The sequence below is a fragment of the Fibrobacter sp. UWEL genome, assembly GCF_900142535.1.
Taxonomy (GTDB): Bacteria; Fibrobacterota; Fibrobacteria; order Fibrobacterales; family Fibrobacteraceae; genus Fibrobacter.
On the sequence record NZ_FRBE01000001.1, the window covers coordinates 230686 to 288356 of the forward strand.

General features: G+C 49.0%; 47 protein-coding genes (2 of these 47 only partly in view). 36 read left to right on the top strand and 11 right to left on the bottom strand.

Features of this window, described 5'->3' with window-relative positions:
- On the bottom strand, nucleotides 1-3163 hold the 5' portion of the coding sequence (locus tag BUB59_RS00990) for a translocation/assembly module TamB domain-containing protein (RefSeq protein ID WP_073224755.1). 686 nt of this gene lie to the left of the window's left edge; only the first 3163 of its 3849 coding nucleotides appear in the window; it begins with the start codon at nucleotides 3161-3163; its stop codon lies off the left edge, out of view.
- A gap of 250 nt (nucleotides 3164-3413) precedes the next feature.
- Here BUB59_RS00990 and BUB59_RS00995 point away from each other — a divergent pair, with 250 nt between their 5' ends.
- From BUB59_RS00995 to BUB59_RS01025, 7 genes are all read left to right on the top strand, one after another.
- A complete protein-coding gene (locus BUB59_RS00995; protein WP_073224757.1) occupies nucleotides 3414-4403 on the top strand; it encodes an outer membrane protein in 990 nt (329 codons plus the stop codon).
- A 96-nt stretch (nucleotides 4404-4499) separates the two neighbouring features.
- Nucleotides 4500-6581, top strand: a complete 2082-nt coding sequence (locus BUB59_RS01000) for a tetratricopeptide repeat protein (protein WP_073224760.1) — start codon at nucleotides 4500-4502, stop codon at nucleotides 6579-6581.
- A gap of 87 nt (nucleotides 6582-6668) precedes the next feature.
- Nucleotides 6669-7121: a nucleoside-diphosphate kinase gene (gene ndk, locus BUB59_RS01005; RefSeq protein WP_083540100.1), complete on the top strand. Its 453-nt coding sequence runs from the start codon at nucleotides 6669-6671 to the stop codon at nucleotides 7119-7121.
- A gap of 41 nt (nucleotides 7122-7162) precedes the next feature.
- Complete coding sequence (locus BUB59_RS01010; protein WP_073224765.1) at nucleotides 7163-7996, top strand: succinate dehydrogenase cytochrome b subunit; 834 nt, start codon at nucleotides 7163-7165, stop codon at nucleotides 7994-7996.
- A gap of 15 nt (nucleotides 7997-8011) precedes the next feature.
- Nucleotides 8012-9925 carry a fumarate reductase/succinate dehydrogenase flavoprotein subunit gene (locus BUB59_RS01015; protein ID WP_073224767.1) on the top strand — a complete coding sequence of 638 codons (1914 nt, stop codon included), beginning with the start codon at nucleotides 8012-8014 and terminating at the stop codon, nucleotides 9923-9925.
- A complete protein-coding gene (locus BUB59_RS01020) occupies nucleotides 9925-10707 on the top strand; it encodes a succinate dehydrogenase/fumarate reductase iron-sulfur subunit (RefSeq protein ID WP_073224769.1) in 783 nt (260 codons plus the stop codon). The genes BUB59_RS01015 and BUB59_RS01020 overlap by 1 nt, the downstream gene beginning before the upstream one ends.
- 147 nt (nucleotides 10708-10854) lie before the next feature.
- On the top strand, nucleotides 10855-11766 hold the full coding sequence (locus BUB59_RS01025) for an outer membrane beta-barrel protein (RefSeq protein WP_073224771.1): 912 nt from the start codon (nucleotides 10855-10857) through the stop codon (nucleotides 11764-11766).
- A 187-nt stretch (nucleotides 11767-11953) separates the two neighbouring features.
- Here BUB59_RS01025 and BUB59_RS01030 read toward each other — a convergent pair whose 3' ends face one another.
- Nucleotides 11954-14326: a carbohydrate-binding domain-containing protein gene (locus BUB59_RS01030; RefSeq protein ID WP_073224773.1), complete on the bottom strand. Its 2373-nt coding sequence runs from the start codon at nucleotides 14324-14326 to the stop codon at nucleotides 11954-11956.
- 224 nt (nucleotides 14327-14550) lie between these two features.
- On the opposite strand from BUB59_RS01030, the gene BUB59_RS01035 reads away from it, so the two are divergent.
- The 6 genes from BUB59_RS01035 (at nucleotide 14551) to BUB59_RS01060 (ending at nucleotide 21846) form a co-directional block, all read left to right on the top strand.
- Nucleotides 14551-16074 (top strand): hypothetical protein, encoded by a 1524-nt coding sequence (locus BUB59_RS01035; RefSeq protein WP_073224775.1) that lies wholly within the window; start codon nucleotides 14551-14553, stop codon nucleotides 16072-16074.
- A gap of 17 nt (nucleotides 16075-16091) precedes the next feature.
- Nucleotides 16092-17408: a U32 family peptidase C-terminal domain-containing protein gene (locus BUB59_RS01040; RefSeq protein WP_073224777.1), complete on the top strand. Its 1317-nt coding sequence runs from the start codon at nucleotides 16092-16094 to the stop codon at nucleotides 17406-17408.
- 17 nt (nucleotides 17409-17425) lie between these two features.
- Nucleotides 17426-17887 carry a hypothetical protein gene (locus BUB59_RS01045; protein WP_073224779.1) on the top strand — a complete coding sequence of 154 codons (462 nt, stop codon included), beginning with the start codon at nucleotides 17426-17428 and terminating at the stop codon, nucleotides 17885-17887.
- A 374-nt stretch (nucleotides 17888-18261) separates the two neighbouring features.
- The gene (locus tag BUB59_RS01050; protein WP_073224781.1) at nucleotides 18262-19740 is read left to right on the top strand and encodes a DnaA ATPase domain-containing protein; all 1479 of its coding nucleotides are present in this window, start codon (nucleotides 18262-18264) and stop codon (nucleotides 19738-19740) included.
- 2 nt (nucleotides 19741-19742) lie between these two features.
- A complete protein-coding gene (locus BUB59_RS01055; protein ID WP_073224783.1) occupies nucleotides 19743-20627 on the top strand; it encodes an NAD-dependent epimerase/dehydratase family protein in 885 nt (294 codons plus the stop codon).
- A gap of 49 nt (nucleotides 20628-20676) precedes the next feature.
- On the top strand, nucleotides 20677-21846 hold the full coding sequence (locus BUB59_RS01060) for a hypothetical protein (protein WP_143160160.1): 1170 nt from the start codon (nucleotides 20677-20679) through the stop codon (nucleotides 21844-21846).
- Between the two features lie 294 nt (nucleotides 21847-22140).
- Here the strand turns inward: BUB59_RS01060 and BUB59_RS01065 are convergent, their stop codons facing one another.
- Entirely contained in the window at nucleotides 22141-22719 is a 579-nt protein-coding gene (locus BUB59_RS01065) for an FKBP-type peptidyl-prolyl cis-trans isomerase (RefSeq protein ID WP_073224787.1), read from the bottom strand.
- A 42-nt stretch (nucleotides 22720-22761) separates the two neighbouring features.
- The gene (locus tag BUB59_RS15725; RefSeq protein ID WP_073224789.1) at nucleotides 22762-24885 is read right to left on the bottom strand and encodes a thrombospondin type 3 repeat-containing protein; all 2124 of its coding nucleotides are present in this window, start codon (nucleotides 24883-24885) and stop codon (nucleotides 22762-22764) included.
- 89 nt (nucleotides 24886-24974) lie between these two features.
- Between BUB59_RS15725 and BUB59_RS15685 the strand changes: the two genes are divergently transcribed.
- From BUB59_RS15685 to BUB59_RS01080, 3 genes are all read left to right on the top strand, one after another.
- Nucleotides 24975-25109 (top strand): hypothetical protein, encoded by a 135-nt coding sequence (locus tag BUB59_RS15685; RefSeq protein WP_255370633.1) that lies wholly within the window; start codon nucleotides 24975-24977, stop codon nucleotides 25107-25109.
- A 17-nt stretch (nucleotides 25110-25126) separates the two neighbouring features.
- The gene (locus BUB59_RS01075; protein WP_073224791.1) at nucleotides 25127-25330 is read left to right on the top strand and encodes a hypothetical protein; all 204 of its coding nucleotides are present in this window, start codon (nucleotides 25127-25129) and stop codon (nucleotides 25328-25330) included.
- A gap of 80 nt (nucleotides 25331-25410) precedes the next feature.
- Nucleotides 25411-27741, top strand: coding sequence for a LysM peptidoglycan-binding domain-containing protein (locus tag BUB59_RS01080; RefSeq protein ID WP_234979887.1), 2331 nt, complete (start codon nucleotides 25411-25413; stop codon nucleotides 27739-27741).
- A 77-nt stretch (nucleotides 27742-27818) separates the two neighbouring features.
- Here BUB59_RS01080 and BUB59_RS01085 read toward each other — a convergent pair whose 3' ends face one another.
- Nucleotides 27819-28598: a hypothetical protein gene (locus BUB59_RS01085; RefSeq protein WP_073224793.1), complete on the bottom strand. Its 780-nt coding sequence runs from the start codon at nucleotides 28596-28598 to the stop codon at nucleotides 27819-27821.
- Nucleotides 28599-28705: 107 nt separating this feature from the next.
- On the opposite strand from BUB59_RS01085, the gene BUB59_RS01090 reads away from it, so the two are divergent.
- The 7 genes from BUB59_RS01090 to BUB59_RS01120 all read left to right on the top strand — a co-directional run bounded on the left by BUB59_RS01090 (nucleotide 28706) and on the right by BUB59_RS01120 (nucleotide 34827).
- A complete protein-coding gene (locus tag BUB59_RS01090; RefSeq protein WP_073224795.1) occupies nucleotides 28706-29449 on the top strand; it encodes an ankyrin repeat domain-containing protein in 744 nt (247 codons plus the stop codon).
- A 268-nt stretch (nucleotides 29450-29717) separates the two neighbouring features.
- On the top strand, nucleotides 29718-30512 hold the full coding sequence (locus tag BUB59_RS01095; RefSeq protein WP_073224797.1) for a DUF3450 family protein: 795 nt from the start codon (nucleotides 29718-29720) through the stop codon (nucleotides 30510-30512).
- Nucleotides 30512-32017, top strand: a complete 1506-nt coding sequence (locus tag BUB59_RS01100; protein WP_083540101.1) for a MotA/TolQ/ExbB proton channel family protein — start codon at nucleotides 30512-30514, stop codon at nucleotides 32015-32017. Before BUB59_RS01095 ends, BUB59_RS01100 begins: the two co-directional genes overlap by 1 nt.
- A 1-nt stretch (nucleotide 32018) precedes the next feature.
- Nucleotides 32019-32750, top strand: coding sequence for a MotA/TolQ/ExbB proton channel family protein (locus BUB59_RS01105; protein WP_234979888.1), 732 nt, complete (start codon nucleotides 32019-32021; stop codon nucleotides 32748-32750).
- Between the two features lie 2 nt (nucleotides 32751-32752).
- Nucleotides 32753-33157, top strand: a complete 405-nt coding sequence (locus tag BUB59_RS01110; RefSeq protein ID WP_073224799.1) for an ExbD/TolR family protein — start codon at nucleotides 32753-32755, stop codon at nucleotides 33155-33157.
- Between the two features lie 49 nt (nucleotides 33158-33206).
- On the top strand, nucleotides 33207-33866 hold the full coding sequence (locus tag BUB59_RS01115; protein WP_234979889.1) for an energy transducer TonB: 660 nt from the start codon (nucleotides 33207-33209) through the stop codon (nucleotides 33864-33866).
- Nucleotides 33856-34827, top strand: a complete 972-nt coding sequence (locus BUB59_RS01120) for a tetratricopeptide repeat protein (protein ID WP_083540102.1) — start codon at nucleotides 33856-33858, stop codon at nucleotides 34825-34827. The genes BUB59_RS01115 and BUB59_RS01120 overlap by 11 nt, the downstream gene beginning before the upstream one ends.
- A 72-nt stretch (nucleotides 34828-34899) precedes the next feature.
- Here the strand turns inward: BUB59_RS01120 and BUB59_RS01125 are convergent, their stop codons facing one another.
- Both BUB59_RS01125 and BUB59_RS01130 read right to left on the bottom strand, forming a co-directional pair.
- A complete protein-coding gene (locus BUB59_RS01125) occupies nucleotides 34900-35868 on the bottom strand; it encodes a hypothetical protein (protein ID WP_143160162.1) in 969 nt (322 codons plus the stop codon).
- Complete coding sequence (locus tag BUB59_RS01130; protein WP_073224969.1) at nucleotides 35861-36718, bottom strand: TIGR02147 family protein; 858 nt, start codon at nucleotides 36716-36718, stop codon at nucleotides 35861-35863. Before BUB59_RS01130 ends, BUB59_RS01125 begins: the two co-directional genes overlap by 8 nt.
- 167 nt (nucleotides 36719-36885) lie before the next feature.
- Here BUB59_RS01130 and BUB59_RS01135 point away from each other — a divergent pair, with 167 nt between their 5' ends.
- Complete coding sequence (locus BUB59_RS01135) at nucleotides 36886-38211, top strand: MFS transporter (RefSeq protein WP_073224803.1); 1326 nt, start codon at nucleotides 36886-36888, stop codon at nucleotides 38209-38211.
- 38 nt (nucleotides 38212-38249) lie between these two features.
- A complete protein-coding gene (locus BUB59_RS01140; RefSeq protein ID WP_073224805.1) occupies nucleotides 38250-39368 on the top strand; it encodes a hypothetical protein in 1119 nt (372 codons plus the stop codon).
- A 22-nt stretch (nucleotides 39369-39390) separates the two neighbouring features.
- On the opposite strand, the gene BUB59_RS01145 is transcribed toward BUB59_RS01140, so the two are convergent.
- Together BUB59_RS01145 and alr are read right to left on the bottom strand one after the other, a co-directional pair.
- Nucleotides 39391-39939, bottom strand: coding sequence for a methylated-DNA--[protein]-cysteine S-methyltransferase (locus BUB59_RS01145; RefSeq protein WP_073224807.1), 549 nt, complete (start codon nucleotides 39937-39939; stop codon nucleotides 39391-39393).
- 3 nt (nucleotides 39940-39942) lie between these two features.
- On the bottom strand, nucleotides 39943-41166 hold the full coding sequence (alr, locus tag BUB59_RS01150; RefSeq protein WP_073224809.1) for an alanine racemase: 1224 nt from the start codon (nucleotides 41164-41166) through the stop codon (nucleotides 39943-39945).
- A gap of 544 nt (nucleotides 41167-41710) precedes the next feature.
- Here alr and BUB59_RS01155 point away from each other — a divergent pair.
- From BUB59_RS01155 to BUB59_RS01185, 7 genes are all read left to right on the top strand, one after another.
- Nucleotides 41711-42655, top strand: a complete 945-nt coding sequence (locus BUB59_RS01155; protein ID WP_073224811.1) for an AgmX/PglI C-terminal domain-containing protein — start codon at nucleotides 41711-41713, stop codon at nucleotides 42653-42655.
- Between the two features lie 104 nt (nucleotides 42656-42759).
- Nucleotides 42760-43875 (top strand): aminopeptidase, encoded by a 1116-nt coding sequence (locus BUB59_RS01160; protein WP_073224813.1) that lies wholly within the window; start codon nucleotides 42760-42762, stop codon nucleotides 43873-43875.
- Nucleotides 43876-43898: 23 nt separating this feature from the next.
- Nucleotides 43899-46223, top strand: coding sequence for a hypothetical protein (locus BUB59_RS15285; protein ID WP_073224815.1), 2325 nt, complete (start codon nucleotides 43899-43901; stop codon nucleotides 46221-46223).
- Nucleotides 46224-46231: 8 nt separating this feature from the next.
- Entirely contained in the window at nucleotides 46232-47026 is a 795-nt protein-coding gene (locus BUB59_RS01170) for an inositol monophosphatase family protein (protein WP_073224817.1), read from the top strand.
- A 141-nt stretch (nucleotides 47027-47167) separates the two neighbouring features.
- On the top strand, nucleotides 47168-49000 hold the full coding sequence (locus BUB59_RS01175; protein WP_083540103.1) for a glycoside hydrolase family 9 protein: 1833 nt from the start codon (nucleotides 47168-47170) through the stop codon (nucleotides 48998-49000).
- Between the two features lie 360 nt (nucleotides 49001-49360).
- Entirely contained in the window at nucleotides 49361-50710 is a 1350-nt protein-coding gene (gene gdhA, locus BUB59_RS01180; RefSeq protein WP_073224821.1) for an NADP-specific glutamate dehydrogenase, read from the top strand.
- A 247-nt stretch (nucleotides 50711-50957) separates the two neighbouring features.
- On the top strand, nucleotides 50958-53045 hold the full coding sequence (locus BUB59_RS01185) for an FISUMP domain-containing protein (protein ID WP_159433300.1): 2088 nt from the start codon (nucleotides 50958-50960) through the stop codon (nucleotides 53043-53045).
- Here BUB59_RS01185 and ligA read toward each other — a convergent pair.
- Together ligA and BUB59_RS01195 are read right to left on the bottom strand one after the other, a co-directional pair.
- On the bottom strand, nucleotides 52978-55113 hold the full coding sequence (gene ligA, locus BUB59_RS01190) for an NAD-dependent DNA ligase LigA (RefSeq protein ID WP_073224825.1): 2136 nt from the start codon (nucleotides 55111-55113) through the stop codon (nucleotides 52978-52980). The two genes, BUB59_RS01185 and ligA, sit on opposite strands and share 68 nt — an antisense overlap.
- Before the next feature lie 23 nt (nucleotides 55114-55136).
- Nucleotides 55137-55694, bottom strand: coding sequence for a manganese efflux pump MntP (locus tag BUB59_RS01195; RefSeq protein WP_073224827.1), 558 nt, complete (start codon nucleotides 55692-55694; stop codon nucleotides 55137-55139).
- A gap of 111 nt (nucleotides 55695-55805) precedes the next feature.
- Here BUB59_RS01195 and BUB59_RS01200 point away from each other — a divergent pair, with 111 nt between their 5' ends.
- The 4 genes in view from BUB59_RS01200 to BUB59_RS01215 are tightly spaced (at most 14 nt apart) and all read left to right on the top strand, a layout consistent with a single transcriptional unit that may run on beyond the window.
- A complete protein-coding gene (locus BUB59_RS01200) occupies nucleotides 55806-56183 on the top strand; it encodes a c-type cytochrome (protein ID WP_073224829.1) in 378 nt (125 codons plus the stop codon).
- Nucleotides 56180-56719, top strand: coding sequence for a cytochrome c3 family protein (locus BUB59_RS01205; RefSeq protein ID WP_073224831.1), 540 nt, complete (start codon nucleotides 56180-56182; stop codon nucleotides 56717-56719). The genes BUB59_RS01200 and BUB59_RS01205 overlap by 4 nt, the downstream gene beginning before the upstream one ends.
- 14 nt (nucleotides 56720-56733) lie before the next feature.
- Nucleotides 56734-57639, top strand: a complete 906-nt coding sequence (locus tag BUB59_RS01210; protein WP_159433301.1) for a 4Fe-4S dicluster domain-containing protein — start codon at nucleotides 56734-56736, stop codon at nucleotides 57637-57639.
- Nucleotides 57639-57671: the start of a c-type cytochrome gene (locus BUB59_RS01215; RefSeq protein ID WP_073224835.1), read on the top strand. The gene runs 1695 nt beyond the window's last position; only the first 33 of its 1728 coding nucleotides appear in the window; the start codon lies at nucleotides 57639-57641; its stop codon lies beyond the right edge, outside the window. Before BUB59_RS01210 ends, BUB59_RS01215 begins: the two co-directional genes overlap by 1 nt.

The window sequence follows — 57671 nt, forward strand, 5'->3', positions numbered from 1 at the left end:
AGCAGTAGGGGAGTTCCTGGCTACTAGTCACATCCACAATACCATTTTGCCAAGCATCATCATTCCAGGAAATCTGGAAGGAATTCAGTTCAAATTCGTACAGGTCACGAATGCCGATGAAACCGCTGTTCGTGTTACTGATATCACCTCTCAGCATAGGACGTGTAGTACTTCCCAGAACCCAAACGTCCACCGTGAAGGGGAATGTGGCAAATGGAGTTACCACCATGACGGAATCGTTCTGGGAATCGCTTATGTGTAAGGATAAATTAATGGGGCTTGCTGTGGAAATTTTTGCTTCCTGCTGACCTTTCTTACGTAGCTTCGTGGTGAAGTTGTTGAACATTGTCAGGTAGCGGTCAATGGAGGTTGGGGTCACTTCAATGTCAATGGACTTGCGGTACACCATCTTGTCGATGATGACGTTTCCACCAATGGTCTTGTTCTTGATGTGGCCTTCCTTATTGTGGGGTATGCTCAAGCTGATATCGCCACGACCAAGAGCTTGTGCTTCGCCGAACATATCATGATTGAAGGAATAAGTCATCCTTGGAATGTCTGCGGTAATCAGCAATTCATCTTCATTGTCTTCAAGATGTCCGTTAATGTCTTCCAACTGGATGGAGTGTTCGTCCATAACGATGGTGTAGCTTTGGGACTGGATGTCCACTGCCTTCAGCTGCATGCTGTCCAGATCAAACTGTAAGGTAGCAGTGACAGATTCACCCTTGTCATTTTGTGTGGTTGCTTCCGCAATATCAACAAGTCCGTCCTGCACGGTTCCACGGACAGAGAAGGGGAAGGTAATGTCCATTTTGGCGGGCTGGAATACTGTGGAATCACTTCGAATTTCTGCGGTGATTCCCTTTAGTCCCTTGGTAATGTCTGCGGTAATGTCCGCATGCATATCCGTGTTGGTGATCTCGCTGAGGGAACCCGGTACGTACCAGGAACCGTTTACGTCGAAGGTTCCCTTGAATACCAGATCCTGGTCCACAAAACCTTCCATCCAGGCAGAGCCTCCGTTGTCACTGCCATGGGTAACGCTTACGTGACGTTGGTCGCTAAAGATATGGTCAAAGATGACTTGGGTGTTTCCGCTCCAGCCGCCAAGACCGATGTCAAGATAAGCGTTGATTTCAACCTTTTCGTTCTGTGCGAACATATTCAGCTTCTTGATGTTGAACAGGTCGGGATGAATCTTGCGGAACTCGATGTCGAAGAAGTCCAAGTTGCCAGAAAGGCCCATGCCCGCTTCGTAGGTCAGCTGACCATTCAGCATGCCTGTAGTGAGGGTGGAATCGTTTAGAGGTTCTAGCAGGAGAGGAATACTGAAATCTCTGGAGGAAAGATTTGCGTAAAGCACTTGAATCGGTAGCGGGGTCGTGGCCTTGAAGTCCGGGTTGGAATCGTTGGGCAAAATGAAACCACCAGATAGCTGGACGGAGTTCTTGTCGTGTTCCGCATGAGCCTGGTCTACGAAAATGGTGTCCCCGCTTTGGCGTGCCAGGATGTTTGCCTTCAAGTCGAATGCATCCAGATTTCCTTCCACATTCAGTTCTGCTTCACCACGGTTACTGTCAAAGTTCTGGCTCCAACGACCGGTGACGGTTCCATTGATTCGGTCACTGATGTTCAGGTCCGCGAAGGGAATTGTTCTGACCACCACGCCATTGGTCTTTGCGTCAATGGTAAGGCTGTCTCCGAGCGAAATGTATACGCTACCTGTTCCCCCGTGTCGTTGGGTTAAATTCCAGCTTGTGTGAGGAGTGTCGGTTCCCCAGAATACATCACCATCAAAATCAAACGTTTCATCTGGCGTACAGATTAAACCCTTGTTGAATACAATTCCATCCAACGTTAGTTCCAGACCCACAATGACGGAGTCTGCTTTCATATGATAGGCGAATGGTACTTCCACGAACTTCACTTGGGCCTTCATGCTATGCCCGTCGAAGTAACCGTTAATCTTGGTATTCTTCGTCAGGATGACGTTTCCGCGAACCCAGTCCAGCGCCCATGGTTCGTATGGCGTCAGGTCCCCCGTGTAGGAGGCTATAATGCCGTTCTCTATATCCACAGTACCGTCAATGATGGATCCTTGTCTTGTTTCTACTAGAACGTCAATCTTGTTGCCCATTTTCTCCATGGAACGAATCTCTGCGTCCAGAGGCATCATCTGGGGACCGAACTTGGCGTTCATGTGATCCACGCGTCCCTTCATCGTTCCGTTCAGTTTCGTATCAAAACTGCCCTTGAGGTAGATGGAGCCGCCTTCATTATTTCGTAGGGTTGTTTCAATTCTGATGGAATCCAAATCCCCGTTTACGTCAATGTCTGCATTCAATGGCATCAAGGGCCACCGTTCACCAAGGTGGGTCTTGACCTTCGCCTTGTATGTTGTCTTGCCCGTATTGATATCTACGCTTGCATCTGCTGAAACGTTTAGTGCACCAAGACTTGGCGCTCCATGAGGCCATTCCATAGGGAGCCAGGATTCAGGATCTTCAACAGTAACGTTCACCTTGCTCTTGACCTGAGTCAGCTTATCCTTAGGAGCGTTCAGGTTTACCTTGACTTCATCATCTGCGGTCTGTACAAGAACATTGGCGTTGAGGTTCGTTCCGCTAAAGTCTGCGTCAATGTCTATGGCTGCCTTTGACTTTACGAAGTCTCCCTGCACGTCATCAGCCTTTACTGCGATGGCTCTCTCGCCTGTATTCTCTACAGTGATATTTGTGGCGCTCCAATGCTTTCCATCGGAGAGGGTCACTTTGGCTTTATTTGCCTTTATTTTTACGGGCAGGGGAATCCGGACGTTTTCGGGAATGGCTAGGTCCAGATCCTTCTTGGGTTCCTTTTCCGTTTTACCTTCGGTATTGATGTTTGCATCTACGGATTCCATGTTCAGGGTTACTAGCTTGTCTTCACCAAGCAGGGTCGCACTGATTTTTGGATTGGTAATCTTGATGGTTGTCCCGTTTGTTTCAACAAACAAGGAATCAAAGGAATGGTCCAGTAGACCATCGATACGATAGCCGTAAGGCTTTATGGTGACTCCGGAAAATTCATGTTCCGTAGAGAGGTACCTTATTAAAAGAGCACGACCAAACCAGACGCCCAGGGAGAGGACGCCCACAATAAAGGAGGCTACAATTGCCATTCCTACAAATGTCGTTTGGTTTTTCAAATCGGGCAAAAACTTAGAAAATGATGGTCTAACTCTTTGATGCTCAATAAGTTACAAGTGGCAAAAACGCATCAAAAATTAAGCATTGGTGTACAAATGTGCAAGAATGCTTTTTTGCTTCATCACCCAAATGGGTTATTTTATCAAAAAAAGGAGGGGGTGCTCTTTTTTTACAAAGTTGTTTTGGTATATTTTTTGTAACAAGAAGTTAGGAGGTAATCTCATGAAAAAGATTCTTTTTGCTCTGCTGACCTTCGCTGCTCTTACTTTTGCTGCAGAAAAGGTTTATCTCGCTCCCATCAGTCTGGTGGGTATGCATGGTGATTATGCCTTGGTATCTTCCAAACTCATGAAGGCCTATATCGAAGATGATGGTCGTTACGTTCTGGTTGTGGGTAACGAACAGGACTCTGTAACGGTGGATAATCAGGCTGCCGTTCGTGAAAAGGCTATTGCCAAGGGCTGTTCCAAGTACATTCTCGCGGAATTCACTCGTCTGGGTGAAAACGTCCTCATGTCCTTCAAACTGTATAAGATTGATTCCGATGCTCCTATCTGGGATGACCGTCTGAAAGCTGCCAATCCGGATGATTTCGACCCGATTATCCAGCGTGTAGCCCGTAACATCGGCACTAAGCGTAAGGCTACCAAGGACGACGATATCTATTCTGTAACCCAGAAGGAAACTGAAGATATTACCCGTAAGTCTGTCTCTAGCTATCTGGGCGTATCTTTGGGTGGTCTCTTTGCTATGCAGCCCGATGTAGATGCTCTCGCCGGCATTTCCGTCTATCTGCATTTTGACTTCGGCTATTTGCTGGCTGGCCTCGATGCATCTTACTATGGTATTGACAATTCTCTGGAAATGGGCTTCATTAATTTGTCTGCTTACTATCCTTTCGGCTCCAGAGCACTTACTCCCTATGTGGGCGGTGGTCTGGGCATTGGTTTCACCACCTATGATTCCGATGTGGATGATACCATGTACGACTCCGTCGATGATCGCGCCGGTCTTAGCGGCTTCCTGGGTGGCGGTCTCCTGATTAACCGTAATAGCAAGCTTCTTTTGAACCTGAATGCCCGTTACGTCCTGAATTTCTACAAGACCAGAAATTTGGAATGGCGTAAGACCGATCATGGCAAGGAACTGGTTGCTAAGGACCATGCCATCAATGGCTTCCAGGTAAGCTTCGGCATTGCCCGCGGTTTCTAACGAGAAATTCACATATAAGGAATTTGAAAGCGAGCCTTTGGGCTCGCTTTTTATATATTTTGGCAAGTCTTAGCTATGAATATGAAGAGGATTACAATGAAAGCTCGCCTGCTAGCCTTGGCTTCCAGTGTTTTATTTGTTTCTTTGACGGGTTGTAATGGGGTTGGTCCCAAGGAAACCCTCCTTGCTAAAATCAATGATGATTCTGTTTATAAGGAAGACGTCCTGTTTATGCTGGATCATGGTCGCTATGACCATGATTCCCTGCCTCTTGGCAAGATGCTGTATGACCGTTTCTATTCCGGTTATCTTCTTTCTGAAAAGGCCCTGGTAGAATACCCAAGCTTGGAAAAAGAATGGCAGAATTTAGGTGCGTCTCTTGAAATTCGATGGCTGACAACTGTATATCGCGATTACTATCAGACCGAATGTCTTGGTTTTCCCGATGCAGAACTGCATAAGTATTACGATAGTAACAAGGAAAAATATCCTCGTGCAGATTCCATTACAGGTTATTATGGAGTCCGTTCCGATGTCGCCAAAGACTACTTCATCCTGAAGAATAAGGTGGAGTTTGATGCGTTCCTTGCCAAGCATTTGGAACAGGTGAAGGAGCCGTCCCAGAACGATTCTGCCGAAGCAAAAAGAATTTTTGTGAATAAGCGCAGCAAGGAAATGAAGGAAAGTACCGCTGCAAATATTCTTGAAAACGAACACTACAAGATTGCCGAACTACCTCCCATTGATCCTAAGTCTTATTACGAAAAACATAAGGATCAGTACATGACGGTTCCTGGTTATGAGCTTTATGATTTGCAGGGGAGTGATTCTGCAGCTCTTGTCAAGTTGCTTCCTGAAAATGCTGATTTGCAAGCATTCAAGCTTGCTGCGGTCAAGAATACTGCAAACAAGCTAGTTGCTGCAGACAGTGGCTACATCGGTGTGGTAAAGCAGAATTATGCAATTCCTTATGGCATTGGCATGATGAATGAATTAGATCCCGTCCTGGAGGGGAAGTCCGTAGGTTTTGTGACTCCTGTACTCCGTAGCCAGGATGGAAACTTCCATCGCTTCTACCTCGCATCTGTTGTTCCCTCGGTGGAGAAGCCTTATGAACGTGTGGCTCCTGCCATTCTGAAGTCCATTGAGAATAAGGAACTGCTGGATGTGGATCCTTCAGTGGTCCTCATTACCAAGGATGGAAATCCTGTATTTACGGAAGCGGACTTGATTAAGTTCAATGAAGATTTCATGAAGCGTCCTTTGACTAAGCGCAGTCATGACTGGACTGTGAAAATGCTTGCTGAACATTATGCTTTTGCTGATGCCGCAAGACGTATTAAGCTTGATCATGAGTGGGAATTCCGCGCGCTCCTTCGTAGTGCTCGTCTGGAATTCCTGACGGAACGTTATATGGATAGCGTGATGGTGACGGTATCCGAAGACTCCGCTAGAACTTGGTTTGAAAAGAATCTTGCTGCAGACAATCCCATGACCAAGTTTGATGACGTGAAGTATCGCATGATGGTTATGGCTTCGTTCCCGCAGGTACTCACTTTGCGCGATTACTACATGGGTTATGCCATCATGTACAAGGGGCAGGAATACAGCAAGATTCAGCTGAATCTCTTTGATCGTCGTTTCGGTGAGTATCGTGCTGCAGTGAAGGATCGTATTGCTGCAGAAGCCTATAACAAGGCTCGCATTCATCTTTACGATTCCTCCATTCCTGAATACAAGCCTACTACATATGCCCAGGCCCTGCTTTCCCGTGCCGATTCTCTTTACAAGGCCGGCAACAAGGATGACGCCTATCTCGAATACCGCACCCTGCTGTTCACCTACGGTGATGTGGATTCTCTGGCATGCAAGGCCTTGTATGAAATGGCTGATATCCGTAACGATCAGGGCCAATATGCTGAGGCTGACGCTGAATACTACGCCTTCTACAAGATTTTCCCCAAGAGCCCCAATGCAGAAAAGGCCATGTTCAGTCGTGGGTTTATCCTGAATGAGAATTTGGGTAAGGATAGTCTTGCCCTGGAGGTCCTAGGTGAATTCGTGAACACTTATCCCAACAGCGAATTCAAGGAATCTGCAAACTGGCTGATGGATAACATCAGAAGCGGTGGAAAACTGCAGGAAGATCTTAGCAAGAAAATTGAAGAAAACCCCTAAAAATGACTGTAAACTTCATTTTTCGGTGAACCGCTCAATCGCTTTTAACCTATATTTAACGCACTCACATTAAAAGGTGGTATACCCATGGAAATGACATTCGCAATGATCAAGCCCAATGCTGTAAAGTCTGGCTTGATTGGCCAAATTATTGCCCGTTACGAAGCTGCAGGCCTTTCCGTCTGCGCTATCAAGATGCATCAGATGACTTCTGCTGACGCTCGCGGTTTCTATGCCGAACACGTCGAGAAGCCTTTCTTCCCGGAACTGGAAGCCTACATGACTAAGGGTCCTTCCGTGATGCTGGCTCTGGGCGGCGAAAATGCCATTCTCAAGGTTCGCGCAATCAATGGCGCTACCAATCCTGCTAAGGCAGAACCCGGTACCCTCCGCTATGATTTTGCTCCTTCCATGACCGAAAACGTTGTTCATAGCTCCGACAGCCCCGAATCTGCTGCTCGCGAACTGGACTTCTGGTTCAAGAAGGAAGATCGTTACGCTTACGAAACTCCCAGCAAGAAAGCTTGCTGCGTACTTTAATTTTTCAACAAAAAAAGACCCCCTCAAGGAGACACAAAACAATGCAATGGATCATTAAGTATCTTACTTCTTCCATTGGTAAGAAGCAGATCATGGGATGCACTGGTGCGTTCCTCGTTCTGTTCGTTACCGGCCACATGTGTGGTAACTTCCAGCTTCTGAACTTCGATCAGGCTTCTGCCCAGGCATCCTACAATGCCTATACTGAGTTCCTGACCGGATTCAACCCGCTCCACTTCCCCGTAAAGATGATTTACCTGGTGGAACTGGTTCTGATTGCTGCTTTTGCTATCCACATCGGTCTCGCTATCAAGCTGAAGCTCGAAAACAAGGCTGCTCGTGGTAACGTTGGCTACGAAGTGAACGCTCGCAAGGGTACCAAGTCCTTCGCAACCTTCTCCATGATCTGGACCGGCCTCATCATCGTTGGCTTCCTCATCCAGCACCTCACCACCCTCAAGTTCGGTGAACATTACCTCTATGTGAACGAAGCTGGTGAAGTGGTCCGTGATATGTGGCTCACCACCATCGACATGTTTGCAAACCCGGTTTGGACTGTGTTCTACCTGGTAGCACTGTTCTCCGTGGGAACTCACCTTTTCCACGCAATCGCTTCCGCTTTCCAGACTCTTGGTGTCGCTCACCAGAAGTGGACTCCGGTCATCGACAAGTTTGGCATTGTCTATAGCGCAATCGTTGCTCTCTGCTTTGCTGCTCAGGCTGCATTCTCTTGCTACATCGCTAACCAGCCGGAAACTCAGGCTCTCCGCGCAAAGTCTCACGAAATCCAGCAGCAGCTGGAACAGAAGAAGGCTGCAGTAGAAGCTAAGACTTCCTTTGTTGTCGGCGACGTCGTCATTTCCACCAACGTTTAATGGAGACCATAACTAATGATTCTCGATTCTAAAATTCCTGGTGGTTCCATTTCCGAAAAGTGGACCAAGCATAAGTTTGAATTGAAGCTCGTGAACCCCGCTAACAAGCGTAAGTTCACCGTCCTCGTGGTTGGTACCGGTCTTGCTGGTGCATCCGCCGCTGCTTCTCTCGCAGAACTGGGCTACAATGTGAAGTCCTTCTGCATTCAGGACTCTCCCCGTCGTGCACACTCCATTGCTGCCCAGGGTGGTATCAATGCTGCTAAGAGCTATAAGAACGATGGTGACTCTGTCTATCGTCTTTTCTATGATACCGTTAAGGGCGGTGACTTCCGCGCTCGTGAAGCCAACGTTCATCGTCTCGCCGAAAACTCCAACCTGATCATCGACCAGTGCGTCGCTCAGGGTGTTCCCTTCGGCCGTGAATACGGTGGCCTCCTGGACAACCGTTCCTTCGGTGGTACCCAGGTTTCTCGTACCTTCTACGCTCGCGGTCAGACCGGTCAGCAGCTCCTCCTCGGTGCATACCAGGCTCTCATGCGCCAGGTTGCAGCAGGCAAGGTTGAACTGCTTCCTCGTCGCGAAATGATGGACCTCGTGGTTGTCGATGGCAAGGCTCGCGGTATCATCGTTCGTAACCTGGTTACTGGCGAACTGGAAAGCCACGTTGGCGACGCAGTCTGCCTTTGCACCGGTGGTTACGGTAACGTTTACTACCTCTCTACCAACGCTCAGGGCTCCAACGTAACTGCAGCATACCGCGCATACAAGAAGGGCGCTGCATTTGCTAACCCCTGCTACACTCAGATTCACCCGACTTGCTTGCCCCGTCATGGAGACCTGCAGTCCAAGCTGACTCTGATGTCTGAATCTCTCCGTAACGATGGCCGTATCTGGGTTCCCCGCAAGGCTGGCGATACCCGTTCTCCGGACCAGATCCCCGAAGAAGATCGTTACTACTACCTGGAAGAAAAGTACCCCAGCTTCGGTAACCTCGTTCCTCGTGACGTGGCTTCCCGTAACGCTAAGCAGGTTTGCGACGCTGGTCTCGGCGTTGGCAACACCAAGCTGGCTGTGTACCTGGACTTCGCAGATGCTATCAAGCGCATGGGCGTTGCTGGCGTTTCTGCTAAGTATGGTAACCTCTTCCAGATGTACGAAAAGATCGTTGACGAAGACCCGTACAAGGTTCCGATGCGCATCTTCCCGGCAATCCACTACACCATGGGTGGTCTGTGGGTTGACTACGATTTGATGTCCACCATCCCGGGTTGCTTCGTTCTCGGTGAAGCAAACTTCTCTGACCACGGTGCAAACCGTCTCGGTGCTTCTGCTTTGATGCAGGGCCTCTCTGATGGTTACTTCGTGATCCCGTTCACCATCGGTGGCTACTTCGCAGGCACCAAGCTGGAAAAGGTCTCCGCATCTGATCCTGCTTTCGAAGACTGCAAGAAGCAGACCGCAGAAAAGATCCAGAAGCTCCTTTCCATCAAGGGTCACCGCACTGTTAACGATATCCATCGTCAGCTCGGTAACATCATGTGGGAATACGTTGGCATGGCCCGTAACAAGGCTGGCCTCGAAAAGGCTCTCCAGGAAATCCCCGCACTCCGCGAAGAATTCTACCAGAACGTTAACGTCGTTGGTTCCGAAGGTTCCTTCAACCAGAACCTGGAACGCGCTGGCCGTCTGGCTGACTTCCTTGAATTCGCAGAAGTCCTCACCCTCGACGCCCTCCACCGTGAAGAATCTTGCGGCGGTCACTTCCGTGAAGAAAGCCAGACCGAAGAAGGCGAAGCAAAGCGTGATGACGAAAACTTCTGCTACGTCGGTGCTTGGGAATACAAGGGCGACAATGTCAAGCCCGAACTCCACAAAGAACCTCTTACCTTTGATAACGTCCACCTCGTTACTAGGAGCTACAAATAATGAGCAACGGAAATATGAATATCACTCTCAAGATTTGGCGCCAGAAGGATGCCAAGACCAAGGGTCAGTTCGAAACTGTCAAGGTCAACGATATTTCTCCGGACATGTCCTTCCTGGAAATGCTGGACATTGTCAACGAAGAACAGATGAAGCAGGGCAAGGAAGGCTTTGCATTCGACCACGACTGCCGCGAAGGCATTTGCGGTATGTGCTCTCTGGTCATCAACGGTATGCCTCATGGTCCCGACCACGGCATCACCACTTGCCAGCTGCACATGCGTAAGTTCAAGGATGGCGATACTATCGTTGTCGAACCGTGGCGCGCTGCTGCATTCCCGGTTATCCGTGACTGCGCTGTTGACCGTTCTGCTTTCGACCGCATCATCGCTGCTGGCGGCTACGTTTCCGTCAATACCGGTGCTGCTCCTGAAGCTTCCGTGATCCCCGTTCCCAAGGCTGATGCAGACCGCGCCTTCGACGCTGCTGCTTGCGTTGGTTGCGGTGCTTGCGTTGCTGCCTGTAAGAATGCTTCCGCTATGCTCTTCGTCTCCGCTAAGGTTTCTCACCTCAGCTTCTTGCCCCAGGGTAAGGTCGAAGCTAAGAAGCGCGTGCTCGCTATGGTGGCTCAGATGGACAAGGAAGGTTTCGGTAACTGCACCAACCTTTACGAATGCCAGGCTGCTTGCCCGAAGGGTATCACTGTGGACTACATCGCAAAGATGAACCGCGAATACCTCATGGCAACTGCTACCTACGCTGAAAAGGTATATGGCAAGGATTAATTAATCCTTCAATAGCCCAAAAGCATTAAATCCACCTAGGGTAAAACCTGGGTGGATTTTTTTTGTACAAAATACTTGCTTAGAAAGCTAGAATTGTAAGAATATGTTACTAAATTTCCCTCCGTATTTTTCAATAAGGAGGACACTATGAAGAAGTCTCTCATAAGTGCAATCGCATTGGCCTGTACCATGGTGGTGGCAGCAAATGCTCAGGATGATTACGAAGATTACGCATACGAAGAAGGTGTTGCCGAAAGCGCACCGGAATCCGATAGTGACTATAGCACTGCCAAGAGCAGCTACTCTAGCGAAGTGACCAAGTCCGAAGAGGTTCCCGTGGCTATGGAGCTTCCCGGTCAGAATGCTTCCGAAAAGCCCAAGAATCGTTTGGGTTTCCATTTGGGTATGGGCTTTAGCGGTACCTACGGTAACGAGAAGGCTGCTGGTTACTACTATAATCCCACTACGGATAAGTTCTATGTTGGCGAAGAAGACCCGTTTGCTGGTTATCTCGGTTTAAACTTTGATCTCGGTTTGATGTATGTGTTCTTTGTGAATAGCAAGATTGCTATTGCACCGGAATTCAACTTCCGTGTGATTGATTACTTCAAGGAATCCGATATCTATTATGCAAAGGTCTATGATGACTACTGGCATCGTACAACTTACGAACCTGTTGATGAAAACATGATGCTTTTCGACATCGCCATCCCGGTGATGGGCCGCTTCTATGCTGCTAAGAATTTCTACGCAGAAGCTGGTGTTCAGTTTAACCTGAATTTGGCTGGTAGCTTTACTCTGGACAACGCCGAGTATGATTACAGCGAAGACGTGGGTGACTGGGCCGGTGAATCTTTCGGCGTAAGCTTGAACTTCGGTGGTGGCGCATCCTTCAATGCTAAGGATGGCGGCTTGATTGAACTGGGCGTTCGCTTTATGCTGGACTTGACTCGTCTGGAAGCTGACGAAAAGGTTAATAACGAAGCTAACGGTTCTTATCGCGATGCTGTTGCAACTAAGGGTTGGCATATTCAGTTCGTCTGCAACTATCTGCTGTAATCGTTTTACATAAGAAGCCGCAAACGGTTTCGTTCCGTATTTAAACGAGGAACTCCCAAGGTCAAGTACCCTGGGAGTTTTTTCATTACTAAAAATCCCCCGGGTAAAAACCTGGAGGATGTCAAAGAATCCCCCGGGTAAAAACCCGAGGGATTATTCGTGGGGTTAGGAGGATCTTTTCTACGACTTAGTTATTGTAGTAAACGATGCGGCCACCGGGGAAGGTGAAGTTCTTGCTATAGCTGCTGGTGTTGCTTACTGCAGAGGGAGTACCATTGGTGCTTACCATCTTGCTTCCGGAAATTGCAGGCTTAAATGCAATGCTGGAATTGCCGTAGAAACCTGAACTAGAGAAACTTACGTTATAATTGGTGCCTGCTTCAGAGGTGGAGGGACTGAATCCCAAAACGGTTTTACTGGAAAGAGTTGCTGTTCCGTCGGAATCAAAGGAACCGCCCATGCCGCCGCTAAGCTGGCATTCCACGATAACAACGCCGCCAGAGACAGTAAGTTCGCCGTTGGAATCCATACCGTCAGTATCACCGGAACCAACGTTCAGATAATGATGACCGCCTGTGACAATCAGGGTACCAGAACCACTGCTCATGCCGCCCCAGCCGCCCATGCCACCAGGTGCGCCCATCCAACCCCAGTTGTTTCCGCCGCCAGGAGTGGTATTTCCGCTTCCGTCTTTACCACCTGCTGCATTCCAAGCATCGTCCGTTGCGTGGACTTCCGTGGCGCCTCCACTGACTCGAATGTACCATGCTTCAAGACCTTCGTAGGATTCCTTCACATAGATGGTGCCGTCATTGACATAAAGGGTGGAGTCTGCATGGACACCGTCATTACCCTTTGCGGTAATGGTGGTGTAGCCGCCATTGAAGTAGATGTTCATGTTGGAGTGAACGCCGTCATCGCCGGAGGTTACGGTAACCTTACCGCCGTTGATGTAGATATGGTTGTCGGAAGAAACGCCCTTACCAGTAGAGGTTACGTTAATGGCGGGTTCGCTAATGCTGTCGGAAATCATAATGGCATTAAATGCCTGGATGCCGTCGTCGCCAGCCTTGGTAATGTTGATGGTACCGCCCTTGATGTTCACGATACCCTTGCCTTCGGTAATGGTGGTGTCGGTACCGTTGACGGTGTATTCGTCACTCTTGATGCCGTCGCCAGAAGTAGCTGCGATGGTGAATGTACCCTTTTCGATATCCACCATGCCCTTGCCCTTAACACCGTTGTTCTTGGCGGTGACGTTCACTACGGTCTCGCCACGGAAGCGCAGGTCGTTGGAGCACTGGATTCCGTTATTGTAGTTGCCGTTGATGGTGAGGGTGCCTGCTCCCTTGATGGTCAGGTCGTCCTTTGCGTAGATGGCGGCTCCAGTTGTGTCTACCTTTGTTTCGCCATTGCTGTTCTGGTAGGTGAACGACTTTGTACGGGTGGAAGCGTCACTCAGGGTGTTGACGGTTTCCTTCTTTGCGACCACAAAGGCTTTGCTTGCCTGCTGGACGTAGATGGGGGCATCTACGGTATTTTCCAGGGTAAGTCCCTTCAGGTTCAGGTAAACGCCGGAGTCTGCCTTGGGGGAGTTGACGCGAATCTGGGCGTCTGCTGCCTTATAGGAACCGCTGAAGTCGTATTCGCCTGCGCAGCTAATCACTACTTCACCGCCGGAGACGGTAACGCAGCCGTTGTTGTTGGTAACAGTTGCGCCACTGGCTGCGTATGCAATAGCGGGGGAGTTTCCGTTGCTTTCAGAAATGTATGCGCTGGAAGAAGACTGCGTTTGATTTGCAGAAGAACTGGATGCTACGGGGGTAACAACGCTTGCGCTAGATGCCGGGGGAGTAACTTCACTTGCGCTGGAGTTTCCTGCAGGGATTGCAGTGGAAGAACTTGATTTAACGGCGGGAATGACGGCCGAACTGCTGGATACAGGAATAGGAATGACTACAGAACTGCTGGATGCCGGTTCAGAAAGGGTAATCTTGACGCAATTGCTGTTGTACATGTAGGTGCTGCCATCAGCGCCTTTGATAACTGTATTCTGGTTTACGATGGATCCGTCTGCTTCGGCACAGGTCGTCACAACGGCTACTTCAGTAGAAGATGAAGAAGTTACAACGGGAGTATCTGCAACGCTAGAGGAAGAGGCGACTTCTGTTGCGGATGGATCTTTTGTCTCAGAAGAGTTTGTTTCGCTGGGAGTTACCACTGCGCCTGTTTCATCAAAGCAGTAGGTGGTTCCGTCGTCGCCCACCATGGAAGTCAAGCCGTTGCAAGGATCAACTGCAGCCTCGGGGAAACCGTAGCTTCCGTCGGTATTGATCCAGAAACCGATGTTGCCTTCTGCGTCCATGCAGATGGTTTCGCCATTGGTGCCTGCCACAGCGGTGTAGCCGTCATACATGCAGGGGTTTGCTGTGCCTATGGGGTCAACCACCGGTTGGACGGTGTTGGCTGCATCGTCAGAGCAACCTGCCATGAGCCCAAACGACAAGGAGGCAAATGCGGCGACTGCGGCATGTTTTCTAGAGAAAAGCTTTTTATTCATGTTGGTTCCTTTATAAATCACTCCTTGTCTAAAGATAAATTTGGCTAAAAACGCAAAAAAGGGGTTTTAGGGCGTTTATGAATTTCCTCAAAAGAATAAACGGGGTGAAAAGTTTCGTTCGGTACAAAATGACTCAAAAAGCTATGGAACGCTTGGTTCCGTTGAAATTAGAGGGGAAAAAAACTAGATTTGCTCCAATCGATTCTTGTAAAATCAAAACATCTATGAAAAAGTTTCTTTCGCTCTTCGTAGCCTTATTTGGCGTCACGGCTTTTGCCGCTTCTCCTGTTCAGGGACCGGAAAATGTCCGCAATCTCCGTCTTCTCGAAACGTCTCCTATGCTGTTTGAACTGCATCGTACGACGATTTCCGATGGACGTCAATCCTTCGCCTATCCCCGTCGCGACACCACGTTCCGTACTGCCATGAAGAAGGACTTGTCCACGGCACTTCTTGCCTACGATAACGCACATGGCGGAATGATTTTGGGCAAGGGCGGTTATGAATCCGATAAGACTCCCAGCATCGCCCTGGCTGTTTCCTTGGTGGGGGGCATGGACTACCGCGGTGGGGAAGCTCTGAACGATACGATCTGGCCCAGCGTTGATGGAGGAATCTATCTTCGCGGCTATGCGGATTCTGTGGACTTTGTTCTGGATGCCCGTATTTACGATGAGGGGCATTTCTCTAAGTGGCCCCAGTCCTTTGATGGTGAATTTCTGGAAGTGCAGAGAGAGGAAAACAATTCGGGTCTGGAATACACCAGCTATGCCCGCTATAGAACTCACTTTGCCTTGAACTACAACTGGCTTCGTCTGGATCTTGGCCGCGATGTGATGCACTGGGGACCGGGTTACTACAACAACCTGACCTTGAACCAGTTCGCCTTGCCTTACAACATGCTGACTTTGGACATGCAGTTTGGCCCTCTCCGTGTGGTTTCCTTCTACGCGGACTTGCGTATTTACAGCAGCATGAGCGACAAGAACAAGGATGAGACTCGAAACCTGTTCGGCCACCGCTATGAACTTGCCGTGGGTAATGCAACTTTCGGCATTAGCGAACTGCAGATGCTCTATGACAACATGAAACCCTGGCTTTTTGTTCCTACGGCGCCGCTTTTCATGGAGAAGGGAAATTACTCTGAAAGCAGCAATAACGGTGCTCTTGCTTTTGACTTTAACTATCGCCTGTTCAATGCGGTCCGCTTGTATACGGAATTCTTCCTGGACGATATGGAAAGTCCCGTAAGCCTTGTGAAGAACGATAACATCGAAGCGAAGTGGGCTTGGATGGCTGGTTTTCAGGCTGCACACAACTTTGACGTGAAGGGCCATTTGCTGGAAGCGGGTACCATTGCGGAATATGCTCGCATTGAACCTTACGTGTACGGTCACTTTGTGAAGAATACTGCGCAGCTGGCACATCTTGGACGTCCTATTGGCAGCCAGCGTGGTCCTAATAGTCAGACGATTGACTGGACTCTTTATGGTCGCCTGGATGGTCATATCTTTGCTTCTCTCCGTAATACCTGGGCTTGGAAGGGAACGGATTATGGTAGTGCCGTTAACGATACGACTCCCACCAGCAACCACATGAAGATCCACAAGGATTTCCTGAAGGGAGCAAAGATGGAATACTCCCTGACTCCTTCCGCAAGTTATGAAGGTCAGTATGTGAGTTTCATGGGGGAGATTACCCTCTTTAATGATCGCAAGGTTTATCTTCGTGCTGGCTTCAAGTTCTAGCCCTAAAGGATTTCAATATGTTTAAGCCTGAATTGCTCGCTCCCGCAGGGGACTTGACCCGAATGAAATATGCTTTCGCATACGGCGCCGATGCCGTATACGCAGGCCAGCCCACTTTCTCCCTTCGTTCTCGTGAGAACGGCTTCAAGAATCTGGATGACCTGGCGGAAGGTATTGCCTACGCCCATGCCCGCGGGAAGAAGTTCTATCTCACTAGCAACATCATTCCCCGTAACGTGAAGGTGGAGTCTTTCCAGAAGGCTTTGCTTGCTGCCATTGACTTGGGCCCGGACGCTCTGATTGTGGCTGACCCTGGCTTTGTGGGCTGGATCCGCGAAGTCCGTCCTAATGCGGAAGTACACTTGTCTGTACAGGCGAATTGCACCAATTACTTGACTGCAAAGTTCTGGCAGGGTCTTGGTGTGAAACGCGTCATCTTGAGCCGCGAACTGCGCCTGGCGGAAATCCTTGAAATGAAGGAACGACTTCCGGATTTGGAACTGGAAGTGTTCGTCCACGGCGCCGTCTGTATGTCTATGTCTGGACGTTGTATGCTGTCCAACTGGGTGGTTCATCGTGATGCTAACCTGGGGGCCTGCGATAACTCCTGCCGTATGCCTTACCGCCTCTATGCCAATGAAGGTCCGCAGGTGGAAGACTATCGCGAACATGAGGGTAATTTCACTCTCCAGCGTACGGACCGTCCGGAACTGGATCCCATCGCTCTGGATGAAGATACCTGGGGTACTTACTTCATGAGTAGTCGCGATCTGTGCGCCATCGAAGTCGTTCCCGAACTGATCAAGGGCGGTCTGGAATCCTTCAAGATCGAAGGTCGTACCAAGTCTGTTTACTACTTGAGTCAGGTGGTTCGTGCTTACCGTATGGCTATTGATTCCTGCTTCGAGCAGATTAATGCCGGTAAGGAACCTGCAATTTCTGATGAAAGCCGTCGTGCAGTGACTTATCTGGATGGTCGCGGTTTCATGCAGGGCTTCCTGAAGGGCCCGCTGCCTCAGAATTACGAATCTACCCATATGCCTGCTGATGCGGGATGTGTGGCGGCTCAGATCCTGGATTACGATGAAGCCTCCCATTCTGTCCGTGTAAATGTGAAGAATCCCTTCACCATGGACGATAAGCTGGAGCTGATGACTCCCGCAGGAATGGCTACTTGCCCGGTGGAATCCATGAACGATTTTCGTGGTGGTGCTGCTGACCGCTTGAATCCCGGCACGGAAGGTCGCGTATTTTTGCCCAAAAACGTAAAATTTGACAATAATAACGCAGAATTTTCCTTTTTTGTGAAGGATTTTCCCCAAAAATCTCTGTAAATACATAAATTTTCGTTATGGCTGTAGACGAAGCTACAAAGAAACAAGATCAACTTGAGCTCTACCAGATCGACGAGTCTGCGATCATGCCTTTCTTCGAAAGTCATGTGGAAGAGTTGCGCAAGTTCATCGCAGAAAGGGAAGCTGCTAGGCTTTCCCTTCTGGAGCTTCTGAAACAGTACATTCGTTCCCTGAAGCAGCCCTTCAATATGCGCCGCTACATGGACGTTCAGTCTACCTACATCCGCCAGACTCTTCAGCAACAGAACGAAGATCGTCAGCAGGCGGTGAGCCACTGGATTCAGGAAAATGCCAACAAGCATCGTTGCCGTATGATTCAGCTCCAGTGTCTCTATCTGGACCGTATTAAGGATCGTCTTCTTCCCGATATTCAGGCTCTTCTGGATCGCAGATTGGATCATCTGCATTCAAAATTGGAACAGATGAAGTCCGAAAACGAATCCAAAAACAATCCGTAGTCTAACTCCTTATTATTCAATAAGTTAAGGAAAAAGTGGCGAAATCTGCGTAAAAACGCAGGTTATTTTTTTATAAACTTTTCAGAATAATTCAGCAAACACCGCTTTTCAATACCATTTTTTGTCAAGGGATTGTTCAAAAAATATCCGTTGATAAGTTGTGAAATTCATAGGGTTTCCGTTTTGATTGTTTCGTGATTAGTTGCGTAACAAACTTGTGTAGTAGGGGAGAATTGGTGTATATAAGAATTTTATGGCGAAATTCGTCTAAAAACGGCGTTTCCAAAAAAAAATGAAGGTAGGCTGCTTTTTCTCAAAACTCTTTACTTAACTTTTGTGCCTAAGTTTTTTATATCCTACCCGGTTAATATATCGTGCCCAATACGGTTTCTTTATTAGATCTTGTTTCGTCGCCCTGGCAGTCTGTTCTTGAACAGATTCGCATCCAGTGCAATGACTACTTCGGCCTGACTATTTTCGATGAAGTTGGTTTCGATGGTGTAGTTGACGGATATGCTTCCCTTACTGTTCCTAATGAACTTTGTGAAAATTGGGTGAACACCCATTATGGCTCTATTTTACGTAAGGCTTTTTCTTCCGTATATGGATCCCAGTTCAAGGATTACCGTATTAGACAGGTGGCTCCCTCCCAGTCTGTTCCGGAGATGAAGTTCTCCACGCCCAAGGCCCCCCTTATTCCTGTCGCCCCTCGTGCTGCAGTTAAGGCTCCCAAGGCCCCTCGTCGTCCGAAGTTGAAGCTGTACGCAAGCTTTACCTTCGAAAACTTTGTGGAAGGAGACTGCAACTCCGTGGCCCTCAAGGCTTGCAGGACTGTGTCCGAGAATCCGGGCAATCCGGATTTGAACCCGCTTTTCGTCTATGGCGCATCTGGCCTGGGCAAGACTCACTTGCTTCAGTCCATTGCCGTCAATATTCAGAAGAGTCAGCCGGCGGTCAAGGTTCTGTATTGCGACGCATACGAGTTCCTTCGTGATTCTACCGCTATGGCCAAGGCCCTGAATCTCAAGGCTGGCAATGTGCGAGATCTTGCAAATGCCTATCAGGAAAAGTACGAAAACTGCGATGTGTTGCTTCTGGATGACGTCCAGCTGCTGGAAAGAGGCCTTGTATCCCAGGAACGCCTGGCCATTTTGATCCGTCATCTGCGTGCTCAGGGCAAGCAGGTGGTGCTGTCTTGCGACCGTCATCCCTCTAGCTTTACCGGCGTTGAATCCAAGACGGAAGTGGATGCCAATTATAAGGCTGGCATTCCCAGCATTTCCGCAAAGCTTCTGGCTCCCTTGCAGTCCTGCGTGGCAGTGGGCTTGGAACAGCCTGATCTTCATACCAGACTTCAGCTGATTCAGGCGAAGTCTGTGAAAATACCCTTTGTCCAGCGGGATCGAGAGGAAATCTGCAGGTTTCTCTCGATTCCGCCCCGTCAGAACATTCGCATTATAGAAGGTATCCTCAACTGGTTGGGTGCCATGAATCAGTTCTGCCAGGAAAATCTCGATTTGAACGCCGTCAAGCGTCTGATGGCTCCTACTGATGTGAATCAGCATATGGAACTTACCCTGAAGGGAATTGCCGAAACGGTTGCATTTGAATTCGGTACGGATTTGGTGGCTCTCTCCAGCCATCGCCAGGATGCAGGCGTTTCTGTGCCCCGTAAGGTGGCTATGTACCTCTGTCGTGAACTGACGACAGAATCCCTGCAGAATGTAGGTGCGATTTTCAATCGTGATTATGCCACGGTAATCGCCGCTATCAAGTCGCTCAATAAGCAGTTGGATGCGGACCAGGACCTTGCCCGCAAGGTTCAGGACATCCGGTATTTGCTGGAAGCCTAGTAATGCTTGCTTTGGTGACGGGTGGCGCCGGCGTCGTAGGGAAGGCGCTGTGCCGGGAGTTATTGCAACGCGGTGTGTGTGTGCGCGTTCTGACTTTACCGGGCGATACGTTGGCAAAGTTTCTACCTCCCGAAGTGGAGGTCTTTTATGGGGATGTGACGGATCCGTCCACCCTGAAGTCCGCTTTTGATGGTGTGGACCTTGTCTACCATCTGGCGGCAATTCTTTTATCCACAAAAAAGGGCTCCTTTGACCGTATTAATACGGGGGGCACTCAGAATGTGGTCGACGCTGCTGTTGCTGCAGGCGTTAAGCGACTTCTCTATGTTTCCAGTATTTCCGTAACATACCCTGTACTGACGGAGTATGGACAGAGTAAACTGAACGGGGAAGCCATTGTGAAGGCTGCCGGTGAAAAGTCCGGACTTCAATGGAGTATTGTACGCCCTACCTTGGTGATCGGAGATGGTGGCGGCATCGAATTCAAGATGTATGCCGACTATGTGAAGCGCTTTCCCGTATATATGCTTCCGGGCGGGGGAAAGGCTCTTAAGAAACCTGTCCGTAGTGTGGATCTTGTCAAGGGAATTGCCTCTGCGGGCCTCTCTGACAAGGCTGTGGGGAAAACTTATGCCCTTTGCGGCTCCAAGGACGTTTCCATGGCCCAGATGGCAAAATTCGTTCTGAAACAGGCTGGAATGCATCACCTGATGATTCCTCTTCCCTGGTGGATTTCAAAAAAACTAGCTGTTCTAAAAAGCTGGGTCGGTGGAAAGCCTGTGACTGCGGAACAGGCCCTGGCGGGATTCCTTTATGATGCAGTCCCTTCCTTGGATGCAGCATCCCGTGATTTAGATTATCATCCGGGCTCACCTTTCGAAGAATAGTTCCACTTTGCAAATTTTTATTTATATTCCCTCTTGAAAGAGGTGTTTTATGAATAAAGTGTTTAAAAAGTCCCTTTGGGCATCCGCATGTGTCTCCGCAATGTTCTTAAGTGCTTGCGGTGACAGTTCCAGTACATCCAGCAACGTGGAAAAGGAAGTGGGGCCTTCCAGCAGTGTGGAAAGTTCTTCCTCTGCCGAGGAACCGTCTTCCTCTTCCGTTTCTAACATCGATGTTCCCGAAGGAACCCGTGTAGCGACTCTGGCTGACCTGGAAAAGAATATGTTGCTGGGCGAAATGTTCGGTACCAAGGTCTATCTGGCAACTGGCGCCAAGCATGATGTTTATTCCATCTGGGTGCCCGATACTGCCTGGATCGGCTTCCATAGCGAGTTTAAGGATGGAACGATTACCTTTGGTAAGGACAATGGTTACTATGCCGGCATTGACGGTGAGAAGGTCACTGAAGAAATGGGTAAGTTCTTCGAAAAGGGTGGCTCCATCAGCTTTGTCGTGAATTCCGAAGACAAACTGCAGTTCGCCTTGAATGGCGGTGACTATCAGGATGTGGAAGTGGCGAAGGTTGCTGTTTCCAAGAACGCCATTTCCAATGGGGATGACCTGACCGGACTGAAACTGGAATGTAAGGATGGTGATTCCCAGGTGAGCTATACTTTCTACGAAGGTCGTTTCCTTCAGGAAAGTGAAGGCGAAAATGGCTTGGAATGGGCTGCAGGCTATTACGATATCCAGCGTAGTAAGCTCCTGATGATGCAGACCTTCTTTAATACCAAGGCCTACGTTCCTCTGATGACTATGACTGTGGATTCCGATTACAATCTCACGTCCGTCACGGGTACAGCCTATAAGTGTTCCAAGAGCAGTTTCAAGTTTGAATCCATTGATGCCGATAAGATTGCCGGTGAATGGGTTGCTGACGATGATGGCCTGGATTGGACCTTGACTTTGAAAAAGAGTGGAGATTATTCCGTCGAGGCGAAAAAGGCTGGTAATTCGGAAGAACTGAAGTCCGGCTATTGGGATATTTACGGCGACTTGCTGGTGCTTCGCAACAGGAGTTGTCTCAATCCCGATAAGTGCGTCAGTGCTGTTAAGGGCGTTGTAAGCAACTTTGATCCGGAAAGTGGATTTGACTTCGACCATTCCGACACGAATACACCCGCAGTTCCCAAGACCTGGACTGTGCAGCAGTATGAGTAATGATGTAGGGGGTTCCACCCCCTAGACCCCCGAACGAAGGGCTGCGCTTTCACTGGCTTATGCCAGCTTAGCTTGCTCTTCGTTGTTGAGGGGCGCTGAAGCGCCTCCTCAAAGATTGGATGAAAAAAGACACGGCTTTGGGGCCGTGTCTTTTTGCTTGAATTTATTTTAGGGATCTAGACTACTTGTCCTTGCAGTCGCATTCTCCACCACACTTACAATCGCCTTCGCCGTTGCAATCGCAATCGCCTTCACCTTGGGCGCATGGGACAAGTAATACTCGCTTCGCTCGCCTTACTTGTCCTTGCACTTGCAGTCGCCTTCGCCACCGCACTTGCAATCGCCTTCTCCATTGCATTCGCAATCACCTTCGCCGCCGCAGCATTCGCCTTCGCCCTTGCCGCACTTGCACTGGTGCTGCTGGAACGGAGCCAGATCCTGTTCGGTGGCTTCGCGAACTTCCACAACTTCAATTGCGAAGTTCAGGTTCTTGCCTGCCAGTTCGTGGTTTGCGTCAATCACTGCCTTGTCTCCGTTAACGGACTTCACGCGGATCGGCATGGGACCTGCGGGAGTCTGTGCGTAGAACTGCATACCGGCTTCAACCTTGTCCACACCCTGGAAAACGCTAACAGGAACTTCCTGAGTCATACGTTCATCGTATTCGCCGTAGCCTTCGGAGGGAATGACCTTGACGTCGAACTTGTCGCCCACTTCGTGGTCATACATAGCCTTTTCAAGACCGACGACGATCATGTGCATGCCCTGGATGTACTGCAGGGGGTCGCGGCCAGCGGAGGAGTCAATAACCTGACCTTCGTCGGAGGTGAGAGTGTAGTGCATCAGGACAACGGTCTTGTCAGCAATCTTCATAAATATCCTTTGGTAAAATGAGGCGTCATCGCCAGTGGGTGTTTAATGTAGCAAATTCTCTTCCTGCATCTCAACAGGAGTGAGGCTAATGACACCGGTCTTTCCCTTTTTGTTTGTATCGTCATCTCTTTCCTTGTCTTCCTGGATAAAGATGCGATTCTTCTTGATGCCCTTGCCGGTAATGTAATTCAGGATGGCTTCCATTCTCTGGCGCGCCAGTCGGGCGGTGTCATCAAAGTCGTCGTCCACAAGGCATTGAATCATGAGGCCGATGGGGTATTCGCGCATGTAGGCTACAATGTCATTCAATGCGGTGTAGCTGGAATTGTACAACACGGAATCTCTGGATTTAAAACGAACTCGCTTGGCGATGTCGTTGAAGTTCAGCTTGCTGTTGAGAGGACAGCCGTTGGCGTCTGTTTTAACGTTAGGGAGCGATCCCATACAATGATCTGCCCAATCCGGAACGCCATCTCCATCGGAGTCGATAGGGCAGCCGTTCTCGTCAATTGGAGCGCCTTCGGGAGTGTCCTTACACTGGTCCTCTTCGTCGTAGATGCCGTCCTTATCCTGGTCCAGGCGGCAACCGAATTCATCCACCTTCATCCCTGCAGGAGTTTCCGGACAGGAGTCCTTCACATCGGGAACACCATCGTTGTCCATGTCGGAGGGACAGCCCCAGCTGTTTACTTTTTCGCCTGGTTCGGAATTCGGGCACTTGTCATAATCGTTGGGTACGCCGTCCTTGTCAAAATCCAGAGGGCAGCCAACTTCGTCAATGGAAATTCCTTCGGGCGTATCAGGGCACTGGTCCTTATCGTTGGGAATGCCGTCGTGGTCGGAGTCAATGGAGCATCCGAATTCGTCGGACTGTTCTCCCGGTCGTGAGTCGGGACACTTGTCGTTGTTGTCGTCAATACCGTCATGGTCGGAGTCAAGTGTACACCCGTCCTCGTCCACGGCAAATCCTTCGGGAGTGTTCAAGCACAAGTCTAAATAATCGTAGACGCCGTCGTGGTCAAGATCCAGAGGACAACCATTGTAGTCTACGGCAAGACCGCGCATGGTGCCAAGGCACAAGTCCACAATGTTCATGACTCCGTCCTGGTCTTCATCCACGGGGCAACCACGGGAATTTACCGCCATGCCGGGAGCGGTATTGGTGCAAAGGTCCCTACGGTCAATGACACCGTCTCCGTCACTATCGCTCCAGCTCAAGTTAAACATCTTGCTTGCAGTAACAGCGACGCTTACGTCGGGTGTGCCCGCCACCTTGAATCGCATATTCTTGTCGCCGGATTTCAGCTGGATGTCACGTCCTGCCTTTTTATCCTTCAGGTAGTTAATGCCAACGTCACTGGAAATCGTCAGATAGGTGTAGTTGGGAAGATTCAGTCTCATGGCGGGAGTCATGCGCAGGGGGCTTTGCTCAATGTAGTCAAGGACATTATGCATCTTGATGGGCGTTTCGCCAGACACTTCAAGAGTGACACTTACCAAGTTGATTGGGGTAATGATCAAGCCCGCGCCCCAGAGGACGTAGTTTTCGTCATTGTCGTGAATCTTGAGGACGCCCGCGTAGGAATTAACGGTCAAGTACTTATTTAATTCTGCAGACAAGTGCAGGTTGGCGCCAATGCCCCAATTCCCTGCGGTATAGGCATAGGAATTATTATCAAAGTCAATGTGCCAGCTGTGTCTTGGTCTAAAACCCTTGCTCTTGAGACCTGTGGGGAGGAGTATTTCTCCGCTTACTCCGAAGGAGAATACGTCCAGTGCGTTAATGGACCACTTTGCCGTAAGTTCCATATCGCCCAGGGCGAAACCGTCCAGTTCGCCTCCACTGATCTTGCCGTCATAATGGACGGGAATGTCCAAGCCGAATTCAAAATTATCCAGCGGAACAAAACTGATGTAGAAATTCTCGTCGTTGGATGGAGCCTTGCTGTTGAGCTCCACCTGTTCCCCTTCCTCGTTTGTATAGAATCCGTCTATACTCAAGGGGTTTCCATCACTAATCATGGAGTAACTTCCAGACAAATAAAGGAAACCCTTGTCATTCGTTTTCGCCGAAGGAACGTGAATTCCGCTGATGGACTGCAGAGGTGACACCTGTGCAAGGACTGTCACCGCAGAAAAAAGCAGAATAGAGGCGAAAAACTTCATAAATGTGCAAATAAATTATAAAAAAATTACAACATCCTATTTGCAAAACCATTTTTGTGTGTATATTTCACACGAAGTTTTACGATATCATGAATCAGTATCCGTCTTGGCATAGAAAGTCGCAGAAAGCCTACAAGGTGAACAGGGTGGTCATCATCCTGCAGATGGTTGCTTCTCTCGTGCTGAGTGGTGTGATTCTTTATGGTATTGCGCGTCTTTTTTAACATCTAGAGGTCAGTGTATGCCCTTTGCTTATCATTGTGGTCGCCGCCCCAAGAATGACGGCTTTGATAGCTCCGTTCCTTTTCCTAACGAGGAAGAAGAAGTAGAAGAAATCGAAGAAGAAGAAGAAGTGGACGAAGAAGTCGACTTCGACCATCAGTCTTTTAAAACAGGTGAGCGCCTCTGGTCCGACTATGCTGAGGACTTGGATTACGACCAGTGATCCTCGTACGTAGTACGTTCCTTCTGGCGCTAGCTTTTCTAGCGTCCCTATTTATCGCGTGTGCACCAAGGCCCAACTCCTTGGCGCATTCTTCGCATATTCAGACGGAAGAGAATGTTCCTGCAGGGGAGGTCCAGCCTGTAATTAATGATTCCTCCGTAAGCCTAAAGGTGAAGGAATCTCCTGTTGATGAATCCATCCTCATGGCCGAGGAAGATACCGCCTTCGTCCAGCCTTCCTGGAAAAGTTTCCGCTATGCGGTTCAGGCCATGGAGGACATGCAGTGGGTTGTAGCGAAGCGCTATCTGGACTTGTCTCAACGTCAGATGGCTCAGGAAGTAAAGAAGGCTACTCCCGAGGATTCCCTCTATTACGCCGAAATGCCCATTATGATTCAGCTGGCGACGGACGAAGTTCTGATTAACTGTCCCGAGGCAGCAAAGCTGGCTGCTGAATCAGCCTTAGAGGATGTGGCCTCCATCGAGGAGGATATGGCGGATGACACCGCACTGTTCCGTCTGGAAAAGTTCCTGGACACCCTTGATGTTTCCCAGTTCACATTGCCGGTGCAGTTCAATGAACGTGTGGTTCAGGAAATTTATTACCTGACGGGGAAGGCCAAGAGCTTCATTTCGGGCTCCCTAAATCGTAAGACCGCCTTTGATTCCCTAATTTACGCAAAGATTGATGAAGCCAAGATGCCTCGTGACCTGATCTACCTGTCCCTGGTGGAATCTGGCTTCAAGGTCCGAGCCTATAGCCGTGCCAAGGCTTCTGGCTTGTGGCAGTTTATTCCCGAGACCGGTAAGCGTTACGGTGTTGACGTAGACTTCTGGCTGGACCAGCGTCGCAATCCTGAAATGGCTACCGATGCCGCTCTAAAGTACCTGAAGGATCTTTATGGATACTTCGGCGATTGGCAGTTGGCTATGGCTGCCTATAACTGCGGTGAAGGACGCGTCCGTCGATTAATCCGTGAATTGAAGGCCGACTCAACCCGCGATTCAACCCAGGCCATTACTTACTGGGATTTGCAGCTGCCCTCAGAAACCATGCATTACGTGCCTCGTATTCTTGCGGCCATGGTTATCGGTCATTTCCCTGAACATTACGATATTGAAATCAAGCCCCAGAAGCTTTCCCCCTATGATACCGTCACGGTTTATGATTCCTTTGGCCTGGATGAAATTGCCAAGGCAATCAAGGTTAAGCCGGACACATTGAGGAACTTGAATGCCGAATTGATTATGGGCTTTACCCCGCCTAATCGTGAATCCTACGTCCTGAAGGTTCCTGTTGGCAAGCGCGATCTTTTCGTTAAGAATTACGATAAAATCGAGAAGAATAACTTCTCTGGCTGGGTGCATCACAAGGTCAAGAAGGGTGAGAGCCTAGGTAAGATTGCTTCCCTCTACAAGGTGAAGGTTGCTGATATCCAGCAGGCAAATGACATGCGCAATATGAAGGTTCGCGCTGGAAAGACTTTGCTTATTCCTATTCGTGTTGCAGGAGAATCCTCTTCTAACTCCGGTACAAAGAAAGCTGGCAAGGCCAAGATTTATGTAGTGAAGCTGGGTGATAATCTTGCAAATATTGCTCGCAAGTTTAATGTGGACCAGAACAACATCCGCATCTGGAACGATATGGACGCCGCCTCCGTTGTGGCTGTTGGCGATACCATTTTCGTTTCCAAGCCTGACTTGAAACCTTCTTCGGGTAGGGGCGAAAGACCTACGCCTCCCTTAAGCAAGAACCGCAAGTATGTTGTACAGTCCGGTGATAGCTACAAGGCCATTTCCGAAATGTTCGGCGTTCCCGTCGGGACGATTCTTCTTGCCAATAAGGGCTTTACGAAACGTCTGTCGGTGGGCGATTCCATCTTTATTCCTAAGTATACTCGCAAGTTGCCTCAGGCTCCTGCCCAGCCCGTGGTTGTGCCCGCAGCTCCTGTCAAGGAAGAATCTGCTAAGCAGTCGGTCAAGACCGAACCTGTGGCGAAGAATGATCCCAAGGCTCCTCAGGTGAAGGCTGGGGAAAAACTTTCCATCTATACTGTAGAACCTGGGGATAATCTGGGATATATCTCCATGCTGTTTGGCATGTCTATTTCCAAGATTCAGGAGTTGAATAACCTGGGCAAGTCTGTGGATATTCGCGTGGGGCAGAAACTGTACGTGATTGGCGACAAGAAGGATGTGAAGGCTGATCCTAAGGCCGCTGCAAAGACGGACGCAAAGAAGCCTGAACAGAAGAAACCTGCGGAATCCATCCGTCAGCATACAGTGAAGAAAGGCGAAAGCCTCTGGGATATTTCCCGCCAGTATCAGGTGACCATTGAGGAAATCGTCAAGTGGAATGAACTTCCTAATACAAAAATCAAGGAAGGCATGACCCTCAAGATTAAGAAGTAATCTTCCCTCAAAAAAAAGAATCTGCTTCATAAGCGAAGCAGATTCTTTTTTTTCGGGGGCCAGGTGAACCCCATACATTAAAATAAAGTAATTCCTAGGGACACGTAAGGCTGGAAGTAGGTGTCAAAATCCAGCATGAATTCGTCACCGTCTCTCGTTTCAGAAATCTTGCGTTCAAAGTACGTGTGGAAGTATTCGTGGGAATTACGAACACCTGCAGAGAGTACCGCCCTGTGCCAGGCCATTCGGACACCAGCACCGTAGGCGTAACCGTAGATCACCGGGGAGAGGAACTTGGTGTTGTCGGAGAAGAAGGTCTTTCCGAATAGTGCGCCCACAAATGCGTAAGGCTTTAACATGAACTGGTAGGTGTAGCTTTCCACCAGGGGCAGGGCAAAGTCGCAACCCAGCTGGAAAAGAGCCGTATGAATTTGATGTCTGCCGTCAATATCGGAAGAATCTAGGGGGGTGTTTCCGAAGTCTTCAAAATCTTCAATGAATCCAGCCAGGTCATCGTAGGCGGCATTTTTATTACGGGGATGGTGGCTGACGCCGATGTACTGGTAGCCTGCCATTACGTAAAGATCGAACCATTCTGTGACAGGAAGGCTGCCGGAAGCACCGTAGATGTAGGAATTGTCGATGGTGATATTGTACTTCATGTCGTGAACCTTGTAGCTGTAGTTCACGTTGCTCATTTTGATGTTGTTGAATTCAACGTAGGGACCAAAGGATCCGCGGTCCTCGTAGGTATTGTTTTCGCTATCGTCTTGGCCTGCCATGGAGTTGTCGTATACAACTCGGTCGGCAAAGGAAAGGGCTGCTGCCGCAAATGTGATAAAAATGATACGTTTCATGGGTAAAAAGATAAATAATTCTATGTAAATCGTTTTTTTTCGTGAAAAAAAAGCAAAAAAAGTGTATCTTTTGGTACATAAAAATTATTTCTCGCGGAGAATATACAATGAAGAAGAAGTTTTTGACCCTGTTGGCTGCTGCTGGTTTGATGTTTTCTATGACCGCTTGCGACGACAAGCTGGATACTAGCGATCCTGCATCTGTTCGTAAGTATCTGACCAAGCAGAAGGTTCCGTTTACTCCCAACCAGTTTGTTGCATATGCAGCTGCAGGCGACACCGCTATGATGACCCTGTTCCTCCAGGGCACCTTCGAAATTGATTCTCCCACCGAAAGTGGTAACAACGCAGTGGCTATCGCTGCAAATAAGGGCAACATGACTGTCCTGAACTACCTCTTCGATCATGGTGCAAAGGCAAACGTCCGTAACGGTCGCGGTGAAGCTGTTCTGGATAACGCCGTTTCCATGGGCAACAAGGATATCGTTGCTCGCATTATGGAACAGCTGAAGAAGGAAGGCGCTGATCCTCAGGCTATGTCTACTGCAGTTCTTCTGGCTGCAAAGACTGGTAAGGCTGACATGCTGGAAGTTCTGGCTGATGGTGGTGCACCTCTGGAAACTCGCGCTGCTGATGGTTACATGCCGATTCACTGGGCTGCTAAGGAAGGTAACTACGATGCTCTCGTGGTGCTCATCAAGCGTGGTGTTGATGTTAACGTGAAGTGCGGTCAGGGCTACTCTGTTCTTGACTGGGCTACCAATGCTGGTTGGACCCGCTTGATTAAGGAAATCAAGAAGGCTGGCGGCAAGATTACCCCGAAATACTTGAAAGATTCCAAGGCTAAGTAGCCTTGGAATCTTCAGGAGGCTCCGCGCGTCCACAAAGTGGACAATTCTCACTAAGGGCTAAAGCCCTAAGTGTTCATTAGCCTGGACTCCTTTGAAACTTGCAAAGCAAGTTTCGGACTCGGGGTGATTGAGGGTGTTCGGCCTGTTGAAAATTATTTGGACCTCTCCGTTATGGAGGGGTCTTTTTGTATGTAGATTTTTGCATTAAAATGCTCATTTTTTAGAGAAAATACGCATTTTTGGCTTTCTTAGTTTGTATTTTTAGGTTATGAAATTTTCCCTATTGACGAAGATGTTCCTTTGCCTGTGCTTGACTGGTGTTTTTGCTGGTGCACAGGAAACTGTGGAAAGTGTCCGTCGCCAGATCAAGGCGGTGGAGGCTGAAGCAGCCCGCGAAAAATCCATGCACGATACCGAGAAAAAGCGCCACGCCGAATTTATCGAAGTGGGCCGCAAGAAGGTGCAGGCATTGTCCTCTCAGAACAAGACCTTGAAGGCTGAAATTGATTCCTTAAAGGCTGAACTGAAGAATCTGGCGGATGCTCGTCAGAAGGCTGCTGGCACGGTCCGTTATTTCGAAAACAGGAAGGCTAAGTATGGGGAGGCTCTGGCTAAGGTCATCGACTCTCTGGCTCCTGTATTTGAAGCGGACTTTCCGTACCGCAATGAGGAAGTGGTCAATAGCGTAAAAGAAATTGCAAGCCAGCTTCAGAAGAACTTGATCGAGGCGGACGATGGCTTGAATCGCACTCTTGAAGTGTTCTACGATCGCATTCGCCTGGGCTATACCACCGAAGTTTGGAAGGGCTTCCTCCAGGTGGGTAATCGCAATGTTGCCGGTACTTACCTCCGTTACGGTGCCGTTGCTTCTATCTTCGTCAGCAACGACGGTAACGATGTTCTCTGGCTTTCCAAGAATGGAAACTCTTACGTCTGGAACAATGTGTCCGATGACTTGGCCATGCGTACCGCCCTGAAGGATGTGATGAAGGTGGCTGAAGGAAAGACTGCTCCCAAGCTGGTCACCATTCCCGTGGTCGTTCTTCCCAAGGAGGCTAAGTAATGATGTTCCTTAACCTTCGTAAATTTATTGCTCCTGTGGCAGTTGCCGCAGTTCTTTGCGTCGCTCCTTCCTTCGCACAGAAGAATGGGGAAACCATTGACGCTGTCAAGAAACGTGCTGAGCTGAACAGCGCCAAGGCCGATCTTGAAGAGGCTCGCAAGAAGCGTGACATGGCTGTTGCTGCTCGCTGGAAGGACCGCGAGACGGCCAACCAGGAACGTGAAATGTTCAACGAGAAGTACAACGAGAATAAGGAAAAGGTGGATGCTCTTATGAGTGAACGTGCCCGCCTTTTCGAAGATGTTCGTGTCGCTCGTGAAGACTTGGCTCAGGTAAAACTCCAGGCAGAAAAGGCCCGTGCAGAATACTTGTCCTTGGCTGCTGGTCCGGAACGCCTTGAAACTCTTGCCAAGTTCCAGGAGCAGGGTATACCCTTTAAGGTGGCCGAACGCGTCGAGGCTCAGAATAGGGTCAAGAAGGAAATGGGTCTCTATCGTGATGATCCCGTTCGTATCGCAAAGTCCATCTTGAAGGTGGCTCAGGAAGAAATGGCCTTCACCCGTGAAATCCAGATGGATCGTGCGGAACTTGTGTTTGGCAGTGTGGTGGCTGAAGGTTATCGCCTGCGTCTTGGTGGTCTGTACGCCATGCAGATGGCCAACTCCGCCATGGATTCCCTGGGCAATCGTCCCAGTGCTTTGATGCTTCCGGTGTCCGGCGAGAAGAAGCGCGTCTTTAGCTGGCAGGAAAATCTTACTCCCGAAACCAAGACGGATGTGTCCAAGGTGTTTGATAACGCTGTGGATTCCGCCTATGTGAATGTTCCTGTGGATGTTCTCCTCAGTACTGAACTATCCTCCGAGCTGGCTAACCATCAGGAAACCACCTGGAAGGATGAGCTGACCACCTTCTTCAAGAATGGTGGCATCCTCATGTATCCCATTGTGACCTTGTTTGGCTTGGGCCTCCTGATTGTGTTGTGGCGCTTGCTGTACCTGCTGATCTTTGGCTTTGGTGGCTTTGGCGCTCGTAGGACCCTGAAGGCTCTTGAAGCCGGTGATATTGAAAAGGCTCGTGTAGAAAGCAAGAAGGCTTACGGCAAGGTGGGGAAGGTCCTGAAGACAATCCTTACTAAGGAATACGGCGGCCGTGCCGCTGCAGAAAAGGCTTTGGAAGAAGTGTTCTCCGCTGAAGTTCCCAAGATTGAATCTGGCCTGACCTGGGTTTCCGTCTTTGCGGCAACCGCGCCGCTTCTGGGCTTGTTGGGTACGGTGATGGGTATGATCGAATTGTTCGACGTGATCACCATGCACGGTACTTCCGATCCCAAGCTTTTGGCTGGCGGTATTTCCATCGCTCTTGTCACTACGGAAGCGGGCTTGATTGTTGCTATTCCTCTCCAGCTCCTGCATACCTTCCTGGCTAACCGCGCAGACGCTCTTCGTGGTCGTATGGAAAAGGCTGGCCTTGCTGTTCTGAACGCCCTGTGGATCAAGGAAAAGTAATTTGATCGCTGGCGTAGACCAAAATTCCATTCTTGAAGCAGCCTTCGGCATCCTCTTTAGAGGTGGCTGGGTGCTCGCCCCAATCTTTGCATTGGGGTGGTTTGGTTGGTTTTTGATGATCGAACGCTATGGCTATTACTTTATGCTTCGGGGCAAATCTGTTTCCAGTTTCTGGAGCACCCTAAAGAAGAAGGGGGAGGACGCGGCCTTCAAGAAACTTTCTCGCCGTCGCTTTGGCTATTTCTATGCCTTGGTGAAGGATGTCCGTGATTATCGAGACCAGGGGCCCATTGCTGTTCGTAATGCCATGGAAGCCACACGTCATCGCATCTCCCTGAACTTGTCCAAATCCTTGAAGACAATTTCCACCTGTGCCGCTCTTGCTCCTATGATGGGTTTGCTGGGAACGGTTTCCGGCATGGTCCATACTTTTGAAACCATTCAGCTTTTTGGTTTTGGAAACCCAGTGCTTTTGGCGGATGGTATTTCCGAAGCGTTGCTCACCACCCAGGCTGGCCTGCTCGTTGCGTTCCCGCTGATGCTGGCTTATAATTATTTGTCTAGCCGTGTAGAAATCGTGGAAGACGAAGCCTGGAGCGAAGCCCTGAAATTTGAATCTTATGTGTTTGATTGCTCCGAGAGTCGTCCTGAGGAACTGTCCCCGTGTCATCCTGAGGAACTGCCCCCGTGTCATCCTGAGGAGCGAAGCGACGAAGGATCTAAAGAGGTTTAACAATGAGTTTTATTAGAAAAAGATCCCGCGATGCAGGCGGCATTGATGTATCTCCCATGTTGGACATGGTGTTCATCTTGCTGATTTTCTTTATTGTGACTTCAACCTTCACTCGCGAAACGGGCGTGGACGTAACAAAGCCCAAGGCTAGTTCTGCAAAGGAGCTGGCTAAGGAAAGTATCCTGATTGGTGTCACCCGTCAGGGAACGATTCACATTAACGAAACTCAGGTGAACCTTTCTACACTTCAGACTGTACTTCGCCAGATGATGGCGGAAGCTCCCGACCGCCCCGTCATTATTGTCAGCGATCGCGATGCTCCCAACGGTGTGGTGGTGGACATTCTGGATGAATGTAATATCGCCAAGGTCCGTAAGGTATCCATCTCCGCCAACAAGGAAGAATAGAAAGTAACGTCATTCTGAACGAAGTGAAGAATCCAGTAGAAACGGTGACATGATGAAGAACTTCTCGCTCACAGATTTTATCGCAAAGTACCTACGCTATCCTCTAGCGCTGGTAATCTCCTTTGTGGTGAGCGCCGTATTCTTCCTGGCCATTCCTGTATTGAATGTGCTTCTGTTTGATAAGGGTGTAAAGACCGAGAAGGAGCTGGAAACCGTTACTGAGGTGGAAGTCCTAGTCAGTGAGAAAAAGCCCGAAGTGAAGCAGAAGGTGATTCGTACCATCGTGAATCCCAATCCTTTTAAGATTTCCTCCAATATGGGGGTAGGCCGTTCCCAGAATTTCCAGATGGACTTGTCCCTTGCTCGCGGTGCCGCCGGTGATGGAGTTGCCGTTGGTACTGGCGGTATGGAAAACGTGGTTTACGAAGCGGGCGAAGTGGATGAACAGGCTCAGGTTCTTCGTGAAATTCAGCCCAAGTTCCCGGAACGAGCAAAGCGCATGGGCATCAACGGCTACGTGAAGGTGTTGATTGTAATAGACGTTTATGGCGATGTGGCCCAGACTCAGATTCTTACTCAGGAGCCTGCTGGCTACGGCTTTGATACGGAAGTGCTGAATGCCGTTCGCCAATGGAAGTTTAGCCCCGCTCAGCTTGGCGGATTCCCCGTAGCACAGAAGGCTACAAAGGAGTTCCGCTTTGTTAAGTAGAATTCTTCCCGCTCTTGTTTTGTCTGCCGTGGCAGTTTTTGCTGGTGAAGATTATTTCTTCAAGGCAAATGAACTTTATGACCAGGGTAAGTTCAAGGAAGCAGTTCCTCTTTATCGCGCCGCCATTGATGATGGCAAGTATGAGCCATTCGCCTGGTTCAACTTAGGAAACGCCATGGTCCAGCTGGATCGTAAGCAGGTGGCTCTGGTGGCTTACAAGCGCACCGTTGAACTCCTGCCTAATTTTGAGAAGGCATGGATGCTTATGGGCGACATCTACTATCTGGCTGGAGATGCGGGGGAGGCTATTGCCGCCTACAATCGCGCGGTTGAGCTGGGTGTGGAATCGGACCATGTTCATTTCGCTCTGGCGGAATGCTTCATGAAGGGCCGTGACTGGACTCTTGCACAGAAAAATTTTGAAAGAGCTCTCCAGCTGAATCCCGATCGTATGGATGCATGGTATGGCCTTGCCGAAGTTTACGAAAAGCTGGGCGATTATGAATACGCCATCAAGACTTTGCAGAACGCCTTGCAGATGACCGCTACTGCGGGGGCTGATGTTCATTTTACTCTGGCTTATTATTATCGCAGTATGGATTCCACTCGCCAGTCCTTGAATGAAATGGAAAACGGCTTGCTTATGGATCCAGAAAACGTTTCCGCCCGTAGATATCTTGCTCAGATGTATGTCAAGCAGGAGTCTCCCTGGATGGCTATTTTCACTCTGGAAGAAGGCTTGCGTCACAAGAAGGGCAAGGCTGATTTGAATCTCGACCTTGGTCAGATTTATTTCAACCAGAAACGCTATGACGAAGCTTTTGAATGTTACATGAAGGCTTGGCTGGCTGGTAATTCCCAGGGACGCATCGGTGCTGAGAATGTGGGTCATGTCTTTACCAATGCTGGCGATACGGAAAAGGCCGAAAGCCTTTACAAACGCATCCGCGAGAAGAAATAAGTCGTGATTAAATCAAATGAAAGGCACCTCCTTTAAAGGAGGTGCCTTCGTTTTTCTCTCTCAGGTGTTTAATTATTTCAAGTCAATATAAATGCCGTAGATGGTGAACTCGCTAGATAGGGTAAAATGGAATTCAACTGCGGAAAGGTTCTTTAAAAAATCTTCAAGAGAAACTTTATTTCCCCAGCCAGTTTCTTGCTTAAATTTTGCTTCAATCGAGATACATTCGTAATTGCGACTGGTTTTTGGGAGGCTTGCCTTGTAGTTGTTTCCTTCGGTAATGGTGTTGAGTGATTCGGATGGAGTCAATACAATGCTTAAACCGGCCGTTGATTTATAATCGACGCAGATGGTGGTCCAATTGGATGCATCAATCGATTGGAACTTGTCTGTGGAGCCTTTGATAGGTGCGCCGAGACCGAAGCCAAAGTTGGCGTAGGCGTACTCATAGGCAGTGCCTAATTTTGCCTCTCCCTTTAGGCCGCTGTTTTCGATGATAGATTGACTGTAGACGTCTTTCGTTGTGTCCGGACTATCTCCTACATCCCATATGAGTTTTGAATCGCCTCCTTCTAAGCTATCGGTTCTTGTAAACCAGTTTCCGCCTTCAGGACCGAAATCGGTGAACTTCATGTTGTCTTCTCCGAATCCACTCCATTCGATATCGCCTCCATGGACGCATCCGGTATAGCTGATTACGCCATTGATGTAAGCGGGCTTGCAAGCTACCGGCGGAGTGACTGGTTCTGTCTTGATGGAAGAACTGGATATTTCGGGAATGTATTCTGAACTGGAGGACAGTTCAATAATGTTGGACGAGCTGGAAGTGGGTTCAATGGTGGTGTTGGATGAACTGGATGGTTCAATCACCAACATGGAGCTGGATGACTGGATGTCACTGTTGTCTGCGATTCCTGCAGGGTCTACGGTAACGCCAGACACGTCTGGAGCTTGAACGGAACTGTCTCCGCAGGCGATAAAACTGCTAGCGAAAAGTGCAACAGAGGCTGCAACAATGCCTTTTTTGTATTTGTTATTCATGGTTTCCTCCATTGCGATCTTCGTCGCAAGTTGTTAAATCTTGTGTGAGTGGGAACATTTGCATGTTCAGTCGATAAACTCTTTCTACGGACTTGCTTTCGGATGCGATGACGGCAATTCTGCGCCTGCATTCGGAAAGCTCCTTCAGGATATCTTCATAAACGTCCTGAGAGATTCCTAGGGTAAGTCCTGTGAACTGGCGTTCCTTTTGAGGAATGTTGTCTAGGGCATCTAGGGCAAAACTTGCCATTTGACGGTGCATATTACGAATGGCCAGAGGGACAATGTCTGCGTCCGCAGCCGTAATGACCTTGTCTGTCTGCACGTAGTTTCCGTCGGAATCCTTCTGAAGAACGCCAGTCTTCATGAGGAACAGTAAGGTTTCTGCTACTTCTGCTGCGGAAATCTTCTGGTAACACTTGTGAGCCATTTCAAGAGGCTTTGCTCCAGGCATGGCGGGGGCTACTTCGCGAAGAACCGGATTTTTCCAGGAATCGAAGTAGGCAAATTCGTCGGCGCCCATAATCTTGACTTTGTTGGCTGTGGCGATTGCCTGCATTAAATCGATTGCGGTCTTCTTGTCTGTGTCGTTCTTTGCGTGGCTAAAAGAGACCAATGCTCGGAAAAAGGACAGCTCATAGCCGGTAAGGGCCATGGCGTTTGCCACTTTTTCTACTGCAACGGGGCTCAAGCTTTTCTTGCCACTGCAGACGTCCTTCAGGTACACGGGAGAGCCAAATCCGGCCTGTGCGGCGAACTCTCTCCAGGTAAACGCGGACGTTTGCTTGTGCTCGTCGTAGTAATCCTGGATGTACTGACGGTAGTCTTTGTATTCCACTATTGTTTTCATGTACATGAATATATCTATTTGTACTCTAATTGTCAATAGGTAGAGTACAAAAATCTAAAAAATTTTAAAAATTATAGCATTTGATTTTAAAATATTGAAAAATGACTAAAAATAGAGTACAAATGGACCGGTGAACGGTTTGCTTCATATTATTATATAATACAAGTATGGTTTTTCTGCTGATAGTCATCTATGTTGCCTTTATTGGCCTGGGTCTCCCGGATACGATTCTGGGGGCGGCATGGCCTTTGATGCAGAAAGATCTATCAGCCCCTCTTTCTGCAGCAGGCTTGCTGTCCATTATCGTAAGTGTGGGAACTATCATATCCAGCTTGCTTACGCCAGGTTTGATGCGCCGTCTAGGAACGGGAAAACTGGTTGCTTTTAGCATTGGCTTTACTGCATTGGCCACTGCGGGTTATGGATTTGCGACGGCTTTCTGGATGATGTGCCTGTGGGCCATTCCCATGGGGCTGGGAGCTGGTGCCATTGATGTTGCCCTCAACAATTTTGCGGCAATCCATCTGGAATCGAAACATACCAACTGGCTCCATGCTAGCTGGGGTATCGGTGCTTGCCTTGGGCCTGCCATTCTTTCTGCATCCGTATTCCTGGGAGCAGGCTGGCGTGGTGCTTATGAGCTGAATGCTGTTTTGTTAGGGGCCATCGTGCTGATGATGCTTGTGGCCTTGCCCTTGTGGAAGCGGGTGGAAAAGCGCAAGGGATCCGGTGAACGTAATGGGCGAGGTTCGTCTAGCGATAAGGATATTTCCTTACGGGCCGCATTGCGGGTGCCGGGAATGAAACTGTCCTTCTGGACATTCTTCTTCTATTCTGCGTTGGAAATTTCCACCAGCCTCTGGTGCGGTACCTATTTGGTGGCTCGAGGATTTGCTCCTGAAATCGGGGCGTTGGCAGTTTCCCTCATGTTTGCAAGTGTCATGGTTGGGCGCATTGCCAGCGGTTTTTTTGCCATCAAGTTTACGGACCTGCGATTGATTCACGCAGGCATCGCCATTGTGATTGTAGGATGCTTTATTCTGGTAATGCCTCTGCCCTTGTGGTTTACTCCTATTTGTATTTGCATGCTGGGTCTAGGGTGCGCTCCTGTTTATCCTTCATTGATTCACGCCACTCCGGCTCGATTTGGAGAAGAACTTTCGGGACGTGCCATTGGTATACAGATGGCCGGTTCCTACGTTGGGTCCGTGTTGATGCCTCCCGCCTTTGGATTTGCGGCTACCCATTTTTCCGTCATGTTGTGGCCTGTGGCTTTGGCCATCTTTGTGGCATGTCTCCTAATTTGCGTCTGTCTTCTGGATTATGTCACCCGTAAAAAGCTGAACAATGCGTTTGCTGCAGAACGCATTATGGATGTGGTTCATCAGGTTGAAGAAATGGACGCTACACGCCGTAAGCTCCGCAAGGAACGCCGTAAGGCTAAGCGCAAGGCCCGTCAGCTGCAATTGCAGAAGGCTCTGAAACGGAAATAAGGATTCGCTTTCAAATCTTTTATTCTACATTTGCAGTCATGGCAAAGAAGAAAAAGTTTTTTAAGTCCCCGGCTCTGGCTCAGGCCAACCGCAGTAAGGAAGATCGTCTTCGCGAAACATTGACTCAGGTGGTGAATGGCACAAGTCGTTTACTGAATCGTCCTGACGACCTGTACGAAGCGATCGCTAACGGCATTGACGATATTGAAAAGTTGACTGATCCTAAGCTGCAGCTGGAACTTCTGGCATGGACTCTCCGTACGGACTTCCTCACATTCAAGACGGATGATGAAGAGGAACAGAGCTATTGGGAAGGCCTGTATTATGATGCAGGAACTTTCTTCGTGGAAATTGCCAAGCAGTTTGAGGACAAGGACTATGTGGCTGACCTGATCCATGACCTAGCCGTGCGCCATGTGGGTGGGGAAGGCCGTTCCGTGTTGTTCCTGAGCGTTGAAGAAGTGATGCCCGTGGAACGAGCAAGTAAGTTATTGAATGAACTTCTGGAAGAAGAAGACCAGTTCGCTGATGAAAACCGCGAAGACGTTCTGGATGCCATTTGCGATATGGCGGATGCCATTAATGATGGAACCAACTACGCCAAGGCATCTCTGCTGAAGGATCCGGATAAGAGTAATACTACTCTTCTGGATATTGCCAATGCTTACCTTACCTCCGGTAATCTGGCTATGGCTAAGCAGTGGCTAAACGATGTGAAGAATCCGGGTAATGAAGATGAGGAAGCCTACCTGGATATTCAGGCTGCCATTGCCGACCGTGAAGGCCGCCAGATGGATTGCATGAAGATTGCCCGTGAACTTTATGAAAAGTTCCCCAAGGTGATGAACCTGGGTCGTCTCTGCTCTCTGTTGCCGGAATACGACGTAAAGCTCTTGCTGGAAGAACATGAAAAATTCCGCTGTGGCGATACTGCTGATATTGAGTTCATGCAGCTGCTGGCAGCAATGAAACGTTATGAACAGCTGTCGTCTTACGTGACTCGCTTTGAACAGGATCTTGCCGGTATGGACGCCGATGAACTGAAGGAACTTGCTGATGCTGTTGAAAAGGACGGCCAGAAGGATCTTGCCAATCACATCCGCGACTGGATTGTGGAAGAACCTGAAGAAGCAGAAGCCTTCGACGACAAAGACTAATGCCTCGGCAAGCTCGGCAATCTTATTCTAAAAGCATTTCCTGAGGAATGGCGCCTTCTATTACTAGGAGGCGTCTTTTCATATCTAGACCAAGACCGAAACCTACAAGGTCGCCTGCCTTGCCGATAACTCGATGGCAGGGAAGTATGAAAGGGATGGGGTTGGCGTGAAGGGCGCCACCTATGGCTCGTACGGCCTTGGGGCTGCCAACCATTTCGGCAACATCCTTATAGGAGCGAGTTTCTCCGAAGGGAATTTCTTTCAGTGATTCCCAAACCTTGATCTGAAATTCGGTGCCGTATAGTTTGTACGGAATTTTGAATTCCTTCCGCTTGCCCACCAGATATTCATTTAACTGCTGGACGGTCTTGCGGTAGGCGCGGCTGACGACGGAAGGTAAGTCTGTGTCTACATCTGCAACTGCGTAAGCGCAGGCCTGGACGGCGCTGGGCTTCGCATTTGTAGAATCATATTGAAGACTGCATAGCTTGGATTTTTCGAAGACGAAAGTCCACTGCCCCCACAAGTTGCGGTGACGTACGGTTGTGAATCTTTCGTCTGAGAAGTCCATAGTCTATCGCAACGGGTATTCCTTGAAGTCCTTGACGCCGAATTCCTGACGGAGGTAATCCCAGCGAACTAGACGGTTCTTCCAGTAATACTTGCGGTACAGACGGCGAGCCACGCGACTGGTCAGTTCGTAAGGAATGGTGTGGTGGTCGTCTGCGATGGCTTCCATGGAAATTCGGAAATCCAGTTCGCCGTTCACCACATCTACAGTTTCCCCAACTTGAACGTCGGGAATGTGGCTGACGTCCACCATGGTAGCGTCCATACAGACACGTCCCAGAATGGGGCAGAGCTGACCGCGGATAAAGACAAATCCCTTGTTGTATTCACCGCGAAGGTAACCGTCACCGTAACCGATTGCGATGGTTGCAATGCGGGTGGGTTGCTGAGCCATCCAGTAGCCGCCATAGCTGACGGTTTCGCCGGGCTTCACATCGTGAATGTGACGGATGGTGGACTTGATCTTCATGACGGGCTTGATGGGCCACGGAGAAGGGGTGGCCCCCATGCAGTTGTATCCGTAGAGGGCGAGACCCGGACGGACCATGTCGAAATGACTTTCGGGATGAGTCAATGTGCCCGCGGAACTGGAACAGTGGCAAATTTCCGGACGAAGACCTTCCGCTTCAAGAACGTCTACCAGGCGGGTAAAACGCTGGATCTGAATTTCGGTCTTGGGATTGCCCGGCATGTCGGCTGTTGCCAGATGGGTGAACATGCCTTCGAATTTCAAATTCTTCAGGCTCAGGGCTGCGCGAATGTTGTTGAAGTCTTCCGCGTCGAAACCATAACGGTTCATGCCGGAGTCAATCTTCAAGTGGGCCTTGCAAGTGCAGTTGTTGTCGCGAAGAAACTGATCGAAGGCCATGGCGGTGCGGATGTCCGTAATGGTTGCGGTCAGCTGGAATTCCACGAAGTAGGCGAAATCAGCTGGGGTGCAGGGGCCAAGAACCAGGATGGGGAGGTCCATTCCGTATTGACGAAGCACCATACCTTCGCTCAGGTGGGCAACGCCCAGGTAGTCTGCGCCGCCAAACTTTGCGGCAAAAGAACAGGCCAGGCTTCCGTGACCGTAGGAGTCTGCCTTTACCGGCAGGAAGATCTTGGTGTTGGCGGGAATCTGGCTACGGATAAACTGAATATTATTACAAAGTGCGTCCAAATTGATTTCAATCCAGTTAGGACGTGCTATACGAGATAAATCGGGAGGGTTTTGTAAAAGCTTCATGATGCTTGAAATATAAAATAGTGGTTTATGCGTGGCTTTGTGTCAACCCAATTTTGCTCTAATTTGGAATAGATTTTGAGGCTGTTTTGTAAATCGGAACCGTTAAAATTCATAACGAAATCGCCTGCAGACCCAGTAACTACGGGCTTTGTCCGAAAATGGTCGAGTTTACATTCTGACGGTTAAAGATTTGTTTACTTGTAATGGCGTGCTTCATATATAAAATCGTTGTAGTTTATGGTTGTGCAAGGGTGAAGTCCTGCTTTAGCATCGGTTTAAGGAGCGATTGCAAAACGGATTTCTTGGTGTAAGTCTTGTACAAATTAATTGGGTTTTGGTTCTTCTCTGACATTGTTTATTTTCTTTTGTAGTTAGGCTTTCGTCTGTAAAGTCTTGTCTCACAATTGTCCTTTAGCAAATGGCCTTAAATGTCTTTTGTGCCATTATGCGTAAACGCTCTTCTTTCGAGTGCTGTCTCCCTATTGTCTAAAAAATTCCCCATAAACAAAACAACATCTTTCCGCAAGGAAAGGAGGATAAAAACATGAAAACCGTAAAAGTAAAAGTGGATCCGTTTATTGCATCTCTGCTGCCGGATTCCGACAAGAAAATGGGCGCCATCGCTGGTGCATCTCTTGTGGTCGCCATTGCGCTGAGCCTTTGTGCTGCAGCCTATGAACGAGTCATTGATGATGTAATCTTCGAGGAAAAGCCTGATAAGGAAGTGCTCACCACTTTAAATGTTATTGAAAAAAAGGAGGAAAAGAAGGAACTTCCCAAGAAAGAAAGAAAACCTAAAAAGGAAATCCAGCGTAAGCATCAAGGTGGTGGCGGAAAGCCCAAGGGACAAGGCCGACCCAACGCCGTTGAGGCTCGTAGTATTCTGAAAATTCTTGCTTCGCAAACGAAGAACGCTTCTAATTCGCCCTATGAACTGATGCGTCAAAAATTCGCTAAGGACATAGATAAAGTAATTAAAAGCAGTAGCGGACTTCAGCTTACGGGTAAGACTCATTTCGGAGAACGTCGCGGCGCTGTAAATGGTGGCTTTAACGAAGGATTTGCCTCTGGTGGTAGTGGTGGAATCGAAGGTTCTTTTACCAGTTTGGTAGGGGGCTCCGTCGGTGCATTTTCAAATAAGGCCATGAAGGGCAACTTACGTCCGCCTTCCTCAAAGGATATTGACTTGGGGGCTGGAAGCTCGCCCCGTTCTGCATCCGAAGTGATGAAGGTGATTCGTAAGCGTACTCCTGGTCTTCGTCATATCTACAATAAGTACCTTAAGACGAAGCCAGGCTTTGCGGGGAAGGTGACGCTGAAATTCGTCATTGCTCCGGGCGGTGAAATTATCGGCATTAACATCATTTCAACAACGACAGGCTACAGCGAATTCGATAATGAAATCAAGAATGCCATCAGTCGTTGGACCTTTGGTGCGATTAAGTCGGGTAATACGACCGTAACGGTTCCCTTTACTTTCTCCGAATAGATTTGTTATTCATTTGGTATATGGATTCATTATTTGCCGGTAGTGGAAACGCTACCGGTTTTGTATATTTACCCCGTTAAAATTTTTATTATGGTGTTTGGAACATGAAAGATCCTCGCATTACGAAGCTTGCTGAAAACCTGATCAACAATGCCATTGCTCTCAAGGCAGGTGAAAATATCCTTATCGAAACCACTGATACTCCTGATGAACTTTCTACGGAATTGGTGAAGGCTGTGGTCAAGGCTGGCGGAAATGCTTTCGTTCATAATTACAGCGGCCGTATCCGCCGCGAAATGATTAAGTCTGCCTCCGAAGAACAGATGAAGCTGGCTGCAGACCTGGCTATGGATGAAATGCAGAAGATGCAGTGCTATATCTCCATTCGCGCTGCAGAAAATGCTATGGAAAATTGCGACATTCCTGGTCCCCAGATGAAAAAGTATCGTCTCGCCAACCAGGCTGTGCTTGACTACCGCGTGAATAAGACCCGTTGGTGCGTACTCCGCTGGCCCAATCCTTCCATGGCTCAGGCTGCCAACATGAGTACCGAAGCTTTTGAGGACTTCTACTTCGAAGCCTGCCTGGCTGACTATCCCCGTATGGCGAAGGCTGCCCAGAATTTGGTGGATATGATGAACCGTACGGACAAGGTTCGCCTGGTTTCCAAGGGTACGGACTTGACCTTCAGCATCAAGGATATTCCTGCGGTTCCTTGCTGCGGTAACATGAATATTCCCGATGGGGAAGTCTATACCGCTCCCGTCCGCAATAGCGTCAATGGTGTGATTCAGTACAATACGCCCTCCCTCTATGACGGAAAGCAGTTTGGCAACGTTCGCCTTGAATTTAAGGACGGCGCCATTGTGAACGCTTCCTGCGAGACCGGGGATAATGAAGCCCTGAATGCCTTGTTCAATACGGATGAAGGCGCCCGATATGTGGGCGAGTTTGCTATCGGTTTCAATCCCTATGTGAATTCCGCCATGTGCGATATCCTGTTTGATGAAAAAATCGCAGGTTCCATCCACTTTACCCCGGGCCGTTGCTACGAAGATGCCCCTAACGGCAATGTTAGCGCCATCCATTGGGACTTGGTCCTCATTATGCGTCCTGAATATGGTGGTGGCGAAATCTGGTTTGACGACAAATTGATCCGTAAGGATGGCGTTTTCGTGGTTGATGAACTGAAATGCCTGAATCCCGATCAATTGGGCTAGTTTATTTTTGTATTTTGGCAAAGATGTTTAGATACTTCCAAATTTTGCTGTTTGCGCTTCTGACGGGCTTCTTCTTTGTAGCCTGTTCTGATGATACCGAAGGTGTCGAGTACAAGTTTGATCGTGAAACTTCTGAAATAACGGTCCTTCGCCAATGTGCGGAGGATGCGGATAGTGGGGCGTACTGCTTCCAGATTCGTTTCCGCGTTCCTATCGATACGGTGGATTTGGATTCTTTCTACGTCTGGGTAGATACCACTGTGGTGGGGGATACCGCCAAGTCTGTTTCCAATACCAAGTTGAAAAATGCGACGGCCGTTTTCCCCTTCGGTCATAAATCGAATTATGAGACAATTGACCTAACTCCTTACATCCAGGAATTTGTGGAAGAAGGCCGTGACAGCTTGATGGTAGGTCTTTTCAGCGGTTATTCGGGAGACCATGACCCGGGATCTATTCAGAGAGTCTATCTCCACTTTGGCGATGATCTGGATCCTTCTGTGGTGAACTTCTTTGATGACTCTACCTGGACCACCGGTGCGCAGTTTAACTGGTATCGTCCTTCGGATCAGACGGACTATTACAAGCCCGGTGTGTTGAACGGTCCAATTGCTGGCTATAACATTGTGATTCGTGCAGAAAATGAGGATGAAGATATCCGCGACTTGAAGGTGACCGTGATTACCGCCGATGAAACGGATTCTACGGGCGATAAACTGTATATGCGTCATAGCCGCATTAATACCAATTCGGATTCCATGTGGATCGCTTCCGTGGAACACGGGGATAGCAGAAAGAATGAACTTCGTCTTCTGATTCTCGATGGTCTTGGTATCGATACCACTGATAATGAACGGAATCACTTCCGCTTGGTTATTGAGGGCTTGAAGGCTGAAAGTGGCTATACAAGAGGCCTTGTGGCTTATGATTCCGCAGGTAACTATTCCGGTATTGAAGGTGCTTCTTCGGACTTGTTCAAGACTACGGACTCTATCGCCCCCCTGATGGCTACCAAGATTTTTACCATCAAGGATACCCTTTTCCCGGAAATGACTCGACTGGATAGCAATAACCATGTTCGTATTTTCTGGAACAAGAGCGTTGACCCCGTTGTGAAAAATCATGGCATTAAGGTGGATTCTGTACTTACGATTCCGAGTAGTTGTTTAGAAGAGCGTTGCTACAAGGATTCCGTGGCTAGCTACGTTGTGGATTATTACGATGCTGTAAACAAGAAGTGGATTGCCTATACCTATGCTGGTGGTACGGATCGTTATACAAAACGCTATGCTTTTGAGGGGGATTCCCTGGTGATGGATCCGGATGGAAACTTCGTTACAGATACAATCCGTTGGGTTGCTCCTGGAGACACGCTGATTATTCGAATTAGGGCGAAGGATGTGTCTGGCTATTATTCCAAGGCTTTGGTAGATACCGTTGTTGTATCTCCTGGTGTGTTGGCTACCCAGGTGGATTGCCCGTCGGGCTTCGTTCCTGTCAAGACGGATTCCTCGGTGTTCTGTATGGAAAAATATGAACATCGTGACGCCAGAGGAAGTTTTGTGTCCAATGTGCTCCATTCCGAGGCTATTGCTGCATGTGAAGCGATTTCTGCAAGTGGCTTTACGGTAAGTCTTTGCGGTGAAAGGGACTGGCAGCAGGTGTGTCTCTCCGGAGGTACTTTGACTTATGGCGTTATCGAAGAGGAATCGCTTAGTGCGGCTGAGTTCCTTTTCTCCAACTGCAATGTAAGTACCGGCTATGAAGATATGGCTATGGATGCGTCCCTCCGTAATCCGAATTGCGTGAGCCCCATGGGAATTCGTGATTTTCCGGGTAACTTGCAGGAGTGGGTGAAGGGTCGTTCCGAAGACACCTTGGCGGTTCTGAAGGGCGGCAGCTACATGGTATTTGACGGCTTGGATCGAGAATCTCGCGCCATGTGTACCACTCGCAGTTTCCCGTTCTATACAAGACCTGCCTATACTCAGGATACGGTTTATCTGTATCGTGAAGGAACTCGCGTGGATACGGTTTTTGCTGCGGATACTTCCAGGACTGCCTACGAGGATAAGCCCTTCCTGACGGTAAATGATTTTACGGATTCCCTGCAGTTCTTCACGGTTAAGAATTCTAATGGCGATACGATTGGCGAAGATTATGCGCTCTACTCTGAATACAAGAAGGGTGGCGATGAATGGCTTAAAGAATTGTCTAACGGCTTGGTTTATGAACCCAGTCGTATAGAAGTCGTATTTATTAAGAATGAAACTGTGGCGTACCGTCAGGCTGCTGCATTCTATAAATCTCCTTCAATTGGTTTCCGCTGCTGCGCCTATCCTGAGTAAACTGATTTATGAACTCAAGTGAAACAGAAAAATTCTTGAAAGTCGCCGAGGAATTGGCTCGTAAGGCAGGGGAGATCTGTCTGGATCTTCAAAGCAATCTGGGTGACGTAAAGTACAAGACTGCGAAGGATGTGGTGACCATCGCCGACGTCACCAGCGAAAAGCTGATTGTGGATGGCCTCCGCGCAGCGTTCCCCACTCATTCCATCCGTACGGAAGAAGCCGGCGTCATTGAAGGATCCGATCCGCGTTACCGCTGGATCATTGACCCTGTGGATGGTACCGTGAACTTTAGTCGTGGCATTCCCCTGTGGGGCATTTCCATCGCGCTGCATTTTGAAGGTAAGCCTCTTGTTGCTGTGGTGAACCTCCCGAAACTGGGGGAGATGTTCACCGCCGTCAAGGGCCAGGGCACCTTCATGAATGGCAAGCCGGTTCACGTAAGTCGCGAGGACAATCCCACACATGCAATTTGCAGTAATGGTGATTTTAACGTAGGCGATGCCCAGAAGATCAATGCTCAGAATTCCAGGAATTTCGCCGCAGAGGCTATCGCCTTCGAACGCGTCAAGTGTCTGGGTTCCGCTGTCATTGAGGGCTGCTTTACCGCCTGCGGCCGCCTGGACTGCTTCGTGATGACCATGAGCTATCCCTGGGATATTGCCGCAATCGCCCTTCTGGTAGAAGAGGCCGGCGGCCGTTCCACCCACATCGACGGTACCGAGATGCAGTTCGTGGACGCGGAACAGGTGGTGTTTTCCAATGGTCTGCTTCACGATGTTCTTGTAAAGACTGTTAGCTAGTTTTTGTTAACTGGAGTTTACCGACTTTGAAAAGATACGCAAGATTTACACTTGCGTATCTTTTGTTTTTGAAGGGATTATTTAAATTTAAGCCCGGTATTGGGATGTGGCATACAATCAGAGTTTAATCTCGGAGAATTTATGTTCTTTAAAAAGTCTTTGATGGCAGGTCTTGCCCTTTTCGGTCTCGCCGCTACCACCGTTTCTGCTGCATTGAGCACAGATGACTTTGTGGAAGCCGCATGGATGACCACCCGTTTTTATGGCGCCCAGCGCTCTGGCCAGGGCCCTAACTGGGTTGCCGATGGCACTAATTACACTACAAGTTTCTTGAAGGATGCCTACCAGGGCAAGGACATGACTGGTGGCTGGTTTGACTGTGGCGACCATGTCATGTTCGGTCAGACCCAGGGCTATTCCGCATACATTCTTGCTCTTGCATATGCTGAATTTACGGAAGGCTTCTATGACCTTTATACCGGTGATTACACCGACTATAAGGCCGCTAAGGATTACACCCGCAAGAGTGGTAAGGCCAATAAGGTCCGTGATCTCCTGGAAGAACTTCGTTACGAAGCTGATTTCTGGGTAAAGGCTGCTCCTGATGGCAATACCTTTATTTCTGTGAAGGGTGATGGTAACGCAGACCACCAGAAGTGGGTGACTCCGGGCAAGATGAGTACCTTGGGTTCTGGCAATGGCGGTGATACCCGTACCATGACCGCAAATGCAAATGACAGCTATTCCTCCGGTATGGCTGCTGCAATGCTGGCTGTGATGGCTCGCGTGGATCCCGATGAATCCAACCGCGCCAAGTATTTGAAGGGCGCTAAGAATGCCTTCACTTATGCTATGGCTCATAAGGGTGTGACCACTTCTGGTAGCTTCTATAACGCCAACTGGTGGAACGGTCGCGTGACGGATGGTCAGTTCCTTGCTGCCCTGGAACTTTACCGAACCACCAAGGAAGATAAGTATAAGAGCGATGCTGAAGATGTCTTCTATGATCTTGACTTTAGTGGTGGTGCCTCTACTCCTATGAATTACGCCAACGCCATTCCGTTGTCCGTGATTGTGGGCCATTCCATCGGTATTGATAGTGATGACTATGGCGCTGCTACTCCGAAGATGTTCTTGGACAAGATGTACAAGAATAAGGCTCAGAGTGGAGTCTTTATTCCGGAAAAGAAGGGCTCTGGAGACTTCCCGGTTCGTTCTCCTTCCGGCGGCGCTTTCCTTTATGCCTTGTATGCAAAGTACTATGATGACAATAGCTACGATAGTGATATCGAAAAGAATATTGCATATCTGTTAGGCGATAATTCCAGCAAGAAGTCTTACGTTGTTGGCTTTACTTCCAATGGGGCAAATGCTCCTACTGCACCTCATCATCGTGGCTACTATGCTAACGAAGACGAAGGTCGTGAAGTGGATTCTGGTCTCCGTCCTCCTGAAAAGAACAAGCTTTTGGGTGGTATGATCGCCGGTGACTTCAATAGCGGTAGCCATAACGGTACTGTTTCTAACTACAGCACTAACGAAGTCTGTGTGGACTTGAACGCTCCTCTGGTGGGCGCACTGGGCTACATCCTCAGCAAGAAGGCTCCCAAGACCGATACAGAACTGGGAACCGAAAGCTCTCCCTTGGTAAAGAAGGACACCATTCCTTCTACTCCTGTCCCTCAGGATACTTCCAAGAAGGATACTTCTGTTGTTGATCCTGGTTTTGCCATTGCAGGTCAGGCTTTGGTTGGTAGTGCGTTCCATCTGGTCAATGCTAACGGTGTAGTTAGCGTTGCTAGTGCAAAGGCTGCTCCTTTCAAGGTTCAGGTCTTTGACTTGAAGGGTAACGAAATCCAGTCCATCGAAAGTAAGGGTCGTGAAGTGTTCTTCCTGCCCAAGGCAAAGGGCGTTCTCCAGGTCCGTGTGACTTCCCAAAGCGCAAAGATGACTTATACCATCAAGAGTCTCTAAGCAAGAATTGAATACTTCGATTTGTGGAAAACCTCTCCTTCGTGGGGAGGTTTTCTGTTTGTATTAGTGTGTAATAGTGCAATTTTCTATTCATAAAGTGAAAAATAACATTGCTTAAAATGTAAATCTTTGTTTACGAAGTGGTGATTTGAGATGGGACTTACAAAAATGTCTGTTTTTATGTTTTGAACCCTTTAAATTTTGCGAAAAATGGCACTTTGAAATTATGATGAAAAACTAACTTACAAAAATGTCGTAAATTAACGATTTTTGTATATTCCCACTTGTTTTTTTTCATTATTTGTTATCTTTTGAATCGTTAAAACAAAACACTAAATAACTCTCAATGGAGATAATATTATGGCAATCCAGAATGCTTACCTCAAGTCCGTCTATGAAAAGGTCGTCGCTCGCGATCCGGATCAGGCTCTGTTCCACCAGGCTGTTCGTGAATTCCTCGAATCCCTGGACCCCGTCCTCGCTCAGGACAAGTCTTGGGAAACCAACGGCGTTATCGACCGTCTCGTAGAACCGGAACGCGTGATCACTTTCCGCGTACCTTGGTTGGATGACAAGGGCAACGTTCAGGTTAACCGCGGCTACCGCGTTCAGTTCAACTCCGCTATCGGTCCTTACAAGGGCGGTCTCCGTCTCCGTGGCGAAGTTACTCTCTCCATGCTGAAGTTCCTCGGCTTCGAACAGATCTTCAAGAACTCCCTGACTACTCTCCCCATGGGTGGTGGCAAGGGTGGTTCCGACTTCGAACCCAAGGGCAAGTCTGATAACGAAGTGATGCGCTTCTGCCAGTCCTTCATGACTGAACTCTCCAAGCACATCGGTGCTGACACTGACGTTCCGGCTGGTGACCAGGGTACTGGCGCTCGCGAAATCGGTTACATGTTCGGTCAGTACAAGCGTCTCCGCAACGAATTCGTTGGCGTTCTCACTGGTAAGGGTCTCTCCTACGGTGGTTCTCTCGCACGTACCGAAGCTACCGGTTACGGCCTCTGCTACTTCACTCGCGAAATGCTGAAGGACCTCGCTAACGACTCCTTCGCTGGCAAGACTGTTGTTATCTCCGGTTCTGGTAACGTTGCTATCTACGCAACCCAGAAGGCTCAGGAACTCGGTGCAAAGGTTGTTACCGTTTCTGACTCCAACGGTTACATCTACGACCCGAACGGCATCAAGGTTGAAGTTGTTCAGCAGATCAAGGAAGTCGAACGTGCACGTATCTCTGAATACGCAAAGCGCGTTCCGGGTTCTGAATACCACGAAGGTTCTAAGGGCGTTTGGACTGTTAAGTGCGACATCGCTCTGCCCTGCGCAACTCAGAACGAAATCGACGAAGAATCCGCAAAGGCTCTTATCGCTAACGGTGTAAAGGCTGTTGCTGAAGGTGCTAACATGCCTTCTACTCCGGAAGCAATCGAAGCCTTCCTCAAGGCTGGCGTTCTGTTTGGACCTGCTAAGGCTGCAAACGCTGGTGGCGTTGCTACCTCCGGTCTCGAAATGTCTCAGAACTCCGAACGTCTCTCCTGGACCTTCCAGGAAGTTGACGCTAAGCTCGATGGCATCATGACCTCCATCTACGCTGCTGCTTCTTCCGCTGCTGCAAAGTACGGCGACAAGAAGAACCTCGTTATGGGTGCAAACATCGCTGGCTTCCTCAAGGTTGCTGACGCTATGAAGTGGCAGGGTGCAGTTTAATTTTTCGAAGAAAAATTAAACCTAGCTCATAAAGCTTTAAAAAGATCCTCGGTTTTACGACCGAGGGTCTTTTTGCGTTTGCTCAATTTTTAGGGGAATACCGATTTTTTGTTTGTGCGGGGATAATTCTTTTGTTTATATTAGGAAAGTCGGGAGTTAAATAATGTTTACGAAAAGTTTTGCTCATTTCCTATTTTGCGCAGCGGTTCTTGTCATTTCCTCTGTGGCGGCTGCGTATGTAGAAAAAATGCCGGATTTTAAAGATAAGCGCGACGGACGTGTTTATAAGACCGTACAAATAGGTGAACAACGCTGGTTTGCAGAAAACCTTCGCTTTAACGTGAAGGGTAGTTCCTGCTACGACAACAAGGATTACAATTGCGAAACATACGGTCGCTTGTACAACTGGGCCATGGTGATGATGGTGGTTGACTATTACAACAGCCGCTCTCTGGCAAAGCTTTCTCCCAAATATAAGAGTGGAAAAATTCATGATATTTGCCCCAATGGATGGCATGTTCCTACCAATAAGGAATGGAAAATCATGAGGCATTTCGTTGGTAAGAAGGGTATTAGCGATGGTGTTGGCTTGAGCTTAAGATCCAAAGAGACTTGGGAGAAGGAAATGCGAATTCCTGCAGGCAGCGATGAATTTGGTTTTAATGCCTTGCCTAGTGGTGAACGTGATTTTGAAGGACGTTATTTTGATATGGGGCGTTCTGCTGTTTTTTGGACATCGACCGAATATTCTAATGACGGGGCTCGCATTTGGTGGATTTATTATGATAATAGAAATATTGAAGGAAATTACGATACAAAGGAAACAGGTGCATCTGTTCGCTGTGTAGAAGACCGACTTTATGAAATCAAGGAACCTCCTTCTCCTGTGCCTGTTGTTGTGCCTAAGGTTGTGGTGGAAGTTCAAGGTCGTAAGGTTGAAACGGTTCATATTGGAGATCAGGTCTGGATGGCTAACAACCTGGATGTAAAGGTTCCCGGAAGTTTCTGCTACGATAATAAACCCGAAAATTGTGAAAAGTATGGCCGTCTATATCCCTGGCCTGCTGTGGTAAAACTGTCCCCAGAGTATGTGAATAAATCTGGACGTGATTCCATTTCCAAGGTAAGACCTAAGGGCGTTTGTCCCAATGGGTGGCACGTCCCTACAGCGCTAGATTTCCATCGACTGGATTCCTATCTGAAGGATATTGACAACGCTACAGGTGTTGGCACCAATTTGAAATCTCGTGTCGGTTGGCCTGAAAGCGAAGAAGCCTTGCCTGGTACCAATGGCTTTGGCTTTAATGCGGAACCCTTGGGATCTGTTAGCTATACCAAACCCCGCATGATTTGTGAAACCATCGTCAAGCAAATTATACCTCCTGCAAAGAAGGGCGGCGTGGCGGATACGGTCTTTGCGGATTCCTGTGTGGTGGATTCTACCTGGAAATCGGAACTTGCATTTGGCGGATTTGGATCGTTTACAGGATTCTGGACTGGAACGGAGGCGGACTCTGTTTCTGGGATCTTGATGAGCTTGTCTAACGATGAGGATGACTTCGTTCGGGATACGGTTCGTAAGGACGAGGCTCACTACCTGCGTTGCGTTATGGATCCTCCCGATGTGGATGAAATCTACGACAGTACGTCTATTTACGATGTTCGAGATGATAACCGCTATAAGACGGTGGTTATCGGTGAGGATACTTGGATGGCGGAAAACCTTCGTTTTGCTGCCCCTGGCAGCTATTGCTATGAGGACAAGGATATTCGCTGCAAGTCTTATGGTCGTCTCTATCCCTGGCATGTTGCCATGAGACTGCCTGCGGATTATGTGGAACAGTCCATGACGGGAAGCATTATGGCGGAACACCAGGGGATTTGCCCTGAAGGGTGGCATATGCCTTCCAATGACGAATGGATTGCTTTGGGACAGAAGGCTTTGAATATGCGTCGAGGTGGAATTGGTTCTGCCTTGAAGAGTAAGGAAGGCTGGGCCCGAGGGGGCGCTCCAATTTCTGCAGTCTCCGGATTTAATGCACTTCCATCCGGCAGTAGATTTGCCGATGGCGAATACGCCGAACTAGGTACAAGCACGTATTTTTGGGCCGCTCAGGGCGGTGACGGAATGGGTGCAGTCTACTGGAACATCATCCATTCCAAGGATGATTTCACCACCATGGAAGATTTTGAAAACTTCTCTTTCTCAGTACGCTGCGTGAAGAATAAGCTTGCGAAGGAAACTAAAGAGGCTGGCTCTGCTGCAACTACAGCGGAAGTTCCTGCTGTAACGGCTCCTGAGGGCTCGTCTGCAAATCCTGAGGTTGCTCCGTAGGAGTTTCTTCGGCACTTTCTGCAATTTGCTGTAAGAGCCAGGCTTCATCGTGGACGGGGACGCCCAATTCGTTTGCCTTAGTCAGCTTGCTGCCGGCAGCTTCACCTGCTAGAACCCAGCTGGTTTTCTTGCTGACGGAACCGCTTACCTTACCGCCGTTTTCCTCGATGAGTTTACGTGCCTCATCGCGATCCATGGTGGGGAGGGTTCCGGTGATGACTGCGGTCTGACCTGCGAAAAGCGTTTTCACGACGCCCTTAAATTCGGTGGGGCAGCCAAGGGCGATGAGTTCGTCGATTTCCTTGGCGTACATTTCCGTATGGAAGAATTCGTAGACGGAATTGGCTATGACAAGGCCTGCATCCTGAACTTTCAGGAGTTCTTCCATAGGGGCGGTGCGGATGGCTTCCAACGTGCGGAAATATTTTGCCATGTTGCGGGCGTTGGTGCGACCCACATTACGAATTCCAATACCGTGGAGAAGATTTTCCAGGCTACGTTCCTTGCTGGCCTGGATGGCGTCAAAGACGTTCTTTGCGCTTTTCTTGGCCATACGTTCCTGGCTTTCCAAGTCTTCCTGCGTGAGGCGGTACAGATCGGGAATTCTCTTGACCTTGCCTGTTGCGATAAGACTTGCAATGAGGCTGGGACCCAGGTTTTCGATGTTCATGGCTTCGCGGCTGACGAAGTGCTCGAACAGGCATTGGACTTGTGCCTTACAGTGGAGGTTTTCGCAGCGGAGGATGACTTCGCCATCCACATGGGTGAGGGGAGTGCCACATTCCGGACAGGTTTCGGGAGCACGTACAGGTACGGCTCCTTCTGGACGCAATTCCTTTTTCACATCCGTAATTTTCGGGATGATTTCGCCGCCTTTCTCCACGCCAACGGTATCACCGAAGTGCAAGTCCAGACGGGACACTTCATCGAAGTTGTGGAGGGTGGCTCGCTTGACTGTGGTGCCTGCCAGACGTACGGGTGCGAGATTTGCTACGGGCGTAACGGCGCCGGTGCGGCCTACCTGAAATTCAACAGAGAGCAGGGGCGTGTAGGCTCGTTCCGCCTTGAACTTATAGGCAATGGCCCAACGGGGGCTCTTGCTGGTTGTTCCCAGAGCGCGCTGCTGATCCAGATTGTTCAACTTGACTACCATACCGTCAATGTCGAAAGCCAAATTGTCTCGATCAGCTCCAATGGTTTCTGAAATCTTCATGATTTCATCTACGGTATTTGCGGTCCAATATTCGTTGGTGTGGAAGCCTAATTTTTTAAGCTGTTCCAAATTCTGCTGGTGGGTTGCGTTATTGCTCTGGGGGATGTGATAGGCGAAGAATCGCATGGGACGAGTCTTGCATTCATTGACGCTCTTTAGCTTGAGGGAGCCAGAGACCGTGTTACGGCAGTTCTGGAAAATCTTCTTACCTTCCAGAATCAGCTGCTCGTTGAGGCGTTCAAATGCCTCGCGTTCCATATAGACTTCACCGCGAACTTCAAAGGTTCCTTGGGGAATTTCCGACGGGTCAATCTTTAACTTTTTGGCGTCAAAGTATTCGGGAATATCCTTGATGGTCAGGGCGTTCAAGGTTACGTCATCGCCCTGGGCGCCATCACCGCGAGTTACCGCTTGCTTTAATCTGCCGTTTTCGTAGACGATGCTTAAGCTGACTCCGTCAATTTTACGTTCGCAAATCCACTTGTCAGATGTCGTTCTGGAGGACTCGTCGTGTCCGATAGAATCTGTTTCGATTTCTTCCAGACCTTTTTCGGCGGATTCAACAAATTCTTGCATTTCTTCGGCGCTGTATACGTTGGAAATGCTGAGCATGGGGACTGCGTGGGTGACCTTGGCGAAATCGTTGGTCAGGTCACTACCCACATTTCGGGTTAGAGAGTTTGCACCGCCCAGTTCCGGATATTTCTTTTCCAGAGCTTCCATTTCCTTCAGGCCGAAGTCAAAATCCTGGTCGCTCATGGGGGAGATGCCATCCTTGTAGTAAAGGCGGCTAGCTTCTTCCAACTGCTTCTTCAGTTCAAAATATCGGGTATGGTCAAACTCTTTCTGGTCCATAAAGTCCCTCGTTATTTAACGCCCTAGAAGAACATCTTTACGCCGATGCCAATCAGGATAATGCCTGCAATGACTTCGGGAATCTTGGTCTTGAATTTCTTTGCGGCGCGACGTCCGATCTCAAATCCGATGACGCCCATGACAAAACTTGCGATGGCGATGGCAGAAGTTGCGGTTACCATGTTGGCGTTAATAAAGGCGAAGGAGATGCCGACAGCAAAGGCGTCGATACTTGTTGCAATGGACATCAGCAGAATGTTTGCGATAGTCAAATTCTTGGAGGCAATTTCTGCGGCTTCGTCGTCTCCACCACGGACTGCACCCCAGATCATGCGGCCACCCAGAATGCAGAGAATGGCGCAGGCGATGGGCGTACCGATAGATTCAAACCAGCGTTGGGCGAAGTTCCCCAGGAAGTATCCCAGTAAGGTCATGCCGCCCTGAAAGACGCCGAAGGAAATAGCCTGGATTAAGGCTCTGGAATAGGGGATGCCTTTCTTGGTGAGACCGGTGGCGATGGAGACCGCGAAACAGTCCATGGCCTCGACAATTGCGATAACGATGATTTCAATAATTCCCATGTAGACAAAGATAGAAATAAGCTATGAGATCTGAGCTTTGCGCAGTACGTTATGAGCTATGGATAATGTTCTGGTTGAAAAAATTTTACGTATATTTTAGGAAGATTCAGGATGATTGAAATGGGTGTGAAATTCAAGCTGGTTTTAGGCGTTTTTATACTGGCAACAGGGCTTTTTGCTCTGGATTTTGCCTTGCCTGAAGTTACGCCTGAATTGAAGACTGAGTCCCAGGAATTTTTCCAGAATGAATGTAAGGGCTGCCACAGGTGGGCCCGAAAGTTTGCGGCTCCTCCCATGAAGGATAACGTTCTGCAGTATGCGGACAAGCCGGAGGAGATGGTAAAGTACTTGATGCATCCTACGCCGAAACATCCCGATGAATGGCCGGCTATGGATATTACCCCCCTGACGGAAATCCAGGCCAAGAAAATGACTGCCTGGCTGCTTTACATCCTAAAGAATCCCGATGATCCAGGGAGGCCCAAGTGAAGATTCTTGTGGCGGTTTTCTCCTTGATATTTGCCTTCCTGCTGGCTGATTTTGTGGTGGGACGTGGTGCGGAACCTTTCCGTACGGGTTTTTCAAATACAAGCGAATCTAAACCTGGCGTGCCCTTTGATCACGCACTCCATGGGGATTCCATTGGTCTGGACTGTGCCTCTTGCCATACGGGGAGTCGCTCCCTAGCTAAGGCCTATTTCCCCTCCAAGAAGGACTGTATGGATTGCCATCGTTTGCCCTTGACGGAAAATCCGGGGATTGAAACTTTGGATTCTGCCTTGGCCAATGCTCCGGAAAAGCCTTGGTCTAAGAAATCCAACTTGCCGGACCATGTGGTCTTCCACCACGGAGTTCATGCTGCGGCGGGTGTAACCTGTGCCAGTTGCCATGGAGACGTGAATAAGAATGTCTATGGTGGTGAAAAGTTCGATATGAAAACTTGTCTTCAGTGCCATCGGGGCGAAACATTCAAGGATATGGGCTATAAGCCGGCGGCCACTGATTGTGCCACCTGCCATCGCTAGGTATATTTATGGCAATGGATCGTCGCGATTTCATAAAGTCTTGTTCCTTGATGGCCGTAGCAGGTCTTCTTTTTGGCTGTCGTAAGGATGTGCTGTCGGAACTGGCTCACGTAGGCGACGTTCCCAGCGTGAAAAAGTTTGAAGAGGAAGTTCGCCAGGCCATGGCAATCGTCCGTAAGGAAATGGACTTAGTGCCCGTATCCTTCCCGAAGGAACTTTCTCTTTCTGGAAAGACCTGCAAGAATCGTTTTGGCATGGTCATCGACCTGAACGCCTGCGATGGATGTGGCAAGTGCATTTTGGCCTGCAACAAGGAAAATAACATCCCTCTGGTTCCCGAGAAGGATGCTGCCGATGGACGCTTTATGCACTGGATTGAAATGCGGGGAAACGCGCCCTTCATGTGCGCCCACTGCGGTAATGCCCCTTGTGAGAAAGTCTGCCCTACGGGGGCTGCTTCCCATAGCGAAGATGGCTTAAGCACCATGATGTACAAGCGTTGTGCCGGTTCCAGATTCTGCGGCGCCAACTGCCCCATGCAGGCAAGGAAGTTTAACTTCCACGATAGCAAGGCAATGGGCCTCAGTCGCGTCTTTAACCCCAAGGTCCCCCTTCGCGATAAGGGCGTCATGGAAAAGTGTTCCCTCTGTCTCCATCGCCTTCAGGATGACCGCATGCGATTCAAGACTGAGTTGTCCGTTTCCCTGAAGTCCGAAGTTTCTTTGAAGTCCGAGGAATGGCGTGGCCGTGGAGTAAATACCGCTTGTGGGGAGGCCTGTCCCAAGAAGGCCATCATTTTCGGGAACTGGCTGGATAAGGAATCTCCCTTAGTAAAGGCCGTAGCCGGACGTACTCTTTATGCACCAAAGAGTCTGGCCTCCTTTGATCCCTCAATTCTTTTCATTATGGGGCGTCACTAATGCTGAAGGTTTTAAGAATCATCGGTTTAGTG

Coding starts and splice junctions, on each gene's coding strand:
- ndk (WP_083540100.1), top strand. CDS start 6,669: ATGGAAATGACATTCGCAATGATCAAGCCCAATGCTGTAAAGTCTGGC.
- BUB59_RS01100 (WP_083540101.1), top strand. CDS start 30,512: ATGATGTTCCTTAACCTTCGTAAATTTATTGCTCCTGTGGCAGTTGCC.
- BUB59_RS01135 (WP_073224803.1), top strand. CDS start 36,886: ATGGTTTTTCTGCTGATAGTCATCTATGTTGCCTTTATTGGCCTGGGT.
- BUB59_RS01020 (WP_073224769.1), top strand. CDS start 9,925: ATGAGCAACGGAAATATGAATATCACTCTCAAGATTTGGCGCCAGAAG.
- BUB59_RS01125 (WP_143160162.1), bottom strand. CDS start 35,868: ATGAATAACAAATACAAAAAAGGCATTGTTGCAGCCTCTGTTGCACTT.
- BUB59_RS01015 (WP_073224767.1), top strand. CDS start 8,012: ATGATTCTCGATTCTAAAATTCCTGGTGGTTCCATTTCCGAAAAGTGG.
- BUB59_RS15285 (WP_073224815.1), top strand. CDS start 43,899: ATGTTTAGATACTTCCAAATTTTGCTGTTTGCGCTTCTGACGGGCTTC.
- BUB59_RS01170 (WP_073224817.1), top strand. CDS start 46,232: ATGAACTCAAGTGAAACAGAAAAATTCTTGAAAGTCGCCGAGGAATTG.
- BUB59_RS01060 (WP_143160160.1), top strand. CDS start 20,677: ATGAATAAAGTGTTTAAAAAGTCCCTTTGGGCATCCGCATGTGTCTCC.
- BUB59_RS01010 (WP_073224765.1), top strand. CDS start 7,163: ATGCAATGGATCATTAAGTATCTTACTTCTTCCATTGGTAAGAAGCAG.
- BUB59_RS01110 (WP_073224799.1), top strand. CDS start 32,753: ATGAGTTTTATTAGAAAAAGATCCCGCGATGCAGGCGGCATTGATGTA.
- BUB59_RS01065 (WP_073224787.1), bottom strand. CDS start 22,719: ATGAAGATTGCTGACAAGACCGTTGTCCTGATGCACTACACTCTCACC.
- BUB59_RS01145 (WP_073224807.1), bottom strand. CDS start 39,939: ATGGACTTCTCAGACGAAAGATTCACAACCGTACGTCACCGCAACTTG.
- BUB59_RS15685 (WP_255370633.1), top strand. CDS start 24,975: ATGAATCAGTATCCGTCTTGGCATAGAAAGTCGCAGAAAGCCTACAAG.
- BUB59_RS01160 (WP_073224813.1), top strand. CDS start 42,760: ATGAAAGATCCTCGCATTACGAAGCTTGCTGAAAACCTGATCAACAAT.
- BUB59_RS01175 (WP_083540103.1), top strand. CDS start 47,168: ATGTTCTTTAAAAAGTCTTTGATGGCAGGTCTTGCCCTTTTCGGTCTC.
- BUB59_RS01210 (WP_159433301.1), top strand. CDS start 56,734: ATGGATCGTCGCGATTTCATAAAGTCTTGTTCCTTGATGGCCGTAGCA.
- BUB59_RS01140 (WP_073224805.1), top strand. CDS start 38,250: ATGGCAAAGAAGAAAAAGTTTTTTAAGTCCCCGGCTCTGGCTCAGGCC.
- BUB59_RS01025 (WP_073224771.1), top strand. CDS start 10,855: ATGAAGAAGTCTCTCATAAGTGCAATCGCATTGGCCTGTACCATGGTG.
- BUB59_RS01130 (WP_073224969.1), bottom strand. CDS start 36,718: ATGAAAACAATAGTGGAATACAAAGACTACCGTCAGTACATCCAGGAT.
- alr (WP_073224809.1), bottom strand. CDS start 41,166: ATGAAGCTTTTACAAAACCCTCCCGATTTATCTCGTATAGCACGTCCT.
- BUB59_RS01185 (WP_159433300.1), top strand. CDS start 50,958: ATGCCGGATTTTAAAGATAAGCGCGACGGACGTGTTTATAAGACCGTA.
- BUB59_RS01085 (WP_073224793.1), bottom strand. CDS start 28,598: ATGAAACGTATCATTTTTATCACATTTGCGGCAGCAGCCCTTTCCTTT.
- BUB59_RS00995 (WP_073224757.1), top strand. CDS start 3,414: ATGAAAAAGATTCTTTTTGCTCTGCTGACCTTCGCTGCTCTTACTTTT.
- BUB59_RS01115 (WP_234979889.1), top strand. CDS start 33,207: ATGATGAAGAACTTCTCGCTCACAGATTTTATCGCAAAGTACCTACGC.
- BUB59_RS01090 (WP_073224795.1), top strand. CDS start 28,706: ATGAAGAAGAAGTTTTTGACCCTGTTGGCTGCTGCTGGTTTGATGTTT.
- BUB59_RS01000 (WP_073224760.1), top strand. CDS start 4,500: ATGAAAGCTCGCCTGCTAGCCTTGGCTTCCAGTGTTTTATTTGTTTCT.
- BUB59_RS01045 (WP_073224779.1), top strand. CDS start 17,426: ATGGCTGTAGACGAAGCTACAAAGAAACAAGATCAACTTGAGCTCTAC.
- BUB59_RS01095 (WP_073224797.1), top strand. CDS start 29,718: ATGAAATTTTCCCTATTGACGAAGATGTTCCTTTGCCTGTGCTTGACT.
- BUB59_RS15725 (WP_073224789.1), bottom strand. CDS start 24,885: ATGAAGTTTTTCGCCTCTATTCTGCTTTTTTCTGCGGTGACAGTCCTT.
- BUB59_RS01200 (WP_073224829.1), top strand. CDS start 55,806: ATGATTGAAATGGGTGTGAAATTCAAGCTGGTTTTAGGCGTTTTTATA.
- BUB59_RS01030 (WP_073224773.1), bottom strand. CDS start 14,326: ATGAATAAAAAGCTTTTCTCTAGAAAACATGCCGCAGTCGCCGCATTT.
- BUB59_RS01075 (WP_073224791.1), top strand. CDS start 25,127: ATGCCCTTTGCTTATCATTGTGGTCGCCGCCCCAAGAATGACGGCTTT.
- BUB59_RS01195 (WP_073224827.1), bottom strand. CDS start 55,694: ATGGGAATTATTGAAATCATCGTTATCGCAATTGTCGAGGCCATGGAC.
- BUB59_RS01055 (WP_073224783.1), top strand. CDS start 19,743: ATGCTTGCTTTGGTGACGGGTGGCGCCGGCGTCGTAGGGAAGGCGCTG.
- BUB59_RS01155 (WP_073224811.1), top strand. CDS start 41,711: ATGAAAACCGTAAAAGTAAAAGTGGATCCGTTTATTGCATCTCTGCTG.
- BUB59_RS01040 (WP_073224777.1), top strand. CDS start 16,092: ATGTTTAAGCCTGAATTGCTCGCTCCCGCAGGGGACTTGACCCGAATG.
- BUB59_RS01035 (WP_073224775.1), top strand. CDS start 14,551: ATGAAAAAGTTTCTTTCGCTCTTCGTAGCCTTATTTGGCGTCACGGCT.
- ligA (WP_073224825.1), bottom strand. CDS start 55,113: ATGGACCAGAAAGAGTTTGACCATACCCGATATTTTGAACTGAAGAAG.
- gdhA (WP_073224821.1), top strand. CDS start 49,361: ATGGCAATCCAGAATGCTTACCTCAAGTCCGTCTATGAAAAGGTCGTC.